This window comes from Siminovitchia terrae, from assembly GCF_003605405.2.
GTDB classification, from domain to species: domain Bacteria; phylum Bacillota; class Bacilli; order Bacillales; family Bacillaceae_C; genus Siminovitchia; species Siminovitchia terrae.
The window spans coordinates 1-57,671 of the sequence record NZ_QYTW02000031.1 but is presented as its reverse complement, the minus strand read 5'-3'; the positions used below and the strand labels follow the sequence as shown (position 1 = coordinate 57,671).

The window sequence follows — 57,671 nt, the reverse complement described above, 5'->3', positions numbered from 1 at the left end:
CTCAGTCAAATTCTCCGTTAAAAATTGCTGCAGCACTTTCGACATATCGACTCCTCCGTCATAGGAATTTATAAATATGTTTGTACTTTTCAAAAAGACACACGCCAAAATGACTCAAATTCTCTATCAAATGCGCCTTGGCGTATTTGCGCCCAGACTTTATCGAGCTCCGCTCGATAATTTCCTCTGAAAATCTTTGACATCCGCCGAAGTGAACTCCCACTGAATGAAATACCAATATGCATTCATCTCACCACTTACTGAAGTGGGAGACTTCTGCTGAATGAAGTTAAATATAATGTATATTATGTTTATTTAGAGAGGACAGCGTTTATGTCATATAAAAATGCAGACGCCTGCCAGGCACTTGAAAACAATGCCTTGTGGCGAGGCCATTCATACCAAAAAATCAGTTGCACCTAATACCTCCTTAATCTGAAACAGAAAAAAACCTCTTCGGTTTTTTTCGAAGAGGCTCTAGTCTTTTGCAAGCAGCTTGATTTCTTTTTCAATATCATAAAATATTTCATCAATCAGTGAATGTTCCAATTTGTCCTGATAAATCGATTCCAACCGATCATTGATACGCTTTGCTTCAGCGAGATAGTTCTTTCCGGCGTCCATTTGTTCCCGGTATTGCCCTTCAATTTCTGCAATTTCATTCGCATACAATTCATCAGTTCCAGGTGCTACCGCCAATTCATACATATCAATCACTTCATCTCCCCTACGGGAAGGAAAATACTCATGCGGCTGAGTACTGTCAAACACTGCCCACCCAAGCTCTCTGACAACAACCATATCCAGACTGGCAGGATCAAATCCACAGTGATAGATTTCCAAATTGTAGCCTCTTTTTTCAGCTTCCATAACAAGCTTTTTCAAAACAGTGGATTTTCCTGTTCCTGCTCGCCCCTTTAAAAAATATCTCGCTTCCAAGCCAGATGTAATATTATCTACAAAATCGACTGGCCCTTTTGGAGTTGCCGCACCGAGAAACCGGCGTTTGGTTGTTCGATCTTGTCGGGGCGAATCTTTTAAAAACAGCTTCGTAACAAGGCGATTTGTCACTTCATCCGCCTTTAAAAAGTCCATCCGGTCAATATAAAGCTTCTCCCATTTATCATGGACCCGTAATCCTGCTGCGTATGATTGATAGGCATTTTCCAGAGCACGCCCTCTCTTTTCTGTTAGTTGTGCAATATCCTTTTTTGCTGCAACTTCTAGGGAAGAGAGGGACATTACGTCCAGATCGACCGTCTCCCACCTGTCACCAACAAACTCCTTCCCGATCTCACGTGGAAAATCACCGTCAACAATCCCGAATCCGAGCTCCCGTATAATCAGTCCCTCCAACGAATCAGGATCATTTGGGGAATGAAGAGCCTCAAGATTTACATTTTTTCCGATCCATTCATTCATCAGCTTGTGAATTAAGATCTTTTTCTCCAAACTTGACTTCCCTGATAGAATAAAGACACGGTTCAGTCCGCGCAAATTTGAATCATACAAATGACTAAAACCCTTTGCTGTATTACCGCCGGCAAAATAACGCAAGACATTTCCGCTCACATTGTCACCCTCAATACTATTACTTTATTCTTTTCTTCAGCCTATGCTTTGGGTGAATGGAAGGTACTTATTTTTTGGAGAAAACTGGGCGGGTACCTTTAATCGCTTAGCTCATCAAGCTTTTTATATAAGATTTTCAGTTCTTCTTCGATTTCCATAAGCTGCTTTTCAAGCGGATGCAATATCCCCTTTACATACTCAAGCTTTTCCAAATCATGCTGAAGCCTGACATAATCCGCTTTTAAATCCGCGATTTTATATTCGATTTCCGACTTTTTCATTTTAAAACCTCCTTTTTTTAAAAAATAAAAAGTTAGTGTTCAAAATTCGCCGATAATCATTTAGTGACTCTTTGAACACCCTCTTCAAGCACATATTTGTTTCTTGCTGCTCCAAAGCCTGAAACAGTCATAAAAATAGCAACAATCATAAGTGTCAAAATCGGCAGGAGCCATGAATGGGTATGATCAAATTCGTAGCCGATTAACGTCGGACCGACAGCAGCCAGAGAATACCCAAGGGATTGGGCCATTCCCGACAAGCGGGAAGCATCCATAACATCTTTGGCCCGCAATACGAGAAACGTCAAGGCCAGGCTGAAACCGGCACCTTGAGCTATCCCGACCAAGACAACCCATAAATAGATGAGGGGGCCTCCCCCAAACAGCAGTCCTGTAAAAGAAATCAGATAGATAGTTCCCAATCCCAACACAAGCCCTCTTTGATTGTTCATTTTTCCTGCAACAACAGGAATGATGAAGGAAGCCGGCAGACCAGCAAACTGTACGATCGACAACATCCAGCCGGAAGATGACCGGGTGAAACCATGGCTATATAAAATTTCCGGAAGCCATGTAATCAAGCAGTAAAAAATAAGGGACTGCAACCCCATGAAAAATGCAACTTGCCATGCAAGCTTGGACTTCAGAAGCGAATTTCCGTATTTGATAATCTTTACTCTTCCTTCAGGCACTTTAGGCTTTCTGATCTGGGGAGCCCAAATAAGAAATGCAGCCAAAGCCAAATAAGCCCACGTCAAAAGAGAATCTTCCCATCCCCAGCCAAATTTTTCAATAAGGGGAATACTGATTCCTGATGCGATAGCAGCCGATATGCCGAGAGACGTTGAATATACCGCAGTCATTAGGGTGGCTTTATTAGGGAACTTCATCTTAACAATTCCCGGAAGAAGTACATTGCCCACAGCTATCCCGATTCCGGCTACAGCCGTCCCGACAAATAAAAGGGAAATGCTTCCCATGGAACGGATGACAATGCCAGCGCCGATCAGAGCGACACCCAACAGAATCGTCAATTCATTTCCGATTTTCTGGCCGATTTTCGGAGCAAACGGTGACAAAACCGCAAAAGCAATTAACGGTAGGGTCGTCAGGGAGCCAGCCAGCCCATTGGAAAGCTCCAAATCGTTCCGTATCAGGCTTACGAGCGGTCCAACCGAAGTGATGGCGGGGCGTAAATTAAAGGCTATGAACACAATTCCAACAATAAGAAAAAGTTTTTGGGCCAATGTCCGTTTTTTAGCTAACACGCGAAATTCCATTCTTATCTACCCCATCTATTAGTAAATCTGTAAAAAAGAGTTACACCTTATTACGATAACAGTGACGCACCAATTTTACATGAAAAACAGATGATATGAAAGGAGATGAAACTGTTGAAATCGATTATTGTAGATAAGGTACCCTAGAACTGAAGATTGGACGATCCAAAGAGCCAACCATTGCTGATACTGATAAAGGTAAAGGCTACAGCACTTAACCAGGCGGATCTTCTTCAAAAACGAGGACTGTACCCTCCTCCTACGGGAGCTTCAGATATTCTTGGTCTGGGAGCGAGCGGGACAATTGAAAAGATCGCTCAAAACGTCAAAGGCCGGAAAATAGGGGACCGTATCTGCGCTCTGCTCACTGGCGGAGGATACGCGGAGTCGAGGCAGCGGCAATCCAGCTGGCACGAGAAGCAGGAGCCAATATCATCGTTACAGTGGGATCGGGAGAAAAACATCGATTCTCTTGACATGGATGGAAGGATGAACTTGATTGGAACAATGGGAAGAGCAAAAGTCCCGGACGACAACTTGCTAAAAATAATATATCAAATGCGCCTTGGCGTATTTGCGCCCAGATTTTATCGAGCTCCGCTCGATAAATTTCCTCTGAAAATCTGTGGCATCCGCCGGAGGCTTTAACTTTATTCAGCCGGGGTTTGAACCCCCACTTAATGAAATACCAATATGCATTCATCTCACCACTTACTGAAGTGGGAGACTTCTGCTGAATGAAGTTAAAAGAATACAGATAATCGACACCGCGCTTCGTTCCCAATCAGTTGAAAGGAAAGCAACACTGACAAAGTCTTTTTCTGAGTTTACCATTGAAAGATTCCGTGACGGTAAGCTCAAGCCTGTCATTGATTCGATTTGGGATTGGGGAGACGCCAATAAGGCCCATGCGCCCATGACGGAAAATAAAAATGTAGGGAAAATAATTTTAATGATAAGGGAATAATGTAAAATAAAACACGGCTCATCCAGGGGAGGATGGAAATGAGGTTCATTTTATATATTTTCAAACGTTTTTTTGTAGACCGTTTTCATGACCAATCTGCCCAAATGGCTTATTTTTTCATGTTATCCATCTTCCCTTTTCTTATCTTTGTTCTTTCCCTTCTGAGCTTTTTCCCGATCTATTCGACAGATGTATTGTCTGCCATCAAACAATTCGCTCCCAAAGGAAGCTACGCACTTATCGAAAACAATATCATCCTCATTTTTGACAGACAAAGTACAAGGCTCGCCTCATTCAGCTTGATTTCCTCCTTTTGGATTTCCTCCATGGCTGTCCAATCTATTGTGAGAGCAATGAATGATGCGTACGGAATCATTAGAAAGGAAGGGTTTTTTTTAGCTCTAGGCAAAGATTTATTTTTAACAGCCATCCTGATGATCACTTTGACTATCTCACTTCTCGTACCCATCGGAGAAGAGATCGGGCGGGTGTTCTTATCCTCCCGCCTCGATATGCCTTTAATTTTTTATGAGTCATGGTTTTTGATCAAATGGGGTATTGGCACCATTTATTTATTTTTCTTCTTTCTTCTTGTTTATAGATTGGTGCCCAGCGGAAAAATCCCTTTTTCATCAGTTCTCCCAGGAGCCATCTTTGCAACAGTCGGCTGGCAAGGCGCTTCAATTGGATTTTCGTATTATGTGTCGTATATCAACTATTCCCAGCTCTATGGCCAACTCGGTAGCATCATCGTATTGATGATCTGGTTTTATTTGACAGCTGCCGTACTCCTGACCGGAGGATTAATTAATGCTTCTTTCTTCAGTTCGAACCATGAATAACTTTCCAATTGCCGTTCACCGTCGCCTTTACTGTCTTTTCCCTGAGAAAATAATTGGCGATCAGCTCGGACATATCGATTTGTATTTCTTTTATGACAGGCTTTCCTTGGTACATAAAATATTGTCCGCCACCTCCCGCCCGGTAATTGCTCATGACAACGTCATATGATCGATCAGGTAAAACAGGCACCGCTTGGCACTCAAGTCTGACAACTCTTTCTCCTTCTGGCTTGGAAATATCGATTATATACTCGATTCCTTCCCACATATCATAATTATAATGCTGAGGCTTTGGCGTGGTAAATGCCGGGTTCACTTCTATTTCTTTACCGTTATATGGCATGAAGTAAGAAGCTGAACGCTCCAAGGCATCTCTCATATCTTTACCTGAGATACGGACAACCTTCAATGTATTTGGATAAATATAGTTAGAGACAACATCACGCATCGTCACATTTGTTGGGAACCCCGGAGATTCGTTGTCAAACAAAGCTGTAGTTGAAATATCCACCCCGGCAGCGTCCATCTGTACCTTATTAATAAATTCGATGAGTGCATTATCTTTCAACCTGATTTGCATGGCATCCTCCACCAGCATATTCCCTTCTATTTTGCCAATTGGCTGATCCAGCCATGCCTGTGTATGCCTCTCGTATATTTCTACTTTATCAAGCAGAGACTGATCTTCCGGCACATCTTTAACAGACAACAGCTCAGAATCTTTACTGACCGTCTTCCACTTCCCTCCAACCTTTTCAAGCTTCAAAACAGCCTTCCCAAGAAAGGAGCCTGAACTGCCCGACTGAAGAACAATGACTTCGTTCAGCTCTTTTCCATAAATTTTTCGGTGTTGGTGGCCCGTTAAAAGAACATCAATGCCCGGCACCTCTATGCATAAGCGATAGCCTTGATTTTCCCTAGTAATTTTTTCAATGGGTTCACCCGTGTCTAAATCCCTTTCAAAGCCGCCATGATATGATACAACGACGATATCAGCCTGCTCTTCTTCTTTTAAAAACGGTACCCACTTTTTCGCCGTTTTCACAGGATCAGCAAATTGCAATCCCACAATATTTTCTGGTTTTTCCCAGTACGGTATGTAGGGAGTCGTTAATCCTAATACAGCCACCTTCAGGTCATCATCAAACTTTTTTATCATATATGGCTTTCCAAAATATGGAGTTTGATCAGCTTCATTTAAAATATTTGCTGAGAGCCAAGGGTATTTCGCCTGTTTTACGGCAGCCTCCAAATTTTCCAACCCATAATTGAATTCATGGTTTCCAAACACCCCTGCGTCATATTTCATTTCGTTTAATACCGCCACCATGGGGTTCGGAAGATGACTATGTTCATCTGATCGAACATAATGGTAAGTCATTGGCGTTCCCTGAATCAGGTCGCCATTATCGATTAAAAGCACGTTATTATTTTGACTCCGTTCCTTTTTCACAAGGGTCGAAATTTTCCCCAGTCCAATGTCAGCGTAGGCATTGGTCCCGTAATGAATAGGAAAAATATTTCCATGAACATCGCTTGTCTGCAAAATCACCAAGTTTGTTGTCGTCATCGGTAATGCCTGCTCCTAACCTATCAAGATATTAGTGAAAATTAAGAAATTACCCATATCTTATACTGGAAAATACCGTATGGCAAGAACTCTGCCTACTGTATGATGCCCTCTTTGATTACAAATTCTCCCCTGTCGGCATCAATTTCCACAAAGGCTCCCAGTGGCAGGGAAATCATTGGGCTGCAATGTCCCGCTCTTAAATTGAATAGCACCGGCTTTCCGAATGGTTCGAGCATCTCCTTAAATAGGTCTTTGATGTTAAAATTCGAATCAGAATAGCATCCAGACCAAGTTCCGAGAACAATCCCTTCCGCTTCTGAAAATTTTCCTCCTAACGCAAGCTGCGTCATCATCCTATCCAGCTTGTAAGGCTCCTCATTTATTTCTTCTAGGATTAAAATTTTTCCTTTTGTGTCTATTTCATAAGGCGTTCCCATCAATGCGGAAAGAAGGCTCAAGTTCCCTCCTATGAGTATTCCGCCTGCCCTTCCAGGGATCACCCCTTCCATCTTTTCTCCGGGAGGATTACACACTCTCTCTAATGAAGTATCACCTTTCAATAACCGATAGAGGTCTTCTTTGGTAAATGAATCCGCGTCAATTAAATCTGAAGCGGGCATCGGACCGTGAATTGATGGAATTCCGCAGCATTGCTGAAGGAAAAGGTGCAAAGCAGTGATATCACTATAGCCGACCAACAGTTTCGGATTTCTTTTAATTAATTCTCGGTTAAGAAGAGGTAGGATCTGTGTTGACCCATAACCGCCCCGCAAGCAAAAAATAGCCTTTATCTCCTGATTGGCAAACATGTCGTTTAATTCTGAAGCTCGCTTTTGAGGCGCTCCTGCTAAATACCCCCTATAGTTCATACTGCACGTCTCCCCTACCACTACAATAAAACCTAGTTCTTCCAGTGCTAAGATTGCCTTTTTCAATTGCTCGTGGCTAACAGGTCCTGCGGATGCCGTGAGTCCAACAATATCATTTGACTTAAGTCCTTTAACCTTTTGCATTTCCAATTTCCTCACCTCTATTGAAATATTTTTAAATGTCGATTATTCCCGAGGAAATACACATATCATTGTCGATTATTCCCGAGGAAATAATATTAAGGTATTTCCTTATCAAATTTTTGCTTCTAATAAGGTAAGATGATAGAAACAATTATTTTGGAGCGGATAATAGTGAAATTAAATCAATCCAATCAATATATAAAGAGGGTCAAATTATTGAATGATGACATACCATCAAAAAATGAATATCCCTTTTGCCTTCCAGCAATTGAATCACTCACAGAACTCCCCTTGCATCCTCAAGTAACTTATATTGTTGGTGAAAATGGGATGGGGAAGTCAACTTTAATTGAAGCCATCGCCATCTCTGCTGGATTCAATCCTGAGGGCGGCTCCTTCAACTTCAATTTTTCAACCCACGATTCACACTCAGAATTAGAGCAGTATCTTCGGTTGATAAAAGGGGTGCTAAAACCAAAAGATGGTTTCTTTCTTCGGGCAGAATCGTTCTACAATGTAGCAACAAATATTGAAGAACTTGATAATGAACCTGGTGGCCCGCGTGTCATTGATCAGTTTGGGGGAGTTTCTCTTCATGAGCAATCACATGGAGAGTCCTTCTTTGCCGCCTTCACAAATCGTTTTAAGGGGAAAGGCCTTTATATCATGGATGAACCTGAGGCAGCATTATCCCCTTTAAGACAATTATCAATGCTGTCTCGGATCAATGAACTTGTTAGTCAATCATCCCAGTTCATTATTGCCACGCATTCTCCGATCATCATGGCATACCCTGATGCCTTATTGTATGAGTTCACAAGGGAAGGGATAAAGAAAACGACACTTGAAAACACGGAGCACTTTCGTCTCATGAAACAATTTTTCGATGATAAAGAACGTATGCTTTTCCATTTATTTAAACATTGAGGGTGTAGCACTCATATTTTTAACATCAATGGCCAAAGCTAACACTAACTTTTTCCTGCGGAGGATATTGATGAAAGCAACAGATGTATTGGTACAGTGTTTGGAAAACGAAGGTGTTGAGTATGTCTTTGGGATTGTTGGAAAGGAGACCCTTGACCTGGTTGAGTCCATATCCCGATCCCAACAAATCCAATTTATTCCGGTTAGACATGAACAAGGAGCGGCTTTTATGGCAGGCGTTTACGGAAAGCTTGCCAAAAGACCGGGGGTTTGCACAGCTACGCTGGGCCCCGGAGCAGGTAACCTGTTAACAGGGTTGGCTACAGCTCAGCTTGATGGTTCCCCCGTAGTTGCCATTGCAGGGCAAGCCGGGCTCGGCATGCAACATAAGCATTCACATCAGTTTATTGAGATGACTGATGTCATGGAGCCTGTCACAAAATGGTCAGCCCAAATCAAAGAAGCCGATACGATACCTGAAATGATTCGGAAAGCCTTTAAGACTGCATATGAAGGAAAGCACGGAGCAGTATTCCTTGAGTTGCCTGAAAATCTGGCAGTCAAACCGGTCCCACCAAAGGTTTTGCCGATCATGAATGAACAGCCTGTTCTTCCTTCCCTACAAACCATCCAGTGTGCCATTTCCAGTCTCAAACAAAGTGAAAGACCGTTTGTAATCATTGGCCAAAAAGTAATAAAACAGGAGGCCTGTGCGGAAGTACTCGCCTTTATATCAAAACTTCAGGCTCCCGTCACTCACTCTTTTATGGCAAAAGGGGTGTTGCCAAAAGACGCTCCCAATAATTATTTTACGTTTGGATTCAATGAAAATGATCTAGTCTTATCAGGAATTGATGAGGCTGATCTATTGATTGTCATAGGGTTTGATACAATAGAAAGACTCCCAAAAGAATGGAACCGCAGGCGGATTCCCATCTTACATATCGACTCGGAATTGCCGGAGCCGGATGAGTACTATCCGGTGGCAACCCAAGTCATGGGGCATATCAAAAACTCATTGCAAATGCTAAATAGTCTAGATGTCCCTGTAAAAAGTTGGGTTCCGTCAGGCAATCTGAAAAAGAACATTGAACAGTCATATCAAATCACCTTAGAATTTAGCAACATCGCTCAATCGCCCTTGAGTATAGAAAAAATCCTTCATATTATTGAAAAACAAACATCTGACAATGCTGTTGTTGTTTCTGATGTAGGAGCGCACAAAATATCAATCGCCCGGACATACCAGCCGAAAGAGCCTGGAAGTCTGATCATTTCAAACGGGCTTGCTTCCATGGGAATCGCAATCCCCGGATCGATTGGTGCTAAGCTCGCCTGTCCCAACGCACCTGTGATTTGCATTACTGGGGATGGTGGGGCAATGATGACATTTTCCGAGCTGGAGGTAGCCAAAAGAATCGGGCTTCCAGTGGTTATTATCGTATTGAACGACCAAGTATTAAAACTTGAACAAAAAATGATGAACAAGAAATTCGGAAAGAGTTTCAATGTAACGTTTGGAAATCCAGACTTTCTAATCCTTGCAGATAGCTTTGGCATAAAAGGTTTTAGGCCGGAGTCAATGAGAGATTTTGAAGAAGTGTTTCAAACAGCTATTTCATTGCAGGAGCCGGTTTTATTTGATATACAGTTACCCCATTCTTAAGCATCAAGAATATCCCCCATCAAATAATCATAAACAAGATGATTATTTGATGGGGGATATATGAGGCGAAGAGATCTCTTTACCACCTGGATATAAATATAGAGATTTTTGCTAAAGGATTAAATATGCCTATCAATTTCTCCTTAACAGAAGAATGGAAAATGCGTGTAGCTGATACAGGAGTCGCAAGTGGCAACGTAACATGCAAGTGGTAGAAGAAGATTTCCATCCACCGCTGATGGGAATCACAACGACAACGGAAAGATTTATATTGCCTACCTCGCATTTGTGACTGTTGTACAAAAAGACGGATCTCAAAAAAACATTCTTTCCGGATTCCCGAGTTTGGCGGCCATCACAACCTTGTCATTTTGGGGCCTGATGGAAAAATGTACTTAAGAGACTGCCATCAATTACGATGTTGTCGGGGCGGACATTCGGTGGCCCGAGCCGTATTCCTTCATTCACATTATCCAAGTGATTTATCTCATTGCCGGGAGAGAACTTTGAGCTTAAAACCTGCTGGAAGTAGTAACAGGCGCCGATTCCCCTTTTTTGCTGTTCATAAACAGGGATGTCTGTTTAGAAACTGGGGGAAGTGGTTTGGAAAGACCCATCATTGTCATATTTGAGAGAAATAGCGAAATGTATGATCGCCGATTTTTCAACTCATCACCCAAAAAAGGACAAGGGCCCTTTTGATCCAAATATAGGCGTGATTTGGAAGATCACTAAGCAAATATCCTTTTTTATTCGATGGAGGGGAGAGCCGCTTCCGAATTAACTGATTGAGAGAATATTAACTGAATGCGCCGCTATTTAATGTAAAATAAGCCTTTATATACAAGCTACATTATTAAAACAATGTGTGATAGCCTAAGTAAATGACTAGAATTACCATTCCCCCTTGTTTTTTACTTCAAAAGACCTGATTTTATAATAGGACTATATCCACTTCCTGAATAATCTAAAAAATTAATATAATTAGTATAGTAATATATTAAATTTTTAGGAGGCTTAATTCAAAATGGTACCTAGAAAAAAAACATTTACAGCTCTTTTAATGGCCACCGCTTTAGCAATCGGAGTCCCCGCCGCTTTAGCCAAAGAACCTTCTGCTCCTCCAGCGCAGGCACAAAAAGCTTTTGATAATAAAATTATCAAAAAGATCCGTGCTGATAACATGTATAATCATATTGCAAAACTGGCTGCAGAACCACGTGTAGCTGGCTCGGAGGCTGAGTGGAAAGCTGTCCAATACATTGAGGATAAATTCTCTTCCTATGGTTATGAAACGGAAATTCAGCCGTTTACGTTTGAAAACTATTATGCTCCCAAGGTATTTGTTACAGCAAATGAACAGACCCTGTCATCCAACAGTTTCACTTATACACCAAACGGAGTTGTAACTGCGGATTTGGTATATGCGGGGCTTGGACGGGCTTCAGATGTGGAAGGCATGGATATGGGTGGTAAAGTTGCCTTAGTTCAAAGGGGAGAAATTTCTTTTGCAGAAAAGGTATTGAATGCTGCCAAAGCAGGAGCTTCCGCCGTGATCATTTTTAATAATGAATCAGGTGTAATAAATGGAACACTGGGAGAAGTAAATGATAACTACGTACCAGCTGTCGCACTTTCTCAGACAGACGGTGAAATACTGAGATCTGCATTAGCGGAAGGTCAAACCATTTCTGTTACAGTCAGTGTTACTGATGGGCGGATCGTTGAGGAAACATCTCATAATGTAATCGCCGTCAAAAAGCCGACACAGAAAAATAAAGCAACAGACAAAATCGTTGTTGTAGGTGCACATCACGACTCTGTCCCTGGAGCACCAGGTGCGAACGACGATGCTTCCGGGGTTGCAGCCTCCCTTGAATTGGCACGTGTAATGGCCAATATGCCGACTGACACGGAAATCCGCTTTGTCACCTTTGGTGCTGAAGAGCTTGGATTGATTGGCTCTTATGAGTATGTGGATTCCCTTGCACAGAATGAGCGAGACCGGATTGTTGGAATGTGGCAAATGGATATGGTCGGAAGCCGAGATGCAGGAGAGTTGGTCATGTTTACTGTGGACGGAGAGAAAAACATAGTTACTGACCTGTCAGCCTCTGCCGGAGTAAGAACTGGTACTCCTTTAACGTACGGACAGGAAGGCCGGAGTGACCATGTTCCTTTCTATGAAGCAGGCATTCCAGCAGCATTGTTCATCCATAACCCTGTAGAGCCTTGGTACCATACGCCTGATGATTCGCTTGATAAGATCAGCAAGGAAAAACTTCAAGAGACTGCTGAAATTGTGGGTGCAGCAGTCTACCACGTTGCCCGTCCTGACACACCTGCACTAGAAAGAGCCAGAGTGGCACCTAAACCCGTTGACTACGAGAAAATTGTCGGTGGATTGCAATAGGAAAAGCGGAAGCTCTCGATTAGCGACGTACAGACTGGAATTCCTTCGACGAGATAAAGGAAACACGGCAATGCCTCAGGCGAGCCGATGTTGACTTATCGTAGGAGAAGGAACGAAGTCTGCTAGTCGATAGGCACCGTAGCTAGACAATAGGAAAAGCGGAAGCGCCCGATTAGCGACGTACAGACTGGAATTCCTTCGACGAGATAAAGGAAACACGGCGAAGCCCTGGCAAGCCGATGTTGACTTATCGTCGGAAGGAAAAAGGGTCTGCTAGTTGATAGATTCCTAGATAGAAAATACGAAAAGCGGAGGTCCCTGCCCTCCGCTTTTATATTCCTCAAGCATGGTCATCTTCAAACTCTTCCTTTCCACCCCCCATTGTTAAAATTGTCCTACTTTCTTCTTTATCCTCTTTCATATATAATAAGTAATATTGAAATTATATAGAAAAGGATATGGGGTTATGATTCTTGGCTTAACTATTATATTAATTCTAGTTTTATTCTTGCCTTTTACTGTAGGTGCTGTAGAAAAGAATTTGGAAGCCTTTTTATTTGTTATGGGTATCCTAGCTGCTTGGATTAGCCATGTGTTGGACGGGGAGCTTTTTACAAAAGCGTTGGTGGACCCGATACATATTACATTAGCTGTTCTCATTGCCGGTTTGTTATTTAAATGGTTCCAATCCTCTATTGAAAAAGGAATTCTGGGAATGAGCCGTGCAATCCCATCACGTTTGTTTATAGCGCTAGTTGTAATCGTTCTCGGTTTGATCTCCAGTGTTATTACTGCTATTATTGCGGCAATCGTCCTTGTTGTGATTGTAAGCGTATTGCGTCTGGAAAGGAAATCGGAAATCCGCCTTGTCATTCTTGCCTGTTTCTCTATCGGACTAGGTGCTGCCTTAACTCCGATTGGTGAACCTTTATCAACTATTGCTGTTAGTAAGCTGGATGAAGACTTCTTTTACTTGCTTGAATTAATTGGCCCGGACGTCATACCGGCAGTCACATTGTTTGGTATTCTAGCAGCGATCATTGTCAATCCTGCTAGAAGAGAAGATGGGCTCTCTGCTAACCTTGAAGCCGAAAGCTATCCTGAGATTCTGATTCGTGCTTTTAAAGTGTATCTGTTCGTCATGGGTCTTACATTGCTCGGGGCGGGTTTTGAACCGTTCATTGAAAGGTATTTGCTTGGACTCAGTCCTCAAATCTTATATTGGATCAACATGATTTCCGCTATCCTGGATAATGCTACATTGGCTGCGGCTGAAATCAGCCCTCAAATGAGTGATACTACTCTCATTTCTATTTTACTCGGGCTGCTTATCAGTGGGGGAATGCTTATCCCAGGAAATATCCCGAACATTATTGCAGCGGGGAAATTAAACATCACAAGCCGGGAATGGGCTAGATTCGGTGTTCCTGTAGGCTTGATCGCAATGGTTATTTACTTTATCGTCATTCTTATTTTCTATGTATGATAAAAACTCCTGGAGCTTATTTTCCAGGAGTTTTATTTCATTTTGATATTTCCACTGCAAAATCTGCCAAGAGCCGGGCACCGAACCCTGTCGCGGTTTTTGGATAATAGCCTGTTGCACTGCTGCTTTCCATCACACCAGCCATGTCAACATGCAGCCAGTTTACCGACTCAGTTACAAAACGACGCAGGAACAATGCAGCCGTAATTGCTCCAGCCTCACCTTTTGAGCTGATGTTGCACAAATCCGCATAATCACTGTCAAGATACCGGTCATAGTCGTTAATTAACGGAAGCGGCCAGACTCGGTCCCCATTACTTTCGCCGATCTCCTTCAACCGGACAGAATGCTCTTCATCCCCAAACACACCTGCAATCTTCGACCCAAGTGCATTGGCCACTGCCCCTGTTAATGTTGCAATATCGACGATATATTTAGCTCCTAGATCCCCTGCCCGGATAATGCCATCTGCCAAAATGAGCCGTCCTTCTGCATCAGTATTTCCCACTTGAACAGTTAATCCATTTTTATAGCGAATGACTTCAGAAGGCAGCAGGGATTCTTTACCTGGCATGTTCTCTACCATCGGGATCAGGGCTGTTACATTCACTTTTGCCCCCGACAAAGACAACAATTTCATTGCCCCGGCAACGGCTGCTGCTCCTCCCATGTCCATCCTCATATCACTTATATCTCGGCCGCGCTTCAAACTGATTCCGCCCGTATCAAAAGTGACTCCCTTTCCAACAAGCGCAATAAGCGGTTTACTTTCATCTCCCCGATAAACCAATTCAACAAACGCCGGGTCATATTTGCTCCCCCGATTTACAGCCAGTACCCCATGCATCTCCATTTCTTCCAATTGCTGCTTCCGGAAAATGTTCACTTCCACTTTCTCGTTCTCAAATGCTTCCTGAAGCACCTCTGGAAACGTTTCAGGATTCAGGACATTCGGTACTTCGTTCATCAGATCTCTTGAAAATGACACAGCTTCCGCCCTGATCTCCCCTTCACGGATAAAGGGTTCAACACCCTCGCAATCTTTCAATTCCAATTTAGTTTGAAATGGTGTTTGGCTTGATTTATATGTTAAAAATTGATAGGAACCGAGATACCATCCTTCTACAAAGGCCCGTACAGCCTCCCCTTTTACTAGACCAGGTACACCGTCTGACAGTTCGTTCACATTTAAATAAGCCTCATCCACTTTCCGAGAGCTCAAATTCCTTGCGATCCCCCCAGCCAAATGGCGTATGCCCTCGTATGTCTGTAACGGCCTGATTACCATATAAAACTTTCCATCAATCCATACAGGATTGAAGCCGGAACTACCGTTTTCCATATATTCCATGATATCGGCCGCATGTTGAACTTTTTTACTGTTAGAAAATAAAATCTCTGCCTTCATTCACATCCACTCCCCTTATGTAAAAATAAGTCTTATTTAAACAAATTGCGAATGGAATCAAATAAGTTTTTGAAAAAGTTCGCTACACTGTCCCAAAACCCTTCATCACCAACAACCTTTTCCAGCTTCCCTTTTATATCCTTGGAAATATCTTCAAGCTGCTGCTTCACTTGACCGAAATCAATATCCAAATCACGCATTTTGTCAAAAAGATCAATCAACAGCTGACGGTCTTTATCACTAAGCTCAATATTCATTTTGTTCAATTGCTCCTGAACAATTTGCTCTACGTCTTCCCTCGTTGCAGGATTTTGTTCCGCAATCATTTTTTTAATTTCAGTCAGCAGCTCCGTTACCTGTTCATCGCTCATCCCCTCTTTGTCTGCCAACTCTGTTGCCAATTCTAACTCCTCATTAGCAACCTCCATACGGTCTTGATCAAGGACTTCCCCCTTACTTTCATATGCCTTATAAATTCCGACCAAAGCAGAGTGGCCTGTCACTTTAACAGGTGACGCTACATCGACATTCGCATTTTCCACCCCCGCTGTCAAAAGAGCGTTAGCATACATTTCAGTTGTCACCTCAGTAATGTTTTCAGAGGTGACAATCTTTACAACCAGACCGTTACCCTTCTCTTTTAATGTGATTTTTGCTGACGAAAACATTCTGGAATTTGGGTTCCCATTAATCAAGCGTGCCAAATCCTGGGCTGTGACCGTAATTTCATCGACGTTTTGCGGATTATCAACTTTAAGAAGCCTTCTCACTTCGTCTTTCTGTTCGGCTGTAAGAGTTTCACCGTAAACAACGATCGGTACACCGAGCTTTTCATTAATCACATCATCGTTTTCTGCAAATGCCTTTCCCTGTCCGTAAAAAATGAATCCGATACTTAGGATGCCTGCCAAAAACAGCTTGCTTGCTTTTTTTATCATGTTGAATGCCTCCTATGACTTTGGAGGAAGCCGATCTAAATAATTCACAGCTTCATCCAATGTTTTAACCGGTACTATTTTAACGTCATATCCATATTTTTCAACTTCGGCTTTTACTTCTTTTTCATTTGTATCGCCTGGAAGAAGATCCATAGGGCAAAAGAATATGTCCATTCCTGCTTTATCAACCGCTGCAATCTTCTCTGCTATGCCACCGATTTGGCCAACACTTCCATCCTTGTCAATCGTGCCTGTCCCAGCGACTTCGTAGCCTTTGGTGATATCCTCTCCTGCTGCTTGATTGTATATTTCAAGGGAGAACATTAGACCTGCAGACGGGCCGCCTATATCTCCTGCCTGAATATTGACCTTCCGGCTGGTCTTGACTTCAACATATTCCTCAAAGCCAACCCCAATCCCAGGCTGAGATTTTTTTCCTGGAAGCAAGATCAGCTCCACCTGCTCCTCTTTCGTTTCCCCATCACGGTCAAAAGCAACAGTGACTCTTTCTCCTGCTTTTTTTCCTTTAAAATAAACAAGCAGATCTTCGGTCGCATGGATTGTTCTTCCGTCAACCTTTGTAATAATATCTCCTGTCTCGATGATTCCTTTCGCCTTGGAGTTTTGGCTGAAATTCCTTACAATCATCCCTTTGGGAATCAGCTGCACTTCTTCACCCGCTGCTGTCAGTCCAGCGATAATGGCATTTTCTTGGGAGGATTTCATCAAATAAGCAAGCCAACGGTTATATTCCTTTTCAGACATGTCCCCTTTCACTGCGTGAGACCGCTGAATATCTGTATGCGGTGCAAGGAGACCATATGCTAAATAGTAAATATTACTTGCCTTCACTGACAGGACAGTAGTCAAATATAAATGGCCCTGCTCTGCCTTCTCTCCTTTTTCAACCGTTACCTTTGAGCTCAGTTCCTCTACTGAACCGGGCTGAAATAAATAAAAAGGGGTAGGAACAAACAACGTGACAGCGAATATTAAGCATATAATAATGATGATTCTTTTTCTTCTTGTCATCTGCACATAATGTTTCATGGATTATGTCATGTTCCTTTCCGTTCCGGCTTTGATTTTGTTGGTCCTAATGCTTAAATATTCCCATCCATTATTGATATTGTACTTTTGAATTACCATTGTTGTCCATGTATATAGATGATCGTGCTGTCGAAAACCGAGCCATGCGGCAGAGGAGCTTAAATACATCCTCATTGAATATTGTAATCGGACTGAGCCTAGGCCGGCACCATTGTCCGTACAGGACACCTGTACACCTAGCGGCGCAGTTACCAGCAGCGGAATGTATGCTTTTAGACACATAAGCAGCACAAAAACAAGCCAACGAAGAAACTTGCCAATTATTTTTTCGTTTTTGAATGTCCTCCAAAATGGGGCAATCCTCGTCCTGCAGGAAAAACCCTTCTACTGCAAAAAAGATTAACCCGACAATGAAGCAATGAGTTTATCCAAGCCCAATAATAGCCTGGGTGACGGTCTGCAATATAGGGAGTCACCAAGAACGTGTATCCGATTGTTTTGAACAGCTTTCATCTTTTCCCAACCAGGGCGTTGTTTCAACATTTCCGGCTTGACCTTGTCTTCTTCAATACCTACCCAGACCATACATATATGGTCTGGGTTTCTTTTGGCAACGTCCTCCCAATCCGTTTGAACATTTGCTTGAGGCTCGGATTCAAAAATGTTCCGTCCTCCCGCAAGTTCACTGATTTCCGTCAGCCAATTGGTTCCTCCCGGAGTAAAAACAGGTTTGGGCCACCATTCCCAATAAATTGTGAAGTTTTCTTTCCTAGTCTTGGCCAAAGTCCTCCTTTTTCGAATTTCTTCCCTGAAATGGGCCGCCCTCTCATTCCCCAATTGAGGAAAACCGCAGGCTTCGCCAACCGTTTCAATATCGCAGGCAATCTCTTCCAGGGAATTGGGGTTGAGAACAATGTAGGGGAGATTCCGCTTGCTCAGTTCATAAATGTTTTTTTCCATTCCCGGAACACTGAGAGAAGCAATGACGAGGTCAGGCTCCATTGCTTCGACTTTATCCATATCAATCGTAAGATCCGGGCCTATCCTTGGCAAATCTTTAATATTTTCCGGCCAATTGGAATAATCATCCACGGCAACCAGCAGATTTTCCTTCCCCAAATAGCCAACAACCTCCGTATTGCTTGGACACAACGAAACGATCCGCATACCAACGATACCCCTTTCGAACTATTACCTTCTTTTCTTTCCAGTCTTCCATTGGATTTGGTATCCTCCATGCCAACTGACAACAAATATACCCATTTACCAAGTTCGGCGATTTCTGCTTAGTTGCGTAAATCTATGTATGTAGCTGCTCCTGTATCTTCCGATTCAACATCCCACTTTAATATCGTACTTCAGGTGCAGTTCGTTGATGCCTTCCAAATTAATTTCCATTTTTCCCCTTCTTTCAAACTTGAAAACATCAGAAAAGAGGAAAGCCCCTGTTTAGCGGTGCGAAGCTGAACAAGGGCCAAATATTTTTTCATTTAAAAGTAACGCATTTACTTATCAAACGCGCCTTGGCGTATTTGCGCCCAGATTTTATCGAGCTCCGTTCGATAAATTTCCTCTGAAAATCTGTGGCGTCCGCCGGAGGCTTTAACTTCATTCAGCTGGGGTTTGAACCCCTACTGAATAAAATACCAATACGCATTCATCTCACCACTAACAGAAGTGGGAGACTTCTGCTGAATGAAGTTAAAACACTTTTTATTCGCTGAGAATCAATTCTCCAAGCTTTAATGGTTCAATGTAATCTCCGTTTTTGTAAGCTCTCATATTGCCGCCGGAAATCTCGTCAATTAAGGTAATTTCTTTATTGTCTCCTGCTCTTCCAAATTCCAACTTAATATCATATAAATCAATGCCCTTTTTCTCAAGGTCAGCTTTGATGATTGAGCCGATTTCCCGTGTCAGTTCCTTCAGCCTTTGATATTCTTCATGGCTCAAAATACCGAGCATAGCCAATGCATCTTCGCTAATTGGCGGATCCTGACGTACATCATCCTTCAAAGTCACTTCGACAAATCCATCCAGCTCCTGGCCTTCTTCCGCATACATACCATACCTGCGCAAAAAGCTTCCTACTGCGCGATAACGGCAAATCACTTCCAAACCATTGCCAAACATCTGCGCAGGCTTTACTGTCATAGTCGTGTCTTCTATACTTGCATTAACGAAATGGGTCGGAATTCCCTTTTGCTCTAAAAGTTCGAAGAAATATTTAGTAAGACGAAGACCTGTTTTGCCTGCCCCTTCGATTGTCAAACCGACTGTATTGGCACCTGGGTCGAATACTCCATCTTCTCCAGTTACATCATCTTTAAATTTTAATAGATAGTTTCCGTCTTCCAATTCACATACGGTTTTTGTTTTACCTTCATAAACCAATTTCATTCGGCTATCCCCCATACGTTAATATCGTTATGTTCATATAATACCACAGTATACTACAAATCCATTGAAGATAAATATGGCATTATGTTGCAATATTATGAGAGGTATTATTCTATCGCGAATTTTATTGAAAACCGCTCAGCGTATGGAAGAACTCTTTCAGGAATTTATGAAAAAGAAGTTCTGTCGGCATGAGCTTCCGATTTTTCGGAATGATCATCCCTACCGTACGTGTCACATTCTGTTCAGCAAGCGGGATCTTGACAGTTGTACGCGGCAAGCTGTCCACAAGCGTGATTTCCGGAAGTAAAGTGACCCCTAGACCTGCAGCCACAAGCCCCTTGATGGCATCGATGTCTTTTCCCTCAAAAGAAACCTGAGGATCAAACCCATATTGCCTGCAGGCATTTTCAACGATATTTTGCAATATATATCCCTTAGGAGATAAGATGAACGGATCATTTCGCAATTCATCCAACTGTAAAGACTTTCTGGTGGCAAGAGGATGTTTTGCATACACCAGGGCCACTAGTTTTTCCACAAATAAAATCTCACTCTTCACCCTTTGATCATTTTTAGGAACTGGACCAAGTAAAGCCAAATCAATATCGCCCAGTACGACCTGCTCCACCAGATAACGGTATGAATCCTGATGAAGCTGGATATTAACAGTTGGGTGCTCTTTTCGAAAAGCCGAAATGACCGTTGGCAGCAACGATGCCGCAAGACTGCTGGGAAATCCGATGCGAACCGTCCCGCGTTCGGGATCCAGCTGTTCCTCAATCTCGCGTTTTGCTTCATAAATCAAGTCCATGGCGGTTTCCATTTTTTCTAAAAACATTTTTCCAACATGAGTCAGGCGGATATTCCGCCCTTCCCGTATAAACAGGTCGACCCCCATCTCTGCTTCCAGGTTGACAATCTGTCGACTGACAGCAGACTGGGCAACGTGTAAAGCTTCTGCCGCTTCTGTCATATGTTCTCTATGAGCCACTTCGATAAAATACTGGATCTGCCTTAATTCCATCAGCTGATTCCCCTTTTCAAGAGTGTCTAGCTCCAACGAACAGGATGTCCTAAACCACCGAGCTACAATCAATCCCAAGCCTTTTGAAGTGGTATTTTATGGCGCACATGGGCCATCGGCGAAGGATCAAAGAAAATGATTGTGGTGGCTAAAACCTCCCTCAACACTATTCGTATTGTGCTTTTCTCGTGATTAATCTCAAAAAAGCATCAAATTTATCTCAAATCCATATTGCTATAGATTAATTGTAAAGGATAGAATGAATTGTACCAAGTTTCAGGACATGGAAATTTTTAAAAAATCAAATACAGGTGAATGGGAGTGATAACAAATGGCAATGATTATGGAAATGGAAACTCATAAATTCCAAACAGCCAAAAAGTATATCGAAAGTGTGTATGATACAGTAAAGGAACGGAATGCTAACGAACCTGAATTCCTCCAGGCTGTCCAAGAAATCTTCCACTCTCTTCTTCCCGTATTAGTTAAAAATCCAAAGTATATGGAAAACGGAATATTAGAAAGAATCGTAGAACCGGAACGCATGATTTCATTCCGGGTACCTTGGGTTGACGATAAAGGGAAAGTAAGAGTTAATCGCGGATTCCGCGTACAATTCAATGGTACTCTTGGACCTTACAAGGGCGGACTCAGATTTCATCCTTCCGTTAATGCGAGTATTATCAAGTTTTTGGGTTTTGAACAAACGTTTAAAAACGCCTTGACAGGCCAGGCAATTGGCGGCGGTAAAGGTGGAGCCGATTTTGATCCGAAGGGAAAATCCGAAGGGGAGATCATGAGATTTACACAAAGCTTCATGACAGAGCTAAGCAAATATATCGGATCTGGCATTGATGTCCCTGCTGGAGATATCGGGGTTGGCGCAAGGGAAATTGGCTACTTGTTCGGCCAATACAGAAAAGTGGCAGGCCACTACGATGCAGGCGTTCTTACCGGAAAAGGCATTGGCTATGGCGGAAGCCTTGGTAGAACCGAAGCAACAGGATATGGACTCGTTTATTTTGTAGACGAAATGTTAAAAGACAAAGGTATGAGCTTCGAAGATCAAACGGTCATCGTATCCGGATCCGGAAATGTATCCATTTATGCGATTGAAAAAGCACAGGAATATGGCGCCAAAGTAGTCGCCTGCAGTGATTCCAATGGATACATCTACGATGAGAAAGGTATCTGCCTTGATACTCTGAAACACTTGAAAGAAGTGGAAAGATCCAGGATTTCCGAATATGTCAACGAACATCCTCATGCAAAATACATTGAGGGAAGCGACGGCATTTGGACCATCCCATGTGATATTGCACTTCCTTGCGCAACACAAAATGAGCTTGACGAAAAAGCTGCAAAAACGCTTGTAGCTAACGGTGTAAAAGCAGTCGGGGAAGGGGCAAACATGCCGACAACACATAACGCAGCTGAATTGTTCCTTCAAAACGATGTTCTCTATGCACCAGGAAAAGCTTCCAATGCAGGCGGTGTAGCAGTTTCAGCCCTTGAAATGGCTCAAAACAGCTCCCGTATTGCATGGCCGCTTGAAAAAGTCGATGCAGAACTCAAAAAAATCATGGTTGATATTTATCGAAGCAACGTGGAAGCTGCTGACAGCTATGGCTTGAGCGGCAACTTTGTTGCCGGCGCGAACATCGCTGGTTTTACAAAAGTGGCTGATGCCATGATTGTCCAAGGGGTCATTTAATCACCCATCGGATATATTAAAAGCGGTTCGATCAAATTTGGTCGAACCGCTTTTTCCTTACTCCCGTGGAAAAATTTTTCCTGGGTTTAAAATTTGGTTGGGGTCCAATGTGCGCTTTAATGCCATCATAACATCCAGAGCTTCCCCGTGCTCTTCTCTTTGAAAATCAATTTTACCCAAGCCTACACCATGCTCGCCGGTGCATGTACCTCCTGATTTCAGGGCAAGTCCGACCATTTGATGGTTGAGATCTACAGCTCTTTCAAACTCCCCTTCCACTTCTGGGTCATACAAGATCATTGTGTGGAAGTTCCCGTCCCCTACATGTCCGACAACTCCTCCCTTGAATCCATATTCATCCAACTTTTCACTTGCAAATTCAACGTTTTCAGCCAATTTTGAAATAGGGACACATACGTCCGTAGTCATACTGGCCAATTGTGGATTTCCATGTCTATAGGCATAATTCAGTTCGTGACGGGCCTTCCATAAAGCCGCTCGCATAAGGGAATCTGTTTCAAATAAAAATTCGAGGCAGCCTACTTCCTCTACAATAGCCTGGACAAACTCGATATCTTCTTTGTTTCCCCCTTTGTTGCCGTGAAATTCAAAAAATAGTGATGGAGCTACCGGATAATCTGTATCAGAGTATTCGTTCGCCTGGAGGATGCTTCGCGCGTCGACCAATTCCATCCGTGCCATTGGAACGCCTGCAGTCAAAATAGCCGTAGCAGCCTCCACACAGCTATTTACAGAAGGAAAGGAGCATCTGGCAGCAACAGTATCTTCCGGAATTCCGTGCAATTTTAAGGCTATTTCCGTAAATACGCCCAAAGTTCCTTCTGACCCCACAAACAAACCATTCAGGTGAAGTCCCGATGAAGACTTTTTCGCTAAACTGCCTGTTTCGATCATCCGGCCATCTGCCAACACAACCTTTAAATTCAAGACTTGATCACGCATTCCTCCATAACGGACAGTCATAGTGCCGCTGGCATTGGTTGAAGCCATTCCGCCAATTGTAGCATCTGCTCCAGGATCTACCGGAAAAAATAACCCGTACTTCTTTAACTCTTCATTCAACTGGATACGTGTAATACCAGGCTGTACAATGACAACCAGGTCATCGGGTCTCACTTCAATCACTTTATTCATTCTTTCAAAGTCAACGGAGATCCCCTTATTTACCGGGATAGCTTGCCCTTCCAATCCTGATCCCACCCCAAAAGGAACGACAGGAATTTTATATTCATTGGCATAACGTAAAACTTTTTGTACATCTTCGCTGGATTCAGGAAATACCACCACGTCAGGATCAACAGCTCCGTGGTCAGACTCATCCTTACTATGATTCGTGATTATGGTTTCATTGACAGTCGTTTTCTCTGCTCCGATCAAAGAGCTCAAATCTGCGTATATATCCATGTCTATTCATCTCCCTTGGCCTTTTATATAAATAATATCACAATTGTTACTATTCAATGATATGAGGAAATACCTTTTTATTCATCCAAATGTATCTGCCACTTGATTTATTTCGATTAAAAAATGACCAAGGTAAAATCCCTGGTCATTTTGATTACTCTTCCGCTTTTTCTGGATGCTGCATATAGTATTTCCGTCCAATATAAGTCTGGATAATGAGAAATATTCCACCAACTGCCCAATATAACGGCAGGGCCGCTGGGGCATTCAAAGAGATGAAGAAAATCATGACCGGAGACATATATGAAAATAACCTCATTTGTTTTTTCTGTGCTTCCGGCACGGTTGCCAGTGAAATCTGCGCTTGAGCAAAATAAACTAAGCCGGCGATAATGGTCATGACCATATCGGAGTGCCCCAGATTAAACCAAAGAAAAGTATGCGAAGCAATCTCCTGTGAACTGCGGATTGCATAATACAGCCCCATTAATATCGGCATTTGAATAAGAATAGGCAGGCAGCCCATATTTAATGGATTCACTTCATGCTTTTTATAAAGCTCCATCATTTCCATTTGGATTTTCTGTTGCTCCTCTGGTGTTTTTGCCTCCTTAGAACGCTTTTGAATCTCTTCCATCTCTGGTTTGAGCTTATCCATTTTCAATTTCATCAACTGTTGGTTTTTGTACGTTTTCAGCATAAATGGCATCAAGACCAAACGAATCAACAATGTGATGATGATCAGCGCCAGGCCAAAATTTCCGCCAAGAACAGTCCCGATCTCATGAATGAGCCATGCAAACGGCCGTACGAAGAAATCATAAAAGAATCCACTCTGATTGGTAACCCCTGAACAGCCTCCAAGCATGGAGGAAGTAATAACCAGCATTAATAAAAGATAGAATTTTTTCTTCAATTGCACTCACCCTTCTATTTTAATTTTTTATTTAAAATAGAAGGTGAACATGCTCATCCCCATCATCTGGACATAGTTTTCTCCTGACCATTTTAATAAACTGGAGACAATGAGGAGTTGAAGGTTCATCGTAAACTTGTCTATTAAGAAAGTTTTTCTCTTTTTTGATATTTTGGTAGTGATTTTGTGTATTCACAAGACGGAATAGAGAAATAATCACTAAACTGAAAATCCAGATAATGAGGATAGTCAGCGGTACAAACCATTCCGCAAAAGAGTCCTGTAAAAGAATCTCAATCATAGGCAACACCCGATTTCTATTCGCTACCTTCAGTATAACGATAAACAGCCAAAAATAGAAATGGAATTTCAAATAAATCAAACCAGACAGATTACTGCCTGGTTTGATTTTACGTCAAAGCCTTTGCTACTTCTCGGTTTAGAGGCTCCAAATCCACTTCAAAGCCCATGTCTTCAAGCATTTTCCAGTCCTGCGATCCCTCTTGCCCTTCCGTTGTCAAATAGTCGCCTATGAAAATAGAGTTGGCCGCATACAAGCCAAACGGCTGAAGACTGCGGAGATTGACTTCTCTTCCGCCTGAAATCCGTATTTCCTTTGTAGGGTTGATAAAACGGAACAGGCAAAGCACCTTCAAGCAATAACGCGGATTAAGCTCGTTAGTCCCTTCAAGCGGAGTCCCATCCACTGCATGCAGAAAGTTCACCGGAATAGAGTCTGCATCCAGCACTTTCAAACTGCGTGCCATATGAATGACATCTTCCTTAGACTCTTTCATGCCGACAATGACGCCGGAACAGGGAGAGATTCCCGATGCTTTTGCCGCCTCTACAGTATTGACCCGGTCATCATATGTATGGGAAGTTGTGATATTTTGATGATGATTACTTGATGTGTTGATATTATGGTTGTAACGGTCAACCCCTGCTTCCTTCAAACGCTCTGCCTGTCCAGATTTCAAGATGCCGAGACAGGCACAAACTGTCATGCCTTTATGCCTGTCTTTGATTTCTTTTACTGCATCCACGACGATATCCAACTCTCGGCTCGCAGGTCCCCTCCCACTTGCCACAATACAATATGTTCCGGCGTTCAGCTCCGCTGCCCGAGCAGCTCCTGCGACAATCTCATCCTTTTTCATCATTGAGTATTTTTCAATCGGAGCCTGCGATACAATCGACTGCGCACAATAGCCGCAATTTTCAGGGCAAAGTCCTGACTTTGTATTAATGATCATATTCAGCTTCACTTTATTCCCGTAAAAGTTCTTTCTTACCCTATAGGCAGCGTGCAATAGGAGCAGCAATTCGTCATCCGGGCAGTCAAGCACTGCCATGGCCTGTTCATTCGTCAACTCTTTTCCTGCTAGTGAAGTTTCCGCAATCACATCATATACATTCATATTTTTCTCCCCCGTCAACTAGATTTTTTTACAATTCCCTGCATCCGATGCGCAAACACTCCTGCTAAAATGGCAAGCAATATGTCTTTAGGAAACGGAACTGCCATCCACATCCATGCCACCTTATACGAAAAAGCATCTGGCGCAGCTGCCCAAAGCTTGTATGCGGCATACATCCAGTTCGTTCCGAATAAATAGCTGAAAGCTGTTCCCAGCAAAGCCGCGATGACATACGAATAGAGCTTGTTGTTCTTTTCAATAATTTTCCCTGTAATATATGCCGTAAAAATAAATGCAATGATAAATCCGAACGTAGGACTGAGCAGCTGCCCGATTCCCCCGTAAAAACGTGCAAATACCGGTGCTCCCGCAAGTCCGATAAAAGCATAGACCGCCATTGAAATGGCCCCAAGACGACTCCCGAGGAAGGCTCCTGCCAAAACGGCAAAAAAGGCCTGAAGCGTAATAGGGACTCCCCCAATGACCATAAACGGAACAAAAGAAGTGATATTTGCCCCGATCGTCATCAAGGCAGAAAATAAACTGATATAAACCATATCCAAGGTCTTTATCCTGCTTTTTGTTTTTACTAATTCACTGCCCACTCTTCTCACCTCTATTGTTTAATATATTAAGAGGATACTTGATATCAAACCGAGATGTCAACATTACTAAAATTAAAGTTAACAATTATTTTTAACTTTTTCTGTAACAAAACGAATTTTTAAGGTACTAATATGACAAAGGGATATTTAGGGATGATCATAATGAATGAGCTTGAGAAGATGTATAGAGACATTCAGCCAAAGGTTTTCGCCTTTTTCTATATAAAGTTAGGTGACAGAGCATTGGCTGAGGATTTGACACATGATGTTTTTTATGCGGCAGTCAAAGGATTTCCATCATTCGCAGGAGATTCGTCTTTGAGCACATGGATTTTCTCCATTGCTAAAAATAGATTAAAAAAACATTTCCGTTCAAAAAAATACACCGCCGGCTTGACGGAGCAGCTTTCAAATGAAGAATCCCCTACCCCTTCGTCACCGGAGGAGATTTATATTTTAAAGGAAGGAAGCCGGGATCTGGTTGCACATATTAACAAGCTGGAGCCTCCCCTAATAAGGGAGATTGTGATTCTTCGAATCTATGCCGAACTATCCTTTAAGGAAATTGGCCGTCTTATAGGTAAAAGTGAGAACTTTGCAAGGGTAACATTTCACCGGACCAAAATCAGATTGAAAAAGGAAATGAGGGTGAGTGATGAATAGAGATTGTTATATTGTGGAGGATCTTCTTCCCCTTTACCATGAAGGACTGATCCAGGCCGAAACAACTGCTTGGTTAGAGGAGCATTTAAAATCATGCGAAAGCTGCCGGGAACTATCGAACCTGTCAAAAGATCCTGTTCAAAAAGAGACGATTCGCTCATCAGTGGACAATGATCAAATGTTCGCAAAAATAAACTTGAAACTGTCTGTTTATCAAATTATTTTCGTCGCCCTTTCCTTTTTTTTCGCCATGAAAACATCCCTTCTCAATGAGAGTTTTGGATTCATTTTAACGTATACTATTTTGGGATTTGTCACTTACTTCTTCTATCAAAGATTAATAATAGTGGTTACCATTGCTTTTTTGCCAACATTTATCTGGTCGTTGGCTCAATCAATGAACGAGACTGTTTCAATCCTGGAAGCAATTTCGGGGGCCTTATTTTTGGCCTTGATCCACCTGTTGTTTGCCATTATCGGAAGCTTGGTCGCTTTCCTCCTAATAAAATTTAAGAAAGAGGGGAATTAAATGAAAAAATGGATGTACTTAATCTTGATCCTTATCATCGTCATCCCGGTATTGTTTTTCTATAATGCGTTTAACGGCAACCCAGTCAGCAAACTGCTTTCCACCTCCGCTTTAAAAAAGCATTTGGAAAACACTTATCCCGATAAGGAATATCAGATCAACGAAGGGTTCTACAATTTTAAAATTGGGGGATACTCCTATGATGTTGTTCAAATTGGAAGCGAAAAGGAATACGAATTCGAAGTCACGGGCTTTTTGATACCGACAGTTTCCTATGACGCCATTTACTATGCCAATCTCGATGAGCCGTTGATTGAAAAATGGGAGAAGGAAGCATCCAAGGAAATTAACAAACTCCTTGAAAAAGATGTTCCCGAACTGTTGAACGTTGATGTACAGGTGGAAGTTTTAAAAGGGAAATATAATGCCGAAACTAAGTGGAGCAAGGACTTAAAGCTCGAAAATCCAATGTATATCCATATCATTACGGATGCCGCAGGCAAAACAAAAGAAGATATAGTTCAAACGATGAAAACCATTCAAAAACATTTGAATGACAATAACTATACGTATGATTCAGTCACAATCAACTCGAATGTCAAAGATAAGGAATTTGCGGATAAAGACCCGTTTGGTTATGTGAAATATTCCGGCTCCTTTACCAAAGAAAAGAAGATCAAACTGAATGATATCGAGCAATTCGAATAGAAAAGCGCCTGCGTCATTAACAGGAAGGTTCGGCGTTTAAAATATATAACCGCGAGAAATCAAACTGATTTCTCGCGGTGTTATTTTCACGATTTGTACTAAAATCAATTAGCTTTCAACTTATGGCCCAGAATTTCTTCCTGACCTGGTTTAAGCTAGCCCCTCGATCCAATTATTTAAAAACCTTAAACCGTTCATCCACGCTTTGGAATTGTTTTTCTCCTGGTGCAGCCGTCGGTGTTCCAAATGGCATTTGTGCCATTAAAGTCCAGTTCTCAGGAACATTCCATATTTTTTGAACAGCTTCATCAATCAGTGGCTGATAATGCTGCAAAGTAGCGCCAAAGCCTTCAAGCTCCAGTGCTGTCCAAACGATATATTGAAGCATTCCTGATGATTGCTGGGCATATTCTGGGAATTTGTCAGCGTATAGCGGGAATTGCTCTTGCAAACTTTTTACAACATTATCGTCCTCGAAAAACAGGACTGTACCATAACCATTTCGGAATGCCTCCATTTTTTGGGCAGTTGGCTCAAATTGATCTTCCGGAACTAATTCTCTTAAAGCAGACTCAGTAATGTTCCAAAGTTTGTCGTGATTTTCCCCAAGAAGAAGCACTACTCGGGCACTCTGTGAGTTAAAAGCAGTTGGCGCATGTTTGATGGCATGCTCAATTATTTCTTCAATCTTATCATCAGAAATCGGTGATTCCTTGCTGATTCCATAAATTGAACGTCTCTCCTTGACGGCTGTATAAAAATCCTGTTCTGTTTTAATCATGTTGACATTCCCCTTTTCACTCAAATGCGCCTTGGCGTATTTGCGCCCAGATTTTATCGAGCTCCGCTCGATAAGCTTCCTCTGAAAATCTGTGGCATCCGCCGGAGGCTTTAACTTTATTCAGCCGGGGTTTGAACCCCCACTGAATGGAATAACAATATGCTTTCATCTCACCACTTACTGAAGTGGGAGACTTCTGCTGAATGAAGTTAAACTTCCAAAATCAAATAAATTCCTGACGGATCTTTCGTTATTATTGCTCCATTTTCCTCTATAATCCAAGCATTTAGCTTTTCCAGCCGAGCGACAGCCTTCCTTCTTTTAGCCTCATCAGAAAAGAATATGGTAAAGTGCTTCAAGCCTGTGCTTTTTTCCTCTGGTGGTCCTGCACCCGCACTATTCCAAGTATTGAGCCCGATATGGTGGTGATATTTGTGCCATGAAATGAACAATGCCTGGCTTCCGTACTGAAGAACCGGATCAAAGCTAATCCCATCACAATAGAATCTCTTGGCATCCTCTAAATCGGATACCTGCAAATGAATATGCCCAATCAAAGTTCCAGACGGCATTCCATTCCAGCCGGTCCCAGAGGCATCCATTAACAAATCATCTATATCGAGCGGCTTTGTCGTCATGAAAACTTGGTCTTTCTTCCATTCCCATGAGGCTGCATCTCTGTCCGCATAAATTTCCAAGCCGTTACCTTCCGGATCCGCAAGATAAAGTGCTTCGCTAACGTCATGATCAGACGCCCCCTGAAGCGGATAACGGATCTCGGCCAAATGTTTGATGACATCCGCCAAATCAGCCCTCTCAGGCAGTAAAAAAGCAATATGATATAAACCTGTCGTATGCGGAGGTCGGAGTTTTGCCCCTTTATCTTCTTCAAGCTTTAATAGAACAGTTTTTCCATCCGCTGTAAGTGACACTTTCTTTTGACCCTGTTCATACACTCGAAACCCGAGAACATCTATATAAAATGCAAGCATCCGCTTGATGTTTTGCACCGTCAATGTTACTGTGCCAATGACAGGATCGGCGGATCTAACGATAAGCCACTCCTCCTTTTTATTCACTTACTTTATGTAAGCAACTATATATTAGTTTATTTCATCTGTCAAGAAGAAACAATTAGTGATATAATTATAATATCGAGGTGAACTTAAATGAACGGAAACACTTGTCCAAGACTTGAAAAAGCTATGAGTATATTGGGTCAGCGTTGGACTGGGCTCATTATTTACCAGCTTCTAAACGGCCCGCAACGCTTTTGTACGGTGGAAGCAGCCATGCCGATCAGTGCGCGCGTCCTGTCTGAGCGTTTAAAGGATCTGGAAAAAGAGGGAATTGTAAAAAGACAGGTATATCCCGAAACACCGGTTAGAATTGAATACTCTTTGACCGAAAAAGGAATGGCGCTCAAGCCGATTATGAAGGAAATTGCTTCATGGGCTGAACAATGGGTGGAAACTCCTGATGAATAAATGCCGATTGCTCCGAATGAGTCAGTCGGCATCTTTATTTTGAGTAGTATGCTCCATTAATATAAATAATATAGGGAAAGGAGTTTTTGTAAAGTGAAGAATGAAATGATTCACAGATTTACATCGTATGTAAAAGTAGATACGCAATCCAATGAAAACAGTGACACATGCCCTTCTACACCTGGACAGCTGACTTTAGCCAATCAGTTGGTGAAAGAGCTTGAATCAATCGGCATGACAGAAGTGACTATCGACGAAAACGGATATGTCATGGCGACCCTTCCGGCCAATACGGAAAAAAAAATACCCACCATCGGCTTTTTAGCTCATGTTGATACAGCAACAGATTTTACGGGAAAAGGCGTCAATCCTCAGATTGTGGAAAACTATGACGGTAAGGATATTTTACTAAATAAGGAAAAGCAAATCATCCTGTCTCCAGAGAAATTTCCCTCTCTGTTGGATTGCAAAGGACATACCCTCATTACAACAGATGGGACAACCTTGCTTGGTGCGGACAACAAAGCCGGAATTGCAGAAATCATGACGGCCATGGATTATTTGTTGAAGCATCCGGAAATCAAGCACGGAAAAGTAAGAGTAGCTTTTACACCTGATGAAGAGATCGGAAGAGGACCACATCGCTTTGACGTCAAAGCATTCAATGCTTCATTCGCTTATACCGTTGATGGAGGCAAAATCGGACAGCTCGAATATGAAAGTTTTAATGCTGCAAGCGCCAAACTAATTGTTAAAGGGACAAATATTCATCCAGGAACAGCGAAAGGGATCATGGTAAACTCTCAAAATATCGCCGTCGAATTTCACAACCGTCTTCCCGCTGATGAAGTTCCCGAATTAACTGAAGGATATGAAGGCTTTTACCACCTGCTCTCGTTTGAAGGCAATGTGGAAGAAACAGTCCTGCATTATATCATCCGTGATTTTGACCGGAAAAAGTTTGAGAAAAAGAAAGCATTTATGCAGCAGATCTCCGAAGAGCTGGGAGAAAAGTATGGAACAGATAGGATCCAGCTAGAGTTGAAAGACCAGTATTACAATATGCGGGAGAAGATTGAACCCGTGAAAGAAATTGTCGAAATAGCTTCAGACGCGATGAAAATATTGGACATCAAACCGGACATCTCTCCAATCCGCGGTGGAACCGATGGATCTCAGCTCTCCTTCATGGGACTGCCCACTCCGAATATTTTTACCGGTGGAGAAAATTTCCATGGTCCATACGAATTTGTCTCAGTCGATGTAATGGAAAAGTCAGTGCAGACGATTGTGGAAATTGTGAAGCTATTTGAAGAGCGTGCTGAGAATTTCCAATAGAATCCGTCCATATTTTGACAACAATTTTATATTTTTGACAAAAATGATTGACTTTCAATTTGGCAACTGACATAATATCTTTGACAATTATATCTAAAAATACCTTTAAACCAGTCCTGTGAGGCTGACAAGGTGCGCGCACGTAAAGACTACCCGCGCGTTCATTTTGCTGTGGAAATGTAGCCAAGCACCTTGCCTTCAGGTAAGGTGCTTTTCATGTTCAAAATAACTTGTATTGGAGAGAAAAAGATGAGCCAAAGAGAAATCCAGGTGGATGAGCGCTTGCCTATCCTGCAGAGCCTCCCGCTCAGTTTCCAACATCTATTTGCCATGTTCGGATCCACTGTCCTAGTGCCGCTTTTATTTGAAGTAGACCCTGCCACCATCCTGTTAATGAACGGCCTTGGCACACTGCTTTATATTTTTATTACTAAAGGCAAAATTCCAGCTTATCTTGGATCAAGTTTTGCATTTATCTCCCCAGTTTTTGCAGTATTGTCCAAATATACAGGAGGAGAAGGATACGCTTATGCACTTGGAGGCTTTCTAGCCGTCGGTGTGACGCTCGTCATAATCGCATTGATTGTCAAGCTTGTCGGAACCGCCTGGATTGACTTCATTTTCCCTCCTGCTGCAATGGGCGCTATCGTAGCTGTTATTGGATTGGAGCTTCTCCCAATCGCTGGTGAAATGGCTGGATTGGTAAAACCTAAAGATGCATTGGAGACATGGAAACCAGACCCAGATGCTATCTTGGTTTCATTGTTAACATTGGGGATCACCATTCTCTGCTGGGTCACCCTGCGTGGATTTTTAAAAATTATCCCGATCCTGATCGGTATTGTTTCAGGTTATATTATCGCTTTCTTCGTAGGGATTGTCGATTTGAAGCAGTTCTACGATGCCGCTTGGATTTCCGCTCCCACATACTACGCGATGAAATTTAATTGGGCGGATGTCTTTCTCATTCTTCCCGCAGCGCTGGTTCTGGTTCCGGAACATATCGGTCACCTGGTAGTCACCGGAAATATCGTCAAAAAAGATCTGGTAAAAGATCCGGGACTCGACCGCTCCTTAATGAGTAACGGGATTTCCACAATCATTTCCAGCTTTGTCGGTTCAACGCCAAATACGACATACGGTGAAAATATCGGGGTATTGGCTATTACGCGAGTTTATTCTACATGGATCATTGGAGGTGCCGGAGTCATTGCCATCGTCCTTTCTTTCTGTGGAAAGTTAGCGGCCTTGATTTCCTCCATACCACAACCGGTTATGGGTGGCATCTCGCTTCTTCTATTTGGAATCATCGCAGTGAGCGGGCTTCGCATGCTGGTTGAATCAAAAGTTGATTATAGCAACTCTCATAATATGATTTTAACCTGTGTTGTCCTAGCAATTGGTGTAAGTGGAGCTTCCTTACACATCGGGCCTGTCACACTAGCTGGGATGGGACTAGCAACCGTAGTTGCGATTCTCCTTAGTCTGTTCTTTAAATTATTAGAGGCACTGAACCTATCAAATGAATAGTAAAACGCAAAAAATGCGCAGGATCTCAGAAATCCTGCGCATTTTTTGCCTTTGTCAGGCTCCTTTTTTAACGGCCATCTCAGGTTTTCCGCCTTCCACTACTACACAGGCCGAAGCATCCCCTATAATATTTACTGAAGTTCTTAACATGTCAAGAATCCGGTCGATTCCTGCAATCAGTGCAATTCCTTCCAATGGAAGATTAACAGCGGTCAGCACCATCGTCAGCATAATCAATCCTGCTCCCGGAACTCCTGCTGCTCCAATGGAAGCTAGCGTTCCCATCAACGCAACAATCAAAATCTGGGCCATCGTCAATTCCACCCCAAAATATTGCGCGATGAACATGACTGCAATTCCTTGGTAAATAGCCGTTCCATCCATATTAATTGTCGCTCCAAGTGGAAGGACGAAACTGCTCGTTCCTTTTGAGACTCCCAGATTTTCCTGAGTATTTTTCATCGTTACAGGAAGCGTCCCCGAACTGCTACATGTAGCAAAAGCAACGGATGCTGCTGGAAAAATTCCTTTGAAAAAGTGATAGGGATTCATTTTTCCGAACGTCTTGACTGCCGCCGAGTATACAAGGGATACATGAACAATGACTGCAACCACCATGGCGATAATCACTTTGATCAGCGGCATCAAGACGGAAGGACCATATGTCCCGACAATCGGTGCAAGCAGGCCGAAGATTCCAAGCGGAACAAGCTTCATGACAATGCTTGTAATTTTATACATCACTTCAGATAATCCTTCAAAAAACTGCTGAACTGGGAGTGCTTTTTTCCCTACAAGTGAAATACCGATTCCGAGAAAGATAGCAAAGAATATAATCTGCAAGACTGCTCCCGTGGTTAATGCTTCGACTGGGTTTGTTGGAATAATATTTAACAAAGTTGCAATAACACCCTCTGTCTCAGAGGCATCCACAGCTTCTCCCTGAACAGCAAGATCTACGCCGGCTCCCGGCTGAAAAACAAATCCGGCAAACAAGCCAAGTGCAATGGCTATGAAACTCGTCACAAGAAAATATCCAATCGCTTTTCCACCTAAATTACCGATCTTTTTAATACTTCCCGCGTTAGTCACACCCACCACAATTGTCGAAAGAATCAAAGGAACAATGATAAACTTAATAAGCCTTAAAAACAAATCACCCAGCGGCTGGATAATTGTCGCTCTTTCCCCAAAAATGATTCCGACAATAATAGCAAGGATAAAAGCTGCCAAAATCTGAAACATGAAGTTCCGTTTCATACCAAGCCCTCCTCGTATTGCTATCGTGAGGGAAGAACGTTATGGCAATACAGAGAGACGTTTAATGGAATCACCAGGCTGAAGTACGGGCAGATCCATCCCCTCCTTGTTCATATACTTCAAGCCCATCCCGGTATTGATGATAATCACTCTCTCATCCTCTTTCATCCATCCTGACTCTCGCAGCTTACGCGCTGCTAAAAATGCTGCAGCCCCTTCCGGACATACAAAGGCTCCTTCTTCTCTGATAATATTTTTCTGTTCTTTTATAATTTCTTTATCTTTAACAGCTAGTGCGCATCCATTTGTTTCATAAATGGCCTGGAGAACCAGAAAATCTCCCAAAGCCTTTGGAACATTAATCCCGAACGCCAACGTGCGTGAATCAGGCCAAAACTCGGATTCTTTTTTCTTCGCCTCCCACGCTTTTACAATCGGTGCACAGCCTTCCGCCTGAACAGCTACAAACCTGGGCATCTTCCTGGAATCAACCCAACCCAGCTTTTGCAGCTCTTTAAACGCCTTATAAATGGCTATAAGTCCAACACCGCCACCCGCTGGATATAAAATGACATCAGGCGTTTCCCAGTTCAACTGTTCAGCGATTTCAAAGCCCATCGTTTTCTTCCCTTCAATCCGATACGGCTCTTTTAACGTTGATACATCATATAAATGAAAATCGACAGCAGCCTTCGCAGCAATCTTCCCTGCATCACTGATCAATCCATTGACGAGAAACAAATGAGAACCAGCCGACGCTACTTCTGACCGGATCAGGGCCGGAGCATCCCGCGGCATGACGATCACAGCTTGAATGCCTGCTCTAGAAGAATAGAGCGACCAGGCGGCACCAGCATTTCCATTCGTCGGCATCACCAACCCTTTGACGCCTAATTCATTCGCTTTTGATACCCCAATCGCAGCTCCTCGCGCTTTAAACGTACCTGTAGGCGCCATCCCTTCATCTTTCATATACAGATGGGGAATGTCCATATCGGAGCCAAGCTTCTTCATTGGAAGCAAAGGCGTCATCCCTTCTCCCAGCGATACGATATTTTGAGCGCTTTGAACAGGGAGCAGCTCATGATACCGCCAAAGATCATGATTTCTTTTCAATAGATCATCTGGCTTTAATACTTTTGCCAATTTCCTTAAATTATAGTTTACAAGCAGCGGCGCACCGCATATACAAAGCTGTTGAACTCTATCAGAAGGGTAAACCTCTGAACATTTGGAGCAGGACAGATGCGTAACATAACTATGCGTCATAACGTTTCCTCCCTCATTCCATCCTATGCCTTTATTCATTTGCTTAGTATTGAAGAAGGACAGCTGTTTAAAAATATATGAATTTTTCAAGGGAGGAATTAGACTAATTGGACCACTGGTCTGCCTGGACGGATCCAGAAAACGTAGAACTCCTGGCGTATTTGCTAAATACAGTGTGATTCGAATTTTTGAGAGATTATTTTATATCAAAGTAAGAGAGGGGGATGGAGCCTTTTTTAGTTTCGGAGCGGCGGACAGTAACTATGGTAAAACGGACAGTATTTTCAAATCACGGATAGTAACCTCATTAAATCCGACAGTTTCTTCGAATTCCGGATAGTATCTCCGGTAAAACGGATTAGGCTTTCGATTCTCTAGAAACGGGCAAGCTTTATTCATTTTCTTTTATAGTCAGCATAGTCTTTCCAACTTGCAAAAAAACCGTCCAGAAAGCCATTTTTCACTGACTTTCTGGACGGTCTCGACTCAGATTAAGATTTTACTACATCCGCAGGTACTTGCAAACCCAATCCTTCTGCAACTTTTGTTCCGTATTCTGGATCAGCTTTATAGAAGTGGCCAATCTGGCGAAGCTTGATTTCATCTTTCTCAACAGGCTTCATAGCAGAAATGATGTTGGCAACAAGACGTTCTCGCTCCTCCTTGCTCATTAAGCGGTACAAATCCCCTGCCTGTGTGTAATGATCATTGTGGTCATAGCTCACACTTGCGGCTTCACCCGAAACTGAATATGCGGCCGGTTTATCTGCAGGTGATTCCGTCGGTCCTCCGTAGCTGTTCGGCTCGTAGTAAACAGAACCTCCGCCATTATTATCAAAGCGCATCGCACCATCACGCTGATAATTTTCTACTTCATTCCGAGGTCGGTTGATTGGAAGCATCTGATGGTTTGTACCAACACGGTAACGGTGGGCATCATGATAAGCAAACAAACGTCCCTGCAGCATTTTATCAGGTGAAACATCAATTCCCGGTACAAGCGTTCCAGGTGAAAATGTCGCCTGCTCCACTTCCGCAAAATAGTTTTCCGGATTGCGGTTCAATACCATCCGTCCAACCTCGATCAATGGATAGTCCTTTTGCGACCAAACTTTAGTGACATCAAACGGATCGAAACGGTACGTATCAGCCTCTTCAAGGGGCATGATCTGAACATACAATGTCCATGATGGACAATCGCCATTTTTAATCGCATTGAACAAATCTTCTGTGTGATAATCAGGATTTTCCCCTGCCAGTTTTGCCGCAAGATTCACATCCAGATTTTTGATTCCTTGGTCTGTTTTAAAGTGATATTTTACCCAGACACTCTCACCTTCCGCATTTGTCCATTTGAATGAGTGACTTCCGAAGCCATGCATATGACGGAAGGTTGCCGGAATCCCCCTGTCAGACATTAAAATGGTTACCTGATGAAGAGATTCAGGTGACAGTGACCAGAAATCCCACACTGCATTCGGATTTTTCAAGTGTGTTTGCGGATCTCTTTTTTGTGTATGAATAAAATCTGGGAATTTGATTGCATCGCGTATAAAGAAAACAGGGGTATTATTTCCAACTAAGTCATAGTTGCCGTCTTCTGTGTAAAACTTCACGGCAAAGCCGCGCGGATCTCTGACTGTATCTGAAGACCCCAATTCTCCCGCTACTGTAGAAAACCTTACGAATGTTGGTGTACGTTTGCCCACTTCAGACAAAAATTTCGCCTTTGTATATTTGGTCAAATCATTCGTCACTTCGAAGTAACCGTGTGCACCCGCACCTTTGGCGTGAACAACCCGCTCAGGAACCCGTTCCCTATTGAAATGCGCTAGCTTTTCCAAAAGATGAACATCTTGAATAAGTGTCGGACCGCGTGATCCAGCAGTCATTGAATTCTGATTATCACCTACTGGTGCACCCCAACTTGTCGTTAAACGGTTCTCTCTGTTTGTCAATTTCATCCCCGCCTTATTTATAATAATTTTAAATTAGATACATAATAACATGTGCAATAATCATTTTCAAGTTAAAATCATTATTATTTAGGAAAAAGAATGACTTTTCTATTTAAAGAACTTGAAATAGACACTCTAGCAATATATTCAATTCGGAGACTTAATATTCCTTTTATTCTTGTTAAGATCGATTCCTGCTATTGACTCCACGGCAATTGAAACTGTAGAACAACTCACAAATGCTGATAAATCTATCAAATGCGCCTTGGCGTATTTGCGCCCAGATTTTATCGAGCTCTGCTCGATAAATTTCCTCTGAAAATCTGTGGCATCCACCGGAGGCTTTGACTTTATGCAGCCGGGGTTTGAACCCCCACTGAATGCTGAATGAAGTTAAAAGGTTTCGAAAATTCATGATAAAAAGGGTATAATGGCCTAAGGAGAGGGAGTGTGGAACAAACATGAATAAGAACCTAAACAAACTCATTTTAAAGTCCGTTGGCTTGGGAGTAGGAGTTGCTGCACTTGTACTAAACATTATGCAAATACTTGAAGTTAAAGTAGGTATAACTCTATTATCTATTGGTTTAATCTGTTTAGCAATCAGTGATCTTGAAAATAAGAAAAAGTAGCTTACTAAAATTGTCACTCCTGCATAAAAAAACAGCCATCTAATGACAGCTGTTAACATTCACCTTACATACTTAATATTTCCTTAATATCGTCTTCCGTTAAACTGGAAAGCATTGTTTCTCCCGGCTGGATGACCTGTTCGATCAATTCCCTTTTCTTCTGCTGTAATTGATAAATTTTTTCTTCAATCGTTCCTTTTGTAATCAATCGGATCACCTGAACGACATTTTTTTGCCCGAAACGGTGGGCTCTTCCTGCAGCCTGGTCTTCCACAGCAGGATTCCACCATAAATCGTAGAGAATGACCGTATCTGCTGCCGTGAGATTCAAACCAGTGCCTCCCGCCTTCAATGAAATGAGAAAAATGGACTTTTCTCCATTATTGAACTGCTCGCTCATGCTCAGACGTTCCTGCGGAGGTGTCTGTCCGCTCAAGTAAAAGTGCGGGTAACCAGCCTGAATCAGCTCTTGTTGAATAATCTCCAGCATGCTGGTAAACTGAGAAAAAATTAAGAGCTTCTTCCCATTCTCAATGGAGGACTTGACTGTCTCCATCAACTGCTCCAGCTTACCAGACTTGCCTTCGTAATTTTCAAGAAAGAGCGATGGATGGCAGCAAAGCTGGCGTAGACGTGTAATGCCTGCCAAGATTTTCATCCGGCTTTTTTGGAACCCATCCCCTTGCAACGAGGCAGCTGTTTCTTTCTGAATTCGCTGCAGATAGCCCACATACAGCTCTTTCTGTTCCTTAGACAGTTCGGTAATATGCGTGGATTCGATTTTTTCCGGAAGCTCCTTCAATACATCAGTTTTCAGCCGGCGCAAAATGAACGGCTTGATAATATGGGCTATTTTTTCCTGATCAAGTTTTTTAAAATCCTTCAGACCTGGAAACAGCCCTGGCATGATAGCCTGGAAGATTCCCCATAGTTCATCAACCGAATTCTCAATTGGCGTCCCGCTTAATGCGAATTTGCGCGTTGCCCGAATGCTCCTAACAGCGGCAGCAGACTTCGTCGTGTAATTCTTGATAAACTGGGCTTCATCCAAAATAAGCGTATGGAACTGCTCGCTTTTATAAAGGTCGATATCCTGTCTAAGCGTGGAGTATGACGTAATGTAAACATCTGCGGAACCCGCCTCCAGGATTTCTTCCCTCTCCTCCCTCGTCCCAGCCACAACAGCTGTCCTGATTGATGGGGCAAACTTATTCCACTCACTCTGCCAGTTGTAGATTAATGAAGCCGGCGCAACGACCAAATGCCGTGCCCCTTCCAGTTCCGATAAAAGATAAGCGATGCTTTGCAACGTTTTACCCAATCCCATATCATCCGCCAAAATGCCACCTAGATGATAGTGGGACAAAGAACGGAACCACTGGTATCCAGTTTTTTGGTATTCCCTCATTGAAGCCTTTAATCCTTCAGGTAACGGAAAAATTTGCTCCTCCGGCTTTTTCAGGTGATCAAGCAGTTTTTTAAAAGATGGGTCATAATGCTTTTCCGTCCGGAGCGCGTCATCCACCTGAACGCCGCGGTAGATTGGAACATGGACGGATCCCTGTTCCAGCTCGTCTTTCTTGATACGCAGATCCGTAAAAAGTTCCTGCAATGATTGGAATTCATCCGTCTCAAGCGATAAAAAAGCACCGTTCCTCATCCGGTAAAAACGCTTTTTCTCGATAGCGTTTCTCATAATATCGACGATCTCTTCATCGTCAATCCCATCAAGTTGGAAGCTGATTTCCAGCAACCCCGCCGACTCTTCTGTATTGATGCTCGTTTTGGGAACAGGCTGTTCCAAGGAAATAATTCGACGGATATCGTCCGTAAGAAATAACTCGCACCGCTCTCCAAGCGCCGGGAGGATGAAAAACAGAAATTCATAAAGCTCTTCCTCCTCCAACTGGAGATGCAGCTCTTTTCCGTTATATTTCATTCCGGCGTTCTCGATGATATTCATGATTTCCTTCTCTTTTTCTACATCCCTGATCAAAATTTTCCCCGACTCTTCATGCTGATAAAAAGGGTTGACCATGATGCCGCCATAATCATACTCAAGCTTTGTCTTGATTGTATCCTCTTCCAGATCAATATAAGCTTTTGCTGTCAGCGGAACTTGGATAATCTGTTCTTTTACCTTTTCAGCTACTTGAACAGTGCCCAGCTTTTTAAGCCGTGGTAGAACTTCGGACACAAAAGCGTCCGCCTGATCCGCAGCAATGGATATCTTGTTGTTTTTCATTCGTATTTTTAAAATTTTATCGATGAAGGGAAGAAGATCAGGCTGCGGAAAATAAATGTCTCCATTTAAAAAGACGAACTCATACGGTCCCATATACATTGCATTTTCAATATCAGGAAGCAATAATTCAAGATCGCTTTCAGTGTTTTTACCAAGCTCATATTGGAATGGAAATTCTTCTTCGATGATTCTGACTCTATCAAAACTCTTGGAACCCAGCTTTCCAATCATTTGCCTCTCCGTCAATTTTTCTAGTAATGAACGGGCAAACAATGGAGGGATCATCACAGATCTTGAGGTCGAATAAATGGACGGGTTCAAATAGTAGGACTTGATGCCTTCAGCATATAACTTCTCGTTTTCAATGATCAGGTACAGCTCATCCAAAATAGCCCTGTCCGCCTGGTCTATATCATGCTCTTCCGGGATGTAAGTAAATTTTTTGGTAAAAGGGTGCTCACGGCCGTCCTTAATATTTTCAATAAACTCTCCCACATCACGTACTACATACGCATGATCTACACCTGCCCTCAACTCTACAAAAAACGCCTGTGGATTAGAAAAATCACAGTGATATTCAATTTTTAACGGTTCGCTCCCAAAAGACGGAATAACTTGTTGAACAGAGGTACCATCATCAAGCAACTGGAGCAAATCCGCTGCTTCATGATATTTACCGCCATATGAGGCTCCCCTTATTTGCTTCATTTCATCTTGTTTTTCACAAATTTCAAGCATAGCCGCTACAATATGTTTGCACTCATAATATTCTTCAAACGCTGGGCAATCACAATATACCGCAACATTTTCCGGAAGCTCACTTAGATTTACTTCCACCAGATAGGATTGATTCCCTTCCACATACGTGCGGCAGATCCCACTCTCATAATCAAAAGTCAATTTTCCGACCCGGCCCTGGAAATAATATTCCCTCCCCCGCCTGTAGGCGGTCGGATGAAACATTTCTGCTACTTGGTTCTTCTGTAAAATTGCCAAATCGCAATAAACCCTTCTTTCTATCCGGATAATTGTTACAGCTTTTATGTTAAAAGTACATCTTATCTATTTTATCATATATTCAGACTCATACATAATTGAAAACGCGCTCCGAAATTTTACGGATACAAAGCTCTATTCTGTTGATGTGACCGTAATGCCCTGTAGAATCAAAGGTAAATATTGGTTGCAAACTTACCTAAATCGAGGCCGGATTCCCTAATAAACGGAGGGAAAGCAATAAAGATGATGGATGAAGAAAATTTTGGGATAATAAGAAAAGTGGAAGCGCCCACTCAAAGCTTCAACTCTCACTTTTCAATTACGGAAGGATGGTCATGATGTCAGAATTAAAACAAATTACATCTGAATCAGAATGGAAAAGCCTTTTGGAGGATTCAAACGAGAAACCTGTATTTTTGTTCAAACATAGCACAACATGCAATGTCAGCGCTGATGCCTATAAGGAATATCAGGAATTTGAAACTGACCTGGACAAATATTTTTTGACTGTAAGCGAAAGCCGTCCAGTTTCAAATCAAGTAGCTGAAGATTTAGCAACAAAGCATGAATCACCACAAATTTTCCTTTTGATTGATGGAAAAGCTGTGTGGAACACCTCCCATTGGAATATTACTGAGAAAAATATGAAGGAAGCATTAACAGAGCATATAAAATGAGGTTGAGACAACCCCAAATGAATAGACCGCATGAAATCAATGTAAAAACCTTGATTTCACGCGGTTTTTTCACACGAATCGTACTAGCTTATGTCCCAGCCTCTAATTATTGGCTAGCTGTTTCAACGCCTCTTTCATTACTTGAACTCCACTTACACAATCCGAAAGGAAAGTCCATTCTTCTGGTGAGTGACTTTTTCCGTTATGGCTTGGAACGAAAACCATTCCGGATGGAACGTATTTTCCCATAATCATCGCATCATGGCCTGCGCCACTTGGAATAGTGATTGTTGTTAACCCACTCTTTTCAGCCGCGGAACGAATAATATCCTGAATTGTATCAGGAACAATAACTGGCGGAATTTTGACTTCTTCTTTCATTTCAACAGATAGCCCTCGTTTTTGGGCGATCCTTTGCGCCGAACTCTTCAAAGCCTCAAGTATTTTATCCCGAGCATTTTCATCGATATCTCTTGCATCGACCATCAATTCTGTTTTGCCTGCAATCACATTTGTTCCGTTGGGAAAAACATGCATTTTTCCGACAGTCGCAACAGCCGTTTCGCTGTACTTTCTCGGTATTTTTTCTACTGCCAGTATAAACTCGCCGGCCGCCGCCACCGTATCTTTCCGATACTCCATCGGTGTGTTTCCTGCATGATCTGTTTCACCATAAAAGACAAAAGACATCCAAACAGGTCCAGCAATTCCATTTACAACCCCGATATTCTTCTCTTCCGCCTCCAATCTTTTTCCTTGCTCAATATGCAATTCCAAAAAGGCATGGATTTCATCCGGATTCCGGAAAGCCGAAGAAATATGCTCAGGGTCAAAGCCGTTTTCTTGCATCGCTTCATATAATACATTTCCATTTTTGTCCTTGAACCTCTTCAAGTCTTCTTTTTTCACTTCTCCCATCATCGTCCTGCTCCCAAACAAGCTGTTGTTAAACCTTGCCCCCTCTTCGTCGACAAATACAACAAGCTCAATAGATCTTTTCAATGGGATGTTGGACTGGATAAGCGCCTTTATAGCCAGCAGGCTGCTTACACACCCGAGCGGACCATCAAAAACGCCACCATTTGGGACGCTGTCCAAATGAGAACCTGTCAACACTACAGGCAATGCCGGTTCTTCCCCCTCAAGCCTTCCTAATAAATTTCCAATCGCATCCTCTCTGACGGTAAGACCTATTTTTTTCATCCACTCGCTGAACAGTTGCTTTGCCTGCCTTTCCTTATCTGTATAAGGAAAACGGGATACTCCCTCCTCTTCTGTTTTACCGATTTGCGCAAGCTCAGCCAGCTTTTCCGCCAATTCAGTCGGATCAATTCCTTCATACGAGGGACATTCGTTTAATTCTTTCAGCAATCGTTTTTTTGAAAAAACTTTTTCCATCATCCACACCGCTTTCTTTCAGTGAGATCGTGTTTATATATTAAGAATAGCTGATGCCAAGTAGTTGGACAAAAGATATATATTCTCTTTTTACTGGGGCTTGTGTACAATTGAAAAGAAAACTAGTCGGAATATTTCAAGAAAGGTGGATTTTCCATGATCACCCTGGATCCAAATGAACTAAAGGACAGAGAAAAGTACAAACTGTTAACCGGGGCCATTGTTCCACGACCGATAGCGTTTGTCACAACCACTTCTACTGTAAATGGAACGGTGAACGCAGCACCATTCAGCTTTTTCAATATCGTCAGCAGCGACCCCCCGATCATTTCGCTATCTATTGGAAGGCGAGCAGGAAACACTATGAAGGACACTGCACGTAATGCAGTAGCAAACGGCGAGCTCGTCGTCCATATCAGCACGGAAAATCTCATTGAAGATATCAATGAAACGGCCGCCTTGCTTCCCGCAGCGCGAAGTGAGTTGGAGTTAACAGGCCTTAATAAAGTAGACAGCACAATAGTTAGCGTCCCAGGTATTTTAGAAGCAAAGGTACGATTTGAATGCCGGCTTGAGCAGCATCACGAAATCAAAAATGACCATGGGAACACCGTAACTGATTTTCTTATGGCTCGTATCGTTTGTATACATATAGATGAAACAGTATATGATCCGCAAAAGGGCTATGTTTTTACCGAGACATTGCGTCCTGTTGCCCGACTTGCCGGGAGCAACTATGCGGAGCTCGGAAAAATATACAGTCTCATCCGGCCTGAATAATTTTTCCATCATGATGGGGACAATAATTCCAGAAGGAGGGTCCCCCGATGGAAAGAAAGGATCATGAGCAGCATCAGCGACTTTTCAAGTTAAAAAGAAAATCCAAGGAAGAAGTGTTGGAATGGAGCCCGACTGGGTACGGGTTTATAGCATCCGTTCCACAAGATAATGCAGAAACAGGTTCTGAGGACTGTAGCTGGAAAGGATGAAAATGAATGAAGAAGTGGAATGAAGAAGCAGTACCAAACAACAATATGACAAGCGCCGATATTGAATATACCATAAGGAAAAACAAGGAAAACCAGGAATTTTCCGAAGAACTCGCAGATGGCGGCGAAAGAAATGAACGATACGAAAAGCAGAAAAACAAAGAAAGTTAAAAAGCGGCAGGCCGGGCTTCCCCTGTCTGCCGCTTTTTATATCAAATGCGCCTTGGCGTATTTGCGCCCAGAATTTATCGAGCTTCCACTGAAAATCTGTGGCATTCGCCGGAGGCTTTAACTTTATTCAGCCGGGGTTTGAACCCCCACTGAATGGAATACCAATAGGCATTCATCTCACCACTTACAAAAGTGGGAGACTTCTGCTGAATGAAGTTAAATATCCCCAATGACTGCCTGTGCAATGTTAACAGCGTGATCCCCAATCCGTTCAAGGTTACTGACGATATCCACATAAACAATTCCGGCCGTACCCGTACAAAGATTGTCATTGAGCCGCTGGATATGCTTTTTACGCAGATCCCGCTCCATTTTATTAATCAGTCTTTCATTAGCAAGCACTGCTCCTGCTTTAGATTCATTATCCTCCTGCAAGGCTTCAAGCGCCTGACGAAGAGTGGAGGAAGTCAGCTCAAACATTCTGTCTAAATCATTGACAGCCGATTCGGAAAACTTCACTTTATTATTGATCTGGCTGTCAATCAGTTCCATAATATTTTCAATATGATCACCGATGCGCTCCAGGTCCATCACCGTATTTAAAAGTGAACTATGTGTTTTTAAATCCTGATCGGACAAAGAGTGATAAGATATTTGGACCAAATAATCCGTAATCACCTTATCTAGATTGTTCAGAGCGTCTTCAATTTGCGGAAGAAGCTCACGGTGTTTCTTTTCTTTTGTTTTATAATAATCCACTACTTCTTTAAGCCCTTGCTCGGTCAGTTCACCCATGCGAAGAACTTCCTTCTTTCCCTGTCCAAGAGCAACAGACGGAGATTGCCGGATAAATTTTTCACCCAAATGAACCGGTTTGTGTTCGATCATCTTATCCTCGCCCGGTACGAGCTTCGTCACAATCCAGGCCAAGACAGCGATGAATGGAAATTGAATGATTGTATTCGTCACATTAAAGGTTCCGTGCGCAAAAGCGATTGTCATCTTTGGATTCAAGCTCATTGTTGCCTGCAGGTATTCAATCAGATTTATAAATGGAATAAATAAAATTAAAACAATAATAGTCCCTATGAGATTGAAAATAACATGGGTCAGCGCAGCCCGTTTTGCTGCAACAGAAGCTCCGATAGATGCCAAAACGGCTGTTATCGTCGTTCCAATATTGTCCCCGAACAAAATGGGCAAGGCTGCATTCAAGCTAATGGTCCCTTGATCAAATAGCGTTTGAAGAAGAGCAATAGATGCTGATGAACTTTGGACGATAACAGTAAAAATAACACCGACCAGCACTCCAAGAAGTGGATGATCACTGAGACTTACTGTTAAATCAGTAAAAAATTCTGCACCGCGAAGCGGCTTCATCGCATCTCCCATAAGACTCAAACCGAAGAACAGCGCCCCAAAACCAAAAAAGACCGTTCCAATATTGTTGACTCTATGGTTTTTGAAAAAGAAAATCAAAAATGCACCAAGTGCAATAATCGGCAAAGCATAATCAGAAATATTAATCCCAATAATAAAAGCCGTGACAGTTGTTCCGATATTGGCGCCCATAATGACCCCAATAGCCTGCCTTAATGTCATAAACCCTGCCGTCACCAATCCGATAGTCAAAACCGTCGTCCCAGAGCTGGATTGGATGAGAACAGTGACAATAATACCTGTCAGCACCCCCATAATTGGTTTCGTCGTAAAACGGTCAAGCAAATCCCGAAGACCGTCTCCAGCCACTTTTTGGAGTCCGTCACCCATTGACTTAATCCCATATAAAAAGATGCCTAGCCCTCCAAAAAACATGAAAAGCAATGTTTGCAAATCCATTTCTTCAGCCCTTTTTTCACGTCTATCGACATTATTTATCCTTAAATAATACTAATGAAGAAGGATTAAAAAGTAAACAGAACCCAATGTAAAGAATTTGTTACAAGAAAAGCGGAGGGCGGCGGCAAGGGGCGACAAGCGCTGGAGGGCAAGCCAGTGAAGTCGTTCTTTGACTTCATTGGCTTGACCGAAGCGACCTCGAGCCCCTGCCGACCGCAGCTGGACAGCAGAAAAGCGGAAGCGCTCGTTTAGCGACGTACAGACTGGACGATTCCTGACGAGATAAAGGAATAAGAAAAGCGGAGAGTGCCTGTTTATCGGCGACAAGCATAAGACGAACGCAGAAGAAGGCATAGTTTGCCTTCGACAGCGTTTGGCTTATGACCTCGAGCCGATGGCACTCGCAGCCGGACAACACGGCGAAGCCAAAGGCCGCCTCAAGTCGCCACATCCTATGTCTTCGGTGGCACTAGGACTTCCTGTCCGTCGGAGCCGATGTTGACTTATTGTAGGAAGGAGGAGGAAGTCTGCTAGTCGCTGAGCGCTGGAGCTGGACAACAAGAAAAGCGGAGGGCGGCGGCAAGGGGCGAACCGAAAAAAGTTGTTCGCACGATTAATTGCTGTATTCGCACGATTTTTTCTTTTTTCGCACGATAATCTTGAATTTCGCACAATTGTCAGGAGGAGAAGCTCCCCTCCAAAAGAAAATGACAAACGGGGTTCCTAACACACCAAAAAAGAGCATTCCTCAAGCAGGAATGCTCCCGTTCACTTTCAACCCAATAGTTGGGCCGCAACACTTTTAGCCTGATCAACATTCTTCGTTCCGTGCACAAGCATCCGCCCATCCCGGAATAAAACAATGCGATGACCTTCATATTCACAGGCAATCAAATGAATATTGGAAATCAAATTACTCACAATCGGACGGATGGATTCGCCCAATGATCTGAGTTCTACAATCCGTTTTCCCGGAAATGTGAGCTGCACGGTGTCCCGCCCGCATAGAACAGCTGTTTTTGTTTGGTTTTCCCTCGATAAAAATGGATACTCTGCTCTCTCAGAGCAACTGGGACAATTACGGCGGCGAAGGGACGTTACATCAATTGTCGCCTGATCTCCTTTCCAAAGATCAAAAGATTTCAACCTATGATCCACTTTTTCTCCGACGATGTATTTGAAAACATTCGTCACCTGATGAGAAGCAACAACCTGGACAATCGGACTGATTACCCCTGCCGTATCGCAGGTCAGCGTTTGCGGCGGCAACGTGTCTAGCAGGCAATGGAGACATGGGTGTTCTCCCATCCCAATGGCATAGGTCAAACCATAGCTTGCCACAACCGCTCCCATAAAAAATGGGATACCGGCTTTTAAAGCCGCGTCGTTCATTAAAAGTCTTGTTTCAATATTATCGGTCGCATCCACGATCAGGGTTTTCCCTTTAACTAATTCTTCAGCGTTTTCAACCGTTACATCTGCTGTAAAAGCTTCAACTTCGATCAGGCTATTCACTTTTCCTAAACGACGTTTCGCCGCAACTGCCTTGGGAAGCTTGTCCATCACATCCTGCTCTGTATAGAGCTGCTGCCTTTGCAAGTTTGTCCAATCCAGAATGTCCCGATCTACAATCGTTAGCTTTCCAACGCCGGAGCGAACAAGCATTTCCGCGCTTGCCGACCCAAGCGCCCCTGCCCCGATAATCAAAACATGGGCTTGGCCAATCTTCTTTTGGCCAGCCTCTCCTATCGGTTCAAATAATTCTTGCCTCGAATATCGTCCGTTCAAGTTGGAAGCAACCCTTCCATCGGGCTGCTCGCCACCGCGTAATCCCGCTCATCGATTCTTCCCGCTTCAAAGCCAAGACGTCCAGCTTGAATCGCCAGCTTCATGGCTTCAGCCATTTTTACCGGGTTTTTTGCACCCGAAACAGCAGTATTCAAAAGAACTGCATCAGCTCCGAGCTCCATGGCATACGCGGCGTCCTTCGGCGAGCCAATTCCCGCATCAATAATCACCGGCACTTTTGACTGCTCTATAATAAATTTCAAATAAAGCGGATTTAAAATTCCTTTTCCTGATCCGATTGGCGATGCTCCTGGCATGATTGCATGTACACCTATTTCCTCCAGCCTTTTCGCCAATACCACGTCATCTGAAGTATAGGTGAGTACAGTGAAACCTTCTTCTAACAGCTTTTCCGAAGCTTTCAACGTTTCAACCGGATCCGGCAGCAATGAACGGTCACATCCAATGACTTCTACCTTCACCATATCACACAGCCCAGAAGCTTTGGCTAGCTTCGCCGTTCGGACAGCTTCCTCGGCGGTTTTTGCTCCTGCCGTATTCGGAAGCAGAGTATATTTAGATAAATCCAGCATTTCTAGAAAATTGGGCTGAGAAGGTTCAAATACATCCATCCTTCTCACTGCAAAAGTAAGAATCTCCGCTTCTGAAACCCGAACCGCTTCTTTTTGAACCTCGAAAGACGGATATTTTCCCGTCCCCAGCAGCAGTCTTGATTGAAAAGATTTATTTCCTATTTTTAACATCTTTCATCCTCCTCCGACAAAATGAATCATTTCCACTTCATCTTGATCCCTTATCGAGCGGTCATAATTTTCTTTTTGAACAATTTCCTTATTTACTTCAACAATCACGATACGCTCAGAAAGCTCAAGATGTTCAAGTAGCTGCTGAACATTTGTGACATCTTTTGGGAGTACATATGAGTTTCCATTTAACGTGATATCCATTGCATTCAATTCCTTTCAACTGAATGATAATATCGGCATGCGTCACGGTATTCTTCCGCAGCCCTGGCAGGATTGGCATGATCGAATATGGAGGACATGACTGCAATCCCTTTTATGCGAATTTTCCTTAGTTCCTCAACATGGCTCGGCTTGATGCCGCCAATCGCATAAATATCAGACGGAACTTTTTCTGCAATCTTTTTCAGCTCCTCAACTCCGCGTCCTGGTTGACCTTTTTTACAATCCGTTTCGTATACATGTCCATATAAAAGCCAATTTGCTCCTGACCGATGTGCTTTTTCAGCTTCCTCAAGTGAATGAATCGACCTTCCTGCTTGTAAATTTGGAAAACAAAATTGCACTTGCTCCAATGTTAAACCGTGAACTGGAAGCTGTACTTTATTAATACCAGCCACCACTGCAACATCCACCCTATCATTTATAATCAGCTTTTCTTTATTGAAATTTGCGGTGTTCAGCTGGTCAATCAATTTTACATACTCAATGGCCGATTTAGTCCGCTCTCTAATAATGAAGTGGTCAACAAACGGCTCAACCTCAACCATCATACGAGAGAGCCTGTCAACACTATGCCGACCATTCGTGACTGCGATCAGTTCCAATCCAAACCCACCTCCCTTTGCACTAAAAAAGCCACCTTCCTTATTAGGAAAGTGGCTTGTTAAAAGCTGGAACGATAAATAAACATAGCACTTCCCTACGCAGGCACGAACCTGATCAGGTCATAAGGGTATCAGAGTTCCACTCTTCTCTCAGTCCTTTTTAAGGATTCCCCTAGTGTTTCTCACTATAAAATTGTACTTGGTGACATCGTAACATGGATCAGTAAATAATGGAAGTGATCAAATATTCATAACGGAAAATTCTGAAGCCCTCACAAACTAAAATTCCGAGGGTCAAGCGAAATTAAAAAGAATCGGAAACCTCTGCCAGTATCAAATACGCCTTGGCGAATTTGCGCCCGGATTTTATCGAGCTCTGCTCGATAAATTCCTCTGAAAATCTGTAGCATCCGCCGGAGGCTTTGACTTTATTCAGCCGGGGGAATGGAATACCAACAGGCATTCATCTCACCACTTACAGATGTGGGAGACTTCTGCTGAATAAAGTTAAAATCCAATTCCGTCAACCCCTGTACTCTAATTGTATAAAGGGGTGATACTGTATCCTTTCCACTCTCCCCAATCATTTTCACAAAAAACATTCTCTAAAAACTGCATTCGAACAATCCATTTTTCATCCGCAAGCTTCTATCCTGTAACCGGACATCCATTTCTGAACCTCTTGCTCAGACAAATTCCCCAAAAAGTTCTCCTCCCGAATAAGTCACATAAATGGAAAATCACTTATAAACAATTTATCATTTCCCATAAGAAAACTATAAGGAGTGATTGTATTTGAATTCCTCGTCCTGTAAAAAGTTTAACGGAATCCCATTGTCTGTTTTGGATTTGGCACCAATCACCGAGGGCAGTACTGCCTCTGAATCATTTAAAAATAGCGTTGAGCTTGCACAGCATGTTGAAAAATGGGGATTTAACCGCTACTGGCTTGCGGAGCACCACAACATGCCAGGCATTGCCAGTTCAGCGACCTCCGTAATCATCGGACATATAGCCGGAGCGACAAAAAACATACGGGTTGGAGCCGGCGGCATCATGTTGCCCAACCATGCAACACTTGTGATCGCTGAGCAGTTCGGGACATTAGAGTCTCTTTATCCGGGCCGCATCGATCTTGGGCTTGGAAGGGCACCCGGAAGTGACCAAGCTACCGCTTTTGCTTTGCGGAGGACATTGAACAGGGGAGCGGAAGAATTTCCGCAGCAATTAGAAGAATTACAAAACTATTTCAGTGAGAATCCAGTTGGCCATGTTCGCGCGTATCCTGGTAAAGGACTGGATATTCCCATATGGCTGCTTGGATCAAGTGATTTTAGCGCAAGCCTTGCTGCTAACAAGGGACTCCCTTTCTCTTTTGCAAGCCACTTTGCGCCACAATACACAATCCCTGCATTAAGACTGTACCGTGACAACTTTGTTCCTTCAGATACACTGGAAAAACCTTATGCGATGGTAGGGGTAAATGTGATTGCAGCCGACAGCGAAGAGCGTGCCCAATGGCTTGCCACATCTCAACAGCAGCAGTTTTTAAGCCTAATTCGAAATATGCCTTCCCAGCTAAAGCCGCCAATAGATGACATCCACAAGGTCTGGTCATCTTTTGAAAAATCATCAGTGGAACAGACTCTTGATTCAGGATCAACGATTGTTGGTACTGCTGATACAGTTAAACAGAAACTCCAGGAGTTTATTAACAAAACCAAAGCGGATGAAGTCATTATCAATTCGCAAATCTTCTTCCAGGAAGATCGCCTGCGTTCTTATGAAATATTGGCTGATATGATGGGGTGACTCAGCCTTCAATGAGATAAATAAATCGGATTAGAAACAATTCCTCTCCTGAACTAACAGAGCTGGGCTCCCAGTGGTTACCTGGAGAGGAAACCTCCACTCATATGACCATCACAATCGAATGTAAATATACCGTGATCACCCCAACCCCTACACCGATAAAAGCACCGGCCAATACGTCCGAAGGATAATGCAGACCAATATATATTCGCGACAAACCTACAATACCTGCAAGACAAAACAGGTAAATAGCCATCGATGGCATATAAAGCATAAAGGGCGTAACGATTGAAAAAATAGCCGTTGTATGCCCGGAAGGAAACGAATAATCTGTAAGCCGTTTAGAAATCGTCTTTGTTTCTGGATAGGTTAGATACGGCCGATTTCTTTGATACATTTTTTTAATTATCGAGACAATGATATGACTGACCGTGAGGGCGATTAAACTGTCAATTGCCCAAAATGAGTAGGGTGCAGGAGCGGACATAGTGAATAACAGCGCGATCGAAATCGTACATGTTGCTCCACCTAAATGAGTAAAAGACCGAAAAAATGGATCTAAATATTTATGATGACAGGAATGGTTAATAAAATTGAACAATGCAAAATCTTTTTGATGGAACCATACGGCTAGTCTGCTCATATCAGGAAACCTGCCTCCTTTTTATATTCATTATAAAAAGGAATTGTTTTGCTGATATTAACCAATTATTAAGTTTTTGTATGGTTTATCGCACGCAAAAAGTGTATTCCCACATGAGCAGGAATACACTTCATTTTTACCAAGCTGCTATCGCACCATCGGTCCTTGATTCTGTACCGGCCACCATCACGCCAGTTTCCGGATTTCTCCATATAATCTGCCCACGTCCAAAATTATTTGTTTCAACGGCAATCCGGATGTCGTGTCCCTGGAAAGCCAATGCTTCAGCGAAGTGATGCGGGAAGCGATGTTCCACTTCGACCGTCTTTCCTTTGATCCACTGCCAGCGCGGCGCATCAAGTGCTGCCTGCGGATGAAGCCCGAAGTCAATCGAGTTCATGATAACCTGGACATGTCCCTGTGGTTGCATAAACCCACCCATGACTCCAAACGGTCCAACAGCTCGATCTCCTTTTGTCAAAAATCCCGGGATAATCGTATGGAATGTCTTCTTTCCTCCTTCAAGTGCATTCACATGATTCGCGTCCAGACTAAAGTTGTTTCCGCGGTTTTGCAAAGCAATTCCTGTGCCAGGAACGACCAGCCCCGAACCGAATCCATGGTAGTTGCTTTGAATAAAGGAAACCATATTTCCTTCCTTATCAGCAGTCGCCAAATACACAGTTCCACCAGTTGACGGCTCGCCCGGTTCAGGCATGCATGCTTCTGTCGTAATTAGCTTGCGCCGTTCTTTTGCGTACGCATCGCTCAAAATGTCCCGCACGGTATATCTCATATGCTCTGGATCTGTAACATGCTTATATCCATCTACATAGGCAAGTTTCATCGCTTCAATCTGCTTGTGGTATGTTTCAAGCGATTCTTTTCTCGTAAACTCAAAACCTTTTAAGATATTCAAAGCCTGAAGGGCTACAATCCCCTGCCCATTCGGAGGAATTTCCCACACATCGTACCCGCGGTAGTTGATGCTGATCGGATCCACCCACTCCGCTTTGTACGCAGCTAAATCTTCCTCTGTAATGAACCCTCCTGTCTCGCGCGCAAACGCAGCGATCTTTTCAGCAATTTCTCCCCGGTAAAAAGATTCACCTTCAGTCTCCGCGATTGATCGTAATGTATCAGCATGTCCCTGGGATTTCCAGACCTCGCCAACAGAAGGAGCATAGCCATTCGGAGCAAAGGTATCAAACCAGGGCTTAAACTCGTCACCCTCCAGCTCATCGGAAAATTGCAAGAACGCTTTGCGCCAATATCTGCTTAACGTAGGCGAAACAGGGTAACCCTCTTCCGCATATGTAATGGCTTGTTTCAGTACTTCTTTTAACGGCAGCTTCCCAAATCTCTTGGATAGCTCCACCCATGCTCCGGGAGCACCCGGTACTGTGACAGGAATCCAGCCATATTTAGGCATCTCATCATGGCCTAGCTCTTTCACTTTCTCAATAGAGATGTTTTTAGGCGCCCGTCCGCTGGCATTTAAACCATGAAGCTTTCCTTTTGTCCACACTAAAGCAAAAGCATCCCCACCGATTCCGTTTGAGGTAGGCTCGCATACTGTTAGACAAGCCGCTGTTGCAATCGCCGCATCAATGGCATTTCCGCCTTTTTGTAATATTTCCAGCCCTGCCTGTGCTGCAAGCGGCTGTGATGTGGCGACTACGCCATTCATGGCATAAGCCGAGTTCCTTGTAATGGGATAAGGATGTGATAAATGGTCGAAAGTGATCAATAGACTCTCTCCTCTATAAAAAATGTAAAAGATTCCTATCTTCAAAACGTTATCAAAAAAGTCCAAATTCCACTTTATTCTATGAAATTTTAAAAATATTGTCAATACAAAGCTAAACAAATCGAAAATAATACCCTTCCTATCCCTTCATTAAATAACAAAATCATCTTTTATACTTTCATTTCGTCAGTTTCAAGAACATGTTAAAATTCAATACGTCTGCGAATGCAACTATTATAATTATTACGAAACAATTACATTCATTATACATTGATTTTGAATGTAAAATAGATTATAGTTAGTCATATCGAAAGGTATTTTTAAAAAACGCAAACTATTCGAAGGTAAAGCCTACATTAACAAAAGGAATGTGGTAAATGAAAAAGAATAATGATTTTGATGCAAACAATATGCCCGCCATGAAACTGAACGAAACAGATAAAAAGATTATTGAAATATTGTTGGATAATGCCCGGATTTCGTACACTGACCTTGCCAAGGAAATCGGATTGTCCAGAGTTGCTGTTCAGTCCCGCATCCAATCACTGATTGAAGCCGGGGTCATTGAGCGTTTTACGGCTGTGGTGAATCCGACTAAAGTGGGTATTCAGGTTTCAGCTTTTTTCAATGTGGATGTCGAACCGAAATATCTGGATGAAATTGCCGAAAAGCTCGCTTTGCATCCAGCAGTCACAAGTCTTTACCATATGACAGGACCCAGCACTCTGCATATGCATGGGGTCTTTAAAAACATGAAGGAAATGGAAGAATTTTTGCTTGAAACGTTATATTCCACAAAGGGAATTATGCGCGTGGATACCCAGATGCTTTTAAAACGCTATAAGAGCAGAATGGGGCTTAAACTATAAGAAAAATTCCCGGGGGTACTTAGAAAAGCTAGACCCCGTTGAGTTGAAAAGAGTCAATGCACCTCTGAAAAACTATGGCGATATAACAGGAGGGATTAAATGGATGTTAAAGGATACGCCGCAATTTCAGGCGCCATGTTGCGGGCTGGAATATTCGGTTATGGAGGAGGACCTTCCGTCATTCCTCTGTTCCGTCATGAAGCTGTAACCCGCTATAAATGGATGACAGATCAAGAATTTGGCGAACTGTTGGCATTCGCCAATGCTTTGCCGGGGCCGATCGCCACGAAACTAGCGGCACAGCTCGGCTACCAACAAAAAGGAACGGTAGGAGCCGTTGTGGCCATCCTAGCCCACATTTTACCTACAACCATTGCGATGGTCGCTTTACTAGGTGCCCTATATGCTATGAAAGAATCAGTAATTGTCGCAGGAATGATTGCAGCTGTCAGACCGGTTATCGCTGTCCTTCTCGGAATTACCGCTTATGAATTTTGCGCGAAAACTTGGGGAGGGCTTGGAAAAGTGATCGGTGTTGGCTTTGGAATCTTTTCTTTCTTGCTGCTTGGCATATTAGACGTTCATCCGGCCATCGTCATCGTAGCCTTTCTCGCATATGGCACTATCCATATCAAAGTATTTGATTGGGCTAACAAGAAATGGGGCAAGAAGGAAAATATGAGGGAAAAAAGCGGGGGAATATCATCATGATGATTTATTGGGATTTATTCTGGGCTTTTTTTGTCGCCAATATATTGGGTTACGGCGGCGGGCCCGCAACCATACCGTTAACGCAGCAACAGGTAGTGGATCATTACGGTTGGATGACAAATACAGAGTTCGTTGATATGTTAGCCGTAGCCAATGCCCTTCCCGGTCCCATAGCAACAAAAATTGCTGCATTTGCCGGCTATCAGGAAGCTGGCTGGCTTGGGCTCATTGTCGCAACAATCGGCACGGTAGCCCCATCAGCTATTGCTATTATTATATTATTGAAGATATTGAATCACTTTAAACAATCATCTGTTGTAAAAGGAATGACGATGCTAGTGCAGCCTGTGATTGCCGTTATGATGATCCAGCTCACTTGGCAATTCAGTTCCGTCTCCTTCGACTCCATCGGCATATGGCAATCCATTTTTATCGGCGTCATTTCGTTAGTCGCTATTGTCTGGTGGAAAATCCACCCCGCAATCATGATCGTGGTTGCTTTTGTATATGGAGGAGTTGTATTGCCGTTTTTAATGGCTTAAATATCAATAGGGGCAATGAATGCCCCTATTTGTGTTATTCAGCTTTTCATCCTCTTTCATTCTTATCTATTATATGGAGAACTAAAAACCTCTGGAACCTTATTCTTATAAGACAGCTTTCTCCTTCTAAAAAGTAACACGAAAAAGAGGAAGGTGAATATCATGCCAACATCAATCAAGCTTAAGGAAATCCTTAACGAACGTGAATTGACACGTATGACAGGGTTTATCTATCGACATTTAGGAGTTAATTGAGGTGGAGTAGTCCTCTTGCTATAGTCATCGTTCTATATGCGTAAAAGTTGCGAAAAATTTAAAAGGATGGAAATTGAAGGTATTGTATTTGAAAATATAAATGGTGATAACGGGTGATTTTATTATAATTTACTGCAATAATAAACATTAAATAGGGCATACGTTTTAAAGGATTGTACGTACTAAATAATTTGTTAAAAAGTCATATAGGGCTTACAGGGTTTGTCAAATAAAGTGTGTAAGTACACTTTATTCAAGGTACCTTAAAACCCTATCTTTCAGTTCGTCGTGAAGGAGTAGTTGGTTCCTGACC

57 protein-coding genes, 1 pseudogene and 1 riboswitch (1 of these 59 running past the window's edge) are annotated in these 57,671 nt (G+C 42.8%); of the genes and pseudogenes, 23 read left to right on the top strand and 35 right to left on the bottom strand.

Features of this window, described 5'->3' with window-relative positions; all coding sequences use genetic code 11:
* From D5F11_RS22035 to D5F11_RS22020, 5 genes are all read right to left on the bottom strand, one after another.
* On the bottom strand, positions 1-45 hold the start of the coding sequence (locus D5F11_RS22035) for a glycine C-acetyltransferase (RefSeq protein ID WP_120118207.1). The gene continues 1,143 nt to the left of window position 1, outside the view; 45 of the gene's 1,188 nt are visible here — the first part of the coding sequence; it begins with the start codon at positions 43-45; the stop codon falls past the left edge of the window.
* Between the two features lie 44 nt (positions 46-89).
* Positions 90-245 carry a hypothetical protein gene (locus D5F11_RS26930; RefSeq protein WP_185830854.1) on the bottom strand — a complete coding sequence of 52 codons (156 nt, stop codon included), beginning with the start codon at positions 243-245 and terminating at the stop codon, positions 90-92.
* A 232-nt stretch (positions 246-477) separates the two neighbouring features.
* Complete coding sequence (locus tag D5F11_RS22030) at positions 478-1,572, bottom strand: PRK06851 family protein (protein WP_120118208.1); 1,095 nt, start codon at positions 1,570-1,572, stop codon at positions 478-480.
* Between the two features lie 98 nt (positions 1,573-1,670).
* A complete protein-coding gene (locus tag D5F11_RS22025) occupies positions 1,671-1,853 on the bottom strand; it encodes an SE1832 family protein (protein WP_120118209.1) in 183 nt (60 codons plus the stop codon).
* Between the two features lie 56 nt (positions 1,854-1,909).
* Entirely contained in the window at positions 1,910-3,133 is a 1,224-nt protein-coding gene (locus D5F11_RS22020) for a CynX/NimT family MFS transporter (protein WP_120118210.1), read from the bottom strand.
* Positions 3,134-3,289: 156 nt separating this feature from the next.
* Here D5F11_RS22020 and D5F11_RS27585 point away from each other — a divergent pair.
* Positions 3,290-3,448 (top strand): annotated as a pseudogene (locus tag D5F11_RS27585) (NAD(P)H-quinone oxidoreductase); the annotation flags it as partial.
* Between the two features lie 49 nt (positions 3,449-3,497).
* Here D5F11_RS27585 and D5F11_RS27580 read toward each other — a convergent pair.
* Complete coding sequence (locus tag D5F11_RS27580) at positions 3,498-3,836, bottom strand: hypothetical protein (RefSeq protein WP_245998294.1); 339 nt, start codon at positions 3,834-3,836, stop codon at positions 3,498-3,500.
* 27 nt (positions 3,837-3,863) lie between these two features.
* Here D5F11_RS27580 and D5F11_RS28245 point away from each other — a divergent pair, with 27 nt between their 5' ends.
* Both D5F11_RS28245 and D5F11_RS22005 read left to right on the top strand, forming a co-directional pair.
* Positions 3,864-4,100, top strand: coding sequence for a zinc-binding dehydrogenase (locus D5F11_RS28245; protein ID WP_120118251.1), 237 nt, complete (start codon positions 3,864-3,866; stop codon positions 4,098-4,100).
* Positions 4,101-4,138: 38 nt separating this feature from the next.
* Entirely contained in the window at positions 4,139-4,942 is an 804-nt protein-coding gene (locus D5F11_RS22005) for a YihY/virulence factor BrkB family protein (RefSeq protein WP_120118212.1), read from the top strand.
* Here the strand turns inward: D5F11_RS22005 and D5F11_RS22000 are convergent.
* Together D5F11_RS22000 and D5F11_RS21995 are read right to left on the bottom strand one after the other, a co-directional pair.
* A complete protein-coding gene (locus D5F11_RS22000) occupies positions 4,923-6,512 on the bottom strand; it encodes a bifunctional metallophosphatase/5'-nucleotidase (RefSeq protein WP_120118213.1) in 1,590 nt (529 codons plus the stop codon). The two genes, D5F11_RS22005 and D5F11_RS22000, sit on opposite strands and share 20 nt — an antisense overlap.
* Positions 6,513-6,607: 95 nt before the next feature.
* Entirely contained in the window at positions 6,608-7,528 is a 921-nt protein-coding gene (locus D5F11_RS21995; RefSeq protein ID WP_126646658.1) for a S66 peptidase family protein, read from the bottom strand.
* Between the two features lie 171 nt (positions 7,529-7,699).
* Here D5F11_RS21995 and D5F11_RS21990 point away from each other — a divergent pair, with 171 nt between their 5' ends.
* The 4 genes from D5F11_RS21990 (at position 7,700) to D5F11_RS21975 (ending at position 14,020) form a co-directional block, all read left to right on the top strand.
* Positions 7,700-8,455 carry an AAA family ATPase gene (locus tag D5F11_RS21990; RefSeq protein ID WP_244862008.1) on the top strand — a complete coding sequence of 252 codons (756 nt, stop codon included), beginning with the start codon at positions 7,700-7,702 and terminating at the stop codon, positions 8,453-8,455.
* 70 nt (positions 8,456-8,525) lie between these two features.
* The gene (locus tag D5F11_RS21985) at positions 8,526-10,121 is read left to right on the top strand and encodes an acetolactate synthase large subunit (protein WP_120118216.1); all 1,596 of its coding nucleotides are present in this window, start codon (positions 8,526-8,528) and stop codon (positions 10,119-10,121) included.
* Positions 10,122-11,148: 1,027 nt separating this feature from the next.
* Complete coding sequence (locus D5F11_RS21980) at positions 11,149-12,534, top strand: M28 family peptidase (protein WP_120118217.1); 1,386 nt, start codon at positions 11,149-11,151, stop codon at positions 12,532-12,534.
* 466 nt (positions 12,535-13,000) lie between these two features.
* Positions 13,001-14,020, top strand: coding sequence for a DUF1646 family protein (locus tag D5F11_RS21975; protein WP_120118218.1), 1,020 nt, complete (start codon positions 13,001-13,003; stop codon positions 14,018-14,020).
* A gap of 37 nt (positions 14,021-14,057) precedes the next feature.
* On the opposite strand, the gene D5F11_RS21970 is transcribed toward D5F11_RS21975, so the two are convergent.
* The 6 genes from D5F11_RS21970 to gltC form a co-directional block, all read right to left on the bottom strand.
* Entirely contained in the window at positions 14,058-15,428 is a 1,371-nt protein-coding gene (locus tag D5F11_RS21970; RefSeq protein WP_245998292.1) for a leucyl aminopeptidase family protein, read from the bottom strand.
* Between the two features lie 32 nt (positions 15,429-15,460).
* Positions 15,461-16,366: a DUF1002 domain-containing protein gene (locus D5F11_RS21965; protein WP_120118219.1), complete on the bottom strand. Its 906-nt coding sequence runs from the start codon at positions 16,364-16,366 to the stop codon at positions 15,461-15,463.
* Between the two features lie 12 nt (positions 16,367-16,378).
* A complete protein-coding gene (locus tag D5F11_RS21960) occupies positions 16,379-17,416 on the bottom strand; it encodes a SepM family pheromone-processing serine protease (RefSeq protein ID WP_120118220.1) in 1,038 nt (345 codons plus the stop codon).
* A 399-nt stretch (positions 17,417-17,815) separates the two neighbouring features.
* A complete protein-coding gene (locus D5F11_RS21955; protein WP_120118221.1) occupies positions 17,816-18,583 on the bottom strand; it encodes a cobalamin-binding protein in 768 nt (255 codons plus the stop codon).
* Between the two features lie 546 nt (positions 18,584-19,129).
* Positions 19,130-19,816 (bottom strand): phosphoribosylaminoimidazolesuccinocarboxamide synthase, encoded by a 687-nt coding sequence (locus tag D5F11_RS21950; RefSeq protein ID WP_120118222.1) that lies wholly within the window; start codon positions 19,814-19,816, stop codon positions 19,130-19,132.
* A 124-nt stretch (positions 19,817-19,940) separates the two neighbouring features.
* Positions 19,941-20,843, bottom strand: a complete 903-nt coding sequence (gene gltC, locus D5F11_RS21945) for a glutamate biosynthesis transcriptional regulator GltC (protein ID WP_120118223.1) — start codon at positions 20,841-20,843, stop codon at positions 19,941-19,943.
* A gap of 337 nt (positions 20,844-21,180) precedes the next feature.
* Between gltC and gdhA the strand changes: the two genes are divergently transcribed.
* Positions 21,181-22,557, top strand: a complete 1,377-nt coding sequence (gene gdhA, locus D5F11_RS21940) for an NADP-specific glutamate dehydrogenase (protein WP_425470897.1) — start codon at positions 21,181-21,183, stop codon at positions 22,555-22,557.
* 57 nt (positions 22,558-22,614) lie between these two features.
* Here gdhA and D5F11_RS21935 read toward each other — a convergent pair whose 3' ends face one another.
* The 4 genes from D5F11_RS21935 to D5F11_RS21920 all read right to left on the bottom strand — a co-directional run bounded on the left by D5F11_RS21935 (position 22,615) and on the right by D5F11_RS21920 (position 26,876).
* Positions 22,615-23,982 (bottom strand): FAD-binding oxidoreductase, encoded by a 1,368-nt coding sequence (locus D5F11_RS21935; RefSeq protein ID WP_120118225.1) that lies wholly within the window; start codon positions 23,980-23,982, stop codon positions 22,615-22,617.
* A 154-nt stretch (positions 23,983-24,136) separates the two neighbouring features.
* Positions 24,137-24,898 (bottom strand): membrane protein insertase YidC, encoded by a 762-nt coding sequence (yidC, locus tag D5F11_RS21930; RefSeq protein WP_185830852.1) that lies wholly within the window; start codon positions 24,896-24,898, stop codon positions 24,137-24,139.
* 410 nt (positions 24,899-25,308) lie between these two features.
* Positions 25,309-26,319, bottom strand: a complete 1,011-nt coding sequence (bioB, locus tag D5F11_RS21925; protein WP_120118227.1) for a biotin synthase BioB — start codon at positions 26,317-26,319, stop codon at positions 25,309-25,311.
* A gap of 14 nt (positions 26,320-26,333) precedes the next feature.
* Positions 26,334-26,876: a biotin transporter BioY gene (locus D5F11_RS21920; RefSeq protein ID WP_120118253.1), complete on the bottom strand. Its 543-nt coding sequence runs from the start codon at positions 26,874-26,876 to the stop codon at positions 26,334-26,336.
* Positions 26,877-27,086: 210 nt separating this feature from the next.
* Here D5F11_RS21920 and D5F11_RS21915 point away from each other — a divergent pair, with 210 nt between their 5' ends.
* From D5F11_RS21915 to D5F11_RS21905, 3 genes are read left to right on the top strand one after another with little or no spacing between them, the layout of a single operon-like run.
* The gene (locus D5F11_RS21915; RefSeq protein ID WP_120118228.1) at positions 27,087-27,587 is read left to right on the top strand and encodes an RNA polymerase sigma factor; all 501 of its coding nucleotides are present in this window, start codon (positions 27,087-27,089) and stop codon (positions 27,585-27,587) included.
* Positions 27,580-28,116 carry a zf-HC2 domain-containing protein gene (locus D5F11_RS21910; RefSeq protein ID WP_120118229.1) on the top strand — a complete coding sequence of 179 codons (537 nt, stop codon included), beginning with the start codon at positions 27,580-27,582 and terminating at the stop codon, positions 28,114-28,116. The genes D5F11_RS21915 and D5F11_RS21910 overlap by 8 nt, the downstream gene beginning before the upstream one ends.
* On the top strand, positions 28,117-28,824 hold the full coding sequence (locus D5F11_RS21905; RefSeq protein ID WP_120118230.1) for a YfjL-like protein: 708 nt from the start codon (positions 28,117-28,119) through the stop codon (positions 28,822-28,824). It begins immediately after the preceding gene.
* 172 nt (positions 28,825-28,996) lie between these two features.
* Here D5F11_RS21905 and D5F11_RS21900 read toward each other — a convergent pair whose 3' ends face one another.
* The 3 genes from D5F11_RS21900 to D5F11_RS21895 are packed head-to-tail and all read right to left on the bottom strand — an operon-like array spanning position 28,997 to position 30,684.
* Positions 28,997-29,605, bottom strand: coding sequence for a nitroreductase family protein (locus D5F11_RS21900; protein WP_120118231.1), 609 nt, complete (start codon positions 29,603-29,605; stop codon positions 28,997-28,999).
* 16 nt (positions 29,606-29,621) lie between these two features.
* On the bottom strand, positions 29,622-29,774 hold the full coding sequence (locus D5F11_RS26925) for a hypothetical protein (RefSeq protein ID WP_185830851.1): 153 nt from the start codon (positions 29,772-29,774) through the stop codon (positions 29,622-29,624).
* Positions 29,775-29,814: 40 nt separating this feature from the next.
* A complete protein-coding gene (locus D5F11_RS21895) occupies positions 29,815-30,684 on the bottom strand; it encodes a VOC family protein (RefSeq protein ID WP_120118232.1) in 870 nt (289 codons plus the stop codon).
* Positions 30,685-30,774: 90 nt separating this feature from the next.
* Here D5F11_RS21895 and D5F11_RS21890 point away from each other — a divergent pair, with 90 nt between their 5' ends.
* The 3 genes from D5F11_RS21890 (at position 30,775) to uraA (ending at position 33,960) form a co-directional block, all read left to right on the top strand.
* A complete protein-coding gene (locus D5F11_RS21890; protein ID WP_120118233.1) occupies positions 30,775-31,092 on the top strand; it encodes a winged helix-turn-helix transcriptional regulator in 318 nt (105 codons plus the stop codon).
* 93 nt (positions 31,093-31,185) lie between these two features.
* Entirely contained in the window at positions 31,186-32,430 is a 1,245-nt protein-coding gene (gene pepT / locus D5F11_RS21885; RefSeq protein WP_120118234.1) for a peptidase T, read from the top strand.
* Positions 32,431-32,679: 249 nt separating this feature from the next.
* Complete coding sequence (gene uraA / locus D5F11_RS21880; protein ID WP_120118235.1) at positions 32,680-33,960, top strand: uracil permease; 1,281 nt, start codon at positions 32,680-32,682, stop codon at positions 33,958-33,960.
* A 54-nt stretch (positions 33,961-34,014) separates the two neighbouring features.
* Here uraA and D5F11_RS21875 read toward each other — a convergent pair whose 3' ends face one another.
* The 4 genes from D5F11_RS21875 to D5F11_RS21860 form a co-directional block, all read right to left on the bottom strand.
* Entirely contained in the window at positions 34,015-35,220 is a 1,206-nt protein-coding gene (locus D5F11_RS21875) for a dicarboxylate/amino acid:cation symporter (protein WP_120118236.1), read from the bottom strand.
* Between the two features lie 39 nt (positions 35,221-35,259).
* Complete coding sequence (locus D5F11_RS21870) at positions 35,260-36,489, bottom strand: threonine synthase (RefSeq protein ID WP_120118237.1); 1,230 nt, start codon at positions 36,487-36,489, stop codon at positions 35,260-35,262.
* A 491-nt stretch (positions 36,490-36,980) separates the two neighbouring features.
* The gene (gene katA / locus D5F11_RS21865) at positions 36,981-38,447 is read right to left on the bottom strand and encodes a catalase KatA (RefSeq protein ID WP_280519764.1); all 1,467 of its coding nucleotides are present in this window, start codon (positions 38,445-38,447) and stop codon (positions 36,981-36,983) included.
* A gap of 181 nt (positions 38,448-38,628) precedes the next feature.
* Positions 38,629-38,910 (bottom strand): hypothetical protein, encoded by a 282-nt coding sequence (locus tag D5F11_RS21860; protein ID WP_126646657.1) that lies wholly within the window; start codon positions 38,908-38,910, stop codon positions 38,629-38,631.
* On the opposite strand from D5F11_RS21860, the gene D5F11_RS26920 reads away from it, so the two are divergent.
* Complete coding sequence (locus D5F11_RS26920; protein WP_185830850.1) at positions 38,909-39,079, top strand: hypothetical protein; 171 nt, start codon at positions 38,909-38,911, stop codon at positions 39,077-39,079. The genes D5F11_RS21860 and D5F11_RS26920 overlap by 2 nt on opposite strands.
* Positions 39,080-39,143: 64 nt before the next feature.
* On the opposite strand, the gene D5F11_RS21855 is transcribed toward D5F11_RS26920, so the two are convergent.
* Positions 39,144-42,320, bottom strand: coding sequence for a DEAD/DEAH box helicase (locus D5F11_RS21855; RefSeq protein ID WP_120118239.1), 3,177 nt, complete (start codon positions 42,318-42,320; stop codon positions 39,144-39,146).
* Positions 42,321-42,661: 341 nt separating this feature from the next.
* Here D5F11_RS21855 and ytxJ point away from each other — a divergent pair, with 341 nt between their 5' ends.
* On the top strand, positions 42,662-43,000 hold the full coding sequence (ytxJ, locus tag D5F11_RS21850) for a bacillithiol system redox-active protein YtxJ (protein WP_120118240.1): 339 nt from the start codon (positions 42,662-42,664) through the stop codon (positions 42,998-43,000).
* A 102-nt stretch (positions 43,001-43,102) separates the two neighbouring features.
* Here ytxJ and D5F11_RS21845 read toward each other — a convergent pair whose 3' ends face one another.
* On the bottom strand, positions 43,103-44,401 hold the full coding sequence (locus tag D5F11_RS21845) for a Zn-dependent hydrolase (protein ID WP_245998290.1): 1,299 nt from the start codon (positions 44,399-44,401) through the stop codon (positions 43,103-43,105).
* A 153-nt stretch (positions 44,402-44,554) separates the two neighbouring features.
* Between D5F11_RS21845 and D5F11_RS21840 the strand changes: the two genes are divergently transcribed.
* From D5F11_RS21840 to D5F11_RS26910, 3 genes are read left to right on the top strand one after another with little or no spacing between them, the layout of a single operon-like run.
* Positions 44,555-45,178: a flavin reductase family protein gene (locus D5F11_RS21840; protein WP_120118242.1), complete on the top strand. Its 624-nt coding sequence runs from the start codon at positions 44,555-44,557 to the stop codon at positions 45,176-45,178.
* A gap of 47 nt (positions 45,179-45,225) precedes the next feature.
* A complete protein-coding gene (locus D5F11_RS26915) occupies positions 45,226-45,387 on the top strand; it encodes a hypothetical protein (RefSeq protein ID WP_185830849.1) in 162 nt (53 codons plus the stop codon).
* 6 nt (positions 45,388-45,393) lie between these two features.
* Positions 45,394-45,558, top strand: coding sequence for a hypothetical protein (locus D5F11_RS26910; RefSeq protein WP_185830848.1), 165 nt, complete (start codon positions 45,394-45,396; stop codon positions 45,556-45,558).
* A 216-nt stretch (positions 45,559-45,774) separates the two neighbouring features.
* Here the strand turns inward: D5F11_RS26910 and D5F11_RS21835 are convergent, their stop codons facing one another.
* The 6 genes from D5F11_RS21835 to D5F11_RS26905 form a co-directional block, all read right to left on the bottom strand.
* Entirely contained in the window at positions 45,775-47,397 is a 1,623-nt protein-coding gene (locus D5F11_RS21835; RefSeq protein WP_120118243.1) for a Na/Pi cotransporter family protein, read from the bottom strand.
* Between the two features lie 774 nt (positions 47,398-48,171).
* Positions 48,172-49,185, bottom strand: coding sequence for a ThiF family adenylyltransferase (locus tag D5F11_RS21830; RefSeq protein WP_120118244.1), 1,014 nt, complete (start codon positions 49,183-49,185; stop codon positions 48,172-48,174).
* Positions 49,182-49,949 carry a thiazole synthase gene (locus D5F11_RS21825; RefSeq protein WP_120118245.1) on the bottom strand — a complete coding sequence of 256 codons (768 nt, stop codon included), beginning with the start codon at positions 49,947-49,949 and terminating at the stop codon, positions 49,182-49,184. The genes D5F11_RS21830 and D5F11_RS21825 overlap by 4 nt, the downstream gene beginning before the upstream one ends.
* 3 nt (positions 49,950-49,952) lie before the next feature.
* Entirely contained in the window at positions 49,953-50,153 is a 201-nt protein-coding gene (gene thiS / locus D5F11_RS21820) for a sulfur carrier protein ThiS (protein WP_120118246.1), read from the bottom strand.
* A gap of 5 nt (positions 50,154-50,158) precedes the next feature.
* Positions 50,159-50,776 carry a thiamine phosphate synthase gene (locus D5F11_RS21815; protein ID WP_126646656.1) on the bottom strand — a complete coding sequence of 206 codons (618 nt, stop codon included), beginning with the start codon at positions 50,774-50,776 and terminating at the stop codon, positions 50,159-50,161.
* Positions 50,777-50,851: 75 nt separating this feature from the next.
* A riboswitch (TPP riboswitch) is annotated at positions 50,852-50,960 on the bottom strand.
* A 120-nt stretch (positions 50,961-51,080) separates the two neighbouring features.
* Positions 51,081-51,239 carry a hypothetical protein gene (locus D5F11_RS26905; protein WP_185830847.1) on the bottom strand — a complete coding sequence of 53 codons (159 nt, stop codon included), beginning with the start codon at positions 51,237-51,239 and terminating at the stop codon, positions 51,081-51,083.
* Between the two features lie 332 nt (positions 51,240-51,571).
* Here D5F11_RS26905 and D5F11_RS21810 point away from each other — a divergent pair, with 332 nt between their 5' ends.
* Positions 51,572-52,588 (top strand): LLM class flavin-dependent oxidoreductase, encoded by a 1,017-nt coding sequence (locus D5F11_RS21810; RefSeq protein WP_120118247.1) that lies wholly within the window; start codon positions 51,572-51,574, stop codon positions 52,586-52,588.
* A gap of 100 nt (positions 52,589-52,688) precedes the next feature.
* Here D5F11_RS21810 and D5F11_RS21805 read toward each other — a convergent pair whose 3' ends face one another.
* On the bottom strand, positions 52,689-53,231 hold the full coding sequence (locus D5F11_RS21805) for a phosphatase PAP2 family protein (protein ID WP_120118248.1): 543 nt from the start codon (positions 53,229-53,231) through the stop codon (positions 52,689-52,691).
* Positions 53,232-53,367: 136 nt separating this feature from the next.
* Complete coding sequence (locus tag D5F11_RS21800; protein ID WP_120118255.1) at positions 53,368-54,921, bottom strand: gamma-glutamyltransferase family protein; 1,554 nt, start codon at positions 54,919-54,921, stop codon at positions 53,368-53,370.
* 437 nt (positions 54,922-55,358) lie between these two features.
* Here D5F11_RS21800 and chrS point away from each other — a divergent pair, with 437 nt between their 5' ends.
* From chrS to chrA, 3 genes are all read left to right on the top strand, one after another.
* A complete protein-coding gene (gene chrS, locus D5F11_RS21795) occupies positions 55,359-55,850 on the top strand; it encodes a chromate efflux transcriptional regulator ChrS (RefSeq protein WP_120118249.1) in 492 nt (163 codons plus the stop codon).
* A 99-nt stretch (positions 55,851-55,949) separates the two neighbouring features.
* Positions 55,950-56,561, top strand: coding sequence for a chromate efflux transporter ChrB (gene chrB / locus D5F11_RS21790; protein ID WP_120118250.1), 612 nt, complete (start codon positions 55,950-55,952; stop codon positions 56,559-56,561).
* Positions 56,561-57,103, top strand: a complete 543-nt coding sequence (chrA, locus tag D5F11_RS21785; protein WP_120118256.1) for a chromate efflux transporter ChrA — start codon at positions 56,561-56,563, stop codon at positions 57,101-57,103. Before chrB ends, chrA begins: the two co-directional genes overlap by 1 nt.
* Positions 57,104-57,671: the final 568 nt, after the last annotated feature.

Bases quoted from the DNA above. Each gene is read 5' to 3' on its own strand.
- D5F11_RS26930 (WP_185830854.1), bottom strand. From the start codon at position 245: ATGCATATTGGTATTTCATTCAGTGGGAGTTCACTTCGGCGGATGTCA.
- D5F11_RS22025 (WP_120118209.1), bottom strand. From the start codon at position 1,853: ATGAAAAAGTCGGAAATCGAATATAAAATCGCGGATTTAAAAGCGGAT.
- D5F11_RS22020 (WP_120118210.1), bottom strand. From the start codon at position 3,133: ATGGAATTTCGCGTGTTAGCTAAAAAACGGACATTGGCCCAAAAACTT.
- D5F11_RS27580 (WP_245998294.1), bottom strand. From the start codon at position 3,836: ATGAATGCATATTGGTATTTCATTAAGTGGGGGTTCAAACCCCGGCTG.
- D5F11_RS22005 (WP_120118212.1), top strand. From the start codon at position 4,139: ATGAGGTTCATTTTATATATTTTCAAACGTTTTTTTGTAGACCGTTTT.
- D5F11_RS22000 (WP_120118213.1), bottom strand. From the start codon at position 6,512: ATGACGACAACAAACTTGGTGATTTTGCAGACAAGCGATGTTCATGGA.
- D5F11_RS21995 (WP_126646658.1), bottom strand. From the start codon at position 7,528: ATGCAAAAGGTTAAAGGACTTAAGTCAAATGATATTGTTGGACTCACG.
- D5F11_RS21985 (WP_120118216.1), top strand. From the start codon at position 8,526: ATGAAAGCAACAGATGTATTGGTACAGTGTTTGGAAAACGAAGGTGTT.
- D5F11_RS21980 (WP_120118217.1), top strand. From the start codon at position 11,149: ATGGTACCTAGAAAAAAAACATTTACAGCTCTTTTAATGGCCACCGCT.
- D5F11_RS21975 (WP_120118218.1), top strand. From the start codon at position 13,001: ATGATTCTTGGCTTAACTATTATATTAATTCTAGTTTTATTCTTGCCT.
- D5F11_RS21970 (WP_245998292.1), bottom strand. From the start codon at position 15,428: ATGAAGGCAGAGATTTTATTTTCTAACAGTAAAAAAGTTCAACATGCG.
- D5F11_RS21965 (WP_120118219.1), bottom strand. From the start codon at position 16,366: ATGATAAAAAAAGCAAGCAAGCTGTTTTTGGCAGGCATCCTAAGTATC.
- D5F11_RS21960 (WP_120118220.1), bottom strand. From the start codon at position 17,416: ATGAAACATTATGTGCAGATGACAAGAAGAAAAAGAATCATCATTATT.
- D5F11_RS21955 (WP_120118221.1), bottom strand. From the start codon at position 18,583: ATGCGGATCGTTTCGTTGTGTCCAAGCAATACGGAGGTTGTTGGCTAT.
- D5F11_RS21950 (WP_120118222.1), bottom strand. From the start codon at position 19,816: ATGAAATTGGTTTATGAAGGTAAAACAAAAACCGTATGTGAATTGGAA.
- gltC (WP_120118223.1), bottom strand. From the start codon at position 20,843: ATGGAATTAAGGCAGATCCAGTATTTTATCGAAGTGGCTCATAGAGAA.
- gdhA (WP_425470897.1), top strand. From the start codon at position 21,181: ATGATTATGGAAATGGAAACTCATAAATTCCAAACAGCCAAAAAGTAT.
- D5F11_RS21935 (WP_120118225.1), bottom strand. From the start codon at position 23,982: ATGGATATATACGCAGATTTGAGCTCTTTGATCGGAGCAGAGAAAACG.
- bioB (WP_120118227.1), bottom strand. From the start codon at position 26,319: ATGAATGTATATGATGTGATTGCGGAAACTTCACTAGCAGGAAAAGAG.
- D5F11_RS21920 (WP_120118253.1), bottom strand. From the start codon at position 26,876: ATGGTTTATATCAGTTTATTTTCTGCCTTGATGACGATCGGGGCAAAT.
- D5F11_RS21915 (WP_120118228.1), top strand. From the start codon at position 27,087: ATGAATGAGCTTGAGAAGATGTATAGAGACATTCAGCCAAAGGTTTTC.
- D5F11_RS21910 (WP_120118229.1), top strand. From the start codon at position 27,580: ATGAATAGAGATTGTTATATTGTGGAGGATCTTCTTCCCCTTTACCAT.
- D5F11_RS21905 (WP_120118230.1), top strand. From the start codon at position 28,117: ATGAAAAAATGGATGTACTTAATCTTGATCCTTATCATCGTCATCCCG.
- D5F11_RS21900 (WP_120118231.1), bottom strand. From the start codon at position 29,605: ATGATTAAAACAGAACAGGATTTTTATACAGCCGTCAAGGAGAGACGT.
- D5F11_RS26925 (WP_185830851.1), bottom strand. From the start codon at position 29,774: ATGAAAGCATATTGTTATTCCATTCAGTGGGGGTTCAAACCCCGGCTG.
- D5F11_RS21890 (WP_120118233.1), top strand. From the start codon at position 30,775: ATGAACGGAAACACTTGTCCAAGACTTGAAAAAGCTATGAGTATATTG.
- uraA (WP_120118235.1), top strand. From the start codon at position 32,680: ATGAGCCAAAGAGAAATCCAGGTGGATGAGCGCTTGCCTATCCTGCAG.
- D5F11_RS21875 (WP_120118236.1), bottom strand. From the start codon at position 35,220: ATGAAACGGAACTTCATGTTTCAGATTTTGGCAGCTTTTATCCTTGCT.
- D5F11_RS21870 (WP_120118237.1), bottom strand. From the start codon at position 36,489: ATGACGCATAGTTATGTTACGCATCTGTCCTGCTCCAAATGTTCAGAG.
- D5F11_RS26920 (WP_185830850.1), top strand. From the start codon at position 38,909: ATGAATAAGAACCTAAACAAACTCATTTTAAAGTCCGTTGGCTTGGGA.
- D5F11_RS21860 (WP_126646657.1), bottom strand. From the start codon at position 38,910: ATGTTTGTTCCACACTCCCTCTCCTTAGGCCATTATACCCTTTTTATC.
- ytxJ (WP_120118240.1), top strand. From the start codon at position 42,662: ATGTCAGAATTAAAACAAATTACATCTGAATCAGAATGGAAAAGCCTT.
- D5F11_RS21845 (WP_245998290.1), bottom strand. From the start codon at position 44,401: ATGATGGAAAAAGTTTTTTCAAAAAAACGATTGCTGAAAGAATTAAAC.
- D5F11_RS21840 (WP_120118242.1), top strand. From the start codon at position 44,555: ATGATCACCCTGGATCCAAATGAACTAAAGGACAGAGAAAAGTACAAA.
- D5F11_RS26915 (WP_185830849.1), top strand. From the start codon at position 45,226: ATGGAAAGAAAGGATCATGAGCAGCATCAGCGACTTTTCAAGTTAAAA.
- D5F11_RS26910 (WP_185830848.1), top strand. From the start codon at position 45,394: ATGAAGAAGTGGAATGAAGAAGCAGTACCAAACAACAATATGACAAGC.
- D5F11_RS21835 (WP_120118243.1), bottom strand. From the start codon at position 47,397: ATGGATTTGCAAACATTGCTTTTCATGTTTTTTGGAGGGCTAGGCATC.
- D5F11_RS21825 (WP_120118245.1), bottom strand. From the start codon at position 49,949: ATGTTAAAAATAGGAAATAAATCTTTTCAATCAAGACTGCTGCTGGGG.
- thiS (WP_120118246.1), bottom strand. From the start codon at position 50,153: ATGGATATCACGTTAAATGGAAACTCATATGTACTCCCAAAAGATGTC.
- D5F11_RS26905 (WP_185830847.1), bottom strand. From the start codon at position 51,239: ATGCCTGTTGGTATTCCATTCCCCCGGCTGAATAAAGTCAAAGCCTCC.
- D5F11_RS21805 (WP_120118248.1), bottom strand. From the start codon at position 53,231: ATGAGCAGACTAGCCGTATGGTTCCATCAAAAAGATTTTGCATTGTTC.
- D5F11_RS21800 (WP_120118255.1), bottom strand. From the start codon at position 54,921: ATGAATGGCGTAGTCGCCACATCACAGCCGCTTGCAGCACAGGCAGGG.
- chrS (WP_120118249.1), top strand. From the start codon at position 55,359: ATGAAAAAGAATAATGATTTTGATGCAAACAATATGCCCGCCATGAAA.
- chrB (WP_120118250.1), top strand. From the start codon at position 55,950: ATGGATGTTAAAGGATACGCCGCAATTTCAGGCGCCATGTTGCGGGCT.
- chrA (WP_120118256.1), top strand. From the start codon at position 56,561: ATGATTTATTGGGATTTATTCTGGGCTTTTTTTGTCGCCAATATATTG.